Source organism: Mucilaginibacter sp. cycad4 (assembly GCF_034263275.1).
Taxonomy (GTDB): Bacteria; Bacteroidota; Bacteroidia; order Sphingobacteriales; family Sphingobacteriaceae; genus Mucilaginibacter.
Genome location: NZ_CP139559.1, coordinates 1,094,592 through 1,152,262, shown reverse-complemented (window position 1 = coordinate 1,152,262; position 57,671 = coordinate 1,094,592). Strand labels below are relative to the sequence as shown.

General features: G+C 42.8%; 49 protein-coding genes and 1 tRNA gene (2 of these 50 cut by a window edge). 29 read left to right on the top strand and 21 right to left on the bottom strand.

What is annotated here, in order from left to right; translation table 11 throughout:
• The 6 genes from SNE26_RS04930 to SNE26_RS04905 all read right to left on the bottom strand — a co-directional run.
• Positions 1-691, bottom strand: partial view of a glycosyl hydrolase family 28 protein gene (locus SNE26_RS04930; protein ID WP_321558252.1) — the 5' end (the start) only. Its footprint begins 1,001 nt before the window's first position; 691 of the gene's 1,692 nt are visible here — the first part of the coding sequence; it begins with the start codon at positions 689-691; its stop codon lies off the left edge, out of view.
• Between the two features lie 76 nt (positions 692-767).
• Complete coding sequence (locus tag SNE26_RS04925; protein ID WP_321558251.1) at positions 768-1,460, bottom strand: fasciclin domain-containing protein; 693 nt, start codon at positions 1,458-1,460, stop codon at positions 768-770.
• A gap of 16 nt (positions 1,461-1,476) precedes the next feature.
• A complete protein-coding gene (locus tag SNE26_RS04920; protein ID WP_321558250.1) occupies positions 1,477-2,922 on the bottom strand; it encodes a RagB/SusD family nutrient uptake outer membrane protein in 1,446 nt (481 codons plus the stop codon).
• 12 nt (positions 2,923-2,934) lie between these two features.
• Complete coding sequence (locus SNE26_RS04915) at positions 2,935-6,276, bottom strand: SusC/RagA family TonB-linked outer membrane protein (protein ID WP_321558249.1); 3,342 nt, start codon at positions 6,274-6,276, stop codon at positions 2,935-2,937.
• Between the two features lie 223 nt (positions 6,277-6,499).
• Positions 6,500-7,564 (bottom strand): FecR domain-containing protein, encoded by a 1,065-nt coding sequence (locus SNE26_RS04910; protein ID WP_321558248.1) that lies wholly within the window; start codon positions 7,562-7,564, stop codon positions 6,500-6,502.
• A 175-nt stretch (positions 7,565-7,739) separates the two neighbouring features.
• On the bottom strand, positions 7,740-8,336 hold the full coding sequence (locus SNE26_RS04905; protein WP_321558247.1) for an RNA polymerase sigma-70 factor: 597 nt from the start codon (positions 8,334-8,336) through the stop codon (positions 7,740-7,742).
• A gap of 422 nt (positions 8,337-8,758) precedes the next feature.
• Here SNE26_RS04905 and SNE26_RS04900 point away from each other — a divergent pair, with 422 nt between their 5' ends.
• The 3 genes from SNE26_RS04900 (at position 8,759) to SNE26_RS04890 (ending at position 11,356) form a co-directional block, all read left to right on the top strand.
• On the top strand, positions 8,759-9,349 hold the full coding sequence (locus SNE26_RS04900) for a TetR/AcrR family transcriptional regulator (RefSeq protein WP_321558246.1): 591 nt from the start codon (positions 8,759-8,761) through the stop codon (positions 9,347-9,349).
• Positions 9,350-9,492: 143 nt separating this feature from the next.
• Positions 9,493-10,305, top strand: coding sequence for an SDR family NAD(P)-dependent oxidoreductase (locus SNE26_RS04895; protein WP_321558245.1), 813 nt, complete (start codon positions 9,493-9,495; stop codon positions 10,303-10,305).
• A 46-nt stretch (positions 10,306-10,351) separates the two neighbouring features.
• Positions 10,352-11,356, top strand: coding sequence for an NADP-dependent oxidoreductase (locus tag SNE26_RS04890; protein ID WP_321558244.1), 1,005 nt, complete (start codon positions 10,352-10,354; stop codon positions 11,354-11,356).
• 218 nt (positions 11,357-11,574) lie between these two features.
• Here the strand turns inward: SNE26_RS04890 and SNE26_RS04885 are convergent.
• A tRNA-Ser gene (locus tag SNE26_RS04885) sits at positions 11,575-11,661 on the bottom strand.
• Between the two features lie 85 nt (positions 11,662-11,746).
• Entirely contained in the window at positions 11,747-13,816 is a 2,070-nt protein-coding gene (locus SNE26_RS04880; RefSeq protein WP_321558243.1) for an HDIG domain-containing metalloprotein, read from the bottom strand.
• 114 nt (positions 13,817-13,930) lie between these two features.
• Here SNE26_RS04880 and SNE26_RS04875 point away from each other — a divergent pair, with 114 nt between their 5' ends.
• The 5 genes from SNE26_RS04875 (at position 13,931) to SNE26_RS04855 (ending at position 16,769) form a co-directional block, all read left to right on the top strand.
• Positions 13,931-14,788, top strand: coding sequence for an SPFH domain-containing protein (locus SNE26_RS04875; protein ID WP_321558242.1), 858 nt, complete (start codon positions 13,931-13,933; stop codon positions 14,786-14,788).
• Between the two features lie 5 nt (positions 14,789-14,793).
• Entirely contained in the window at positions 14,794-15,321 is a 528-nt protein-coding gene (locus SNE26_RS04870; protein ID WP_321558241.1) for a hypothetical protein, read from the top strand.
• 1 nt (position 15,322) lies between these two features.
• Positions 15,323-15,496 carry an Arc family DNA binding domain-containing protein gene (locus tag SNE26_RS04865; protein WP_321558240.1) on the top strand — a complete coding sequence of 58 codons (174 nt, stop codon included), beginning with the start codon at positions 15,323-15,325 and terminating at the stop codon, positions 15,494-15,496.
• A gap of 222 nt (positions 15,497-15,718) precedes the next feature.
• Positions 15,719-16,243, top strand: coding sequence for a helix-turn-helix domain-containing protein (locus tag SNE26_RS04860; RefSeq protein WP_321557871.1), 525 nt, complete (start codon positions 15,719-15,721; stop codon positions 16,241-16,243).
• Between the two features lie 7 nt (positions 16,244-16,250).
• Entirely contained in the window at positions 16,251-16,769 is a 519-nt protein-coding gene (locus SNE26_RS04855) for an IS630 family transposase (protein ID WP_321560018.1), read from the top strand.
• An 18-nt stretch (positions 16,770-16,787) separates the two neighbouring features.
• Here the strand turns inward: SNE26_RS04855 and SNE26_RS04850 are convergent, their stop codons facing one another.
• Together SNE26_RS04850 and SNE26_RS04845 are read right to left on the bottom strand one after the other, a co-directional pair.
• On the bottom strand, positions 16,788-17,702 hold the full coding sequence (locus SNE26_RS04850) for an IS3 family transposase (protein WP_321558239.1): 915 nt from the start codon (positions 17,700-17,702) through the stop codon (positions 16,788-16,790).
• A complete protein-coding gene (locus SNE26_RS04845) occupies positions 17,597-17,986 on the bottom strand; it encodes a transposase (RefSeq protein WP_321558238.1) in 390 nt (129 codons plus the stop codon). The genes SNE26_RS04850 and SNE26_RS04845 overlap by 106 nt, the downstream gene beginning before the upstream one ends.
• 262 nt (positions 17,987-18,248) lie before the next feature.
• Here SNE26_RS04845 and SNE26_RS04840 point away from each other — a divergent pair, with 262 nt between their 5' ends.
• From SNE26_RS04840 to SNE26_RS04810, 7 genes are all read left to right on the top strand, one after another.
• Positions 18,249-19,427, top strand: a complete 1,179-nt coding sequence (locus SNE26_RS04840; RefSeq protein WP_321558237.1) for an acetyl-CoA C-acyltransferase — start codon at positions 18,249-18,251, stop codon at positions 19,425-19,427.
• Between the two features lie 470 nt (positions 19,428-19,897).
• Positions 19,898-20,821: a hypothetical protein gene (locus SNE26_RS04835; protein WP_321558236.1), complete on the top strand. Its 924-nt coding sequence runs from the start codon at positions 19,898-19,900 to the stop codon at positions 20,819-20,821.
• Positions 20,822-20,943: 122 nt separating this feature from the next.
• Positions 20,944-22,422: a POT family MFS transporter gene (locus tag SNE26_RS04830; RefSeq protein ID WP_321558235.1), complete on the top strand. Its 1,479-nt coding sequence runs from the start codon at positions 20,944-20,946 to the stop codon at positions 22,420-22,422.
• A gap of 102 nt (positions 22,423-22,524) precedes the next feature.
• Entirely contained in the window at positions 22,525-23,256 is a 732-nt protein-coding gene (locus SNE26_RS04825; protein WP_321558234.1) for a polyprenol monophosphomannose synthase, read from the top strand.
• A 154-nt stretch (positions 23,257-23,410) separates the two neighbouring features.
• Positions 23,411-24,433 carry a Holliday junction branch migration DNA helicase RuvB gene (gene ruvB / locus SNE26_RS04820; RefSeq protein ID WP_321558233.1) on the top strand — a complete coding sequence of 341 codons (1,023 nt, stop codon included), beginning with the start codon at positions 23,411-23,413 and terminating at the stop codon, positions 24,431-24,433.
• Positions 24,434-24,459: 26 nt separating this feature from the next.
• On the top strand, positions 24,460-25,662 hold the full coding sequence (locus tag SNE26_RS04815) for a Gfo/Idh/MocA family oxidoreductase (RefSeq protein ID WP_321558232.1): 1,203 nt from the start codon (positions 24,460-24,462) through the stop codon (positions 25,660-25,662).
• Between the two features lie 198 nt (positions 25,663-25,860).
• The gene (locus SNE26_RS04810) at positions 25,861-26,754 is read left to right on the top strand and encodes a polysaccharide deacetylase family protein (RefSeq protein ID WP_321558231.1); all 894 of its coding nucleotides are present in this window, start codon (positions 25,861-25,863) and stop codon (positions 26,752-26,754) included.
• A 138-nt stretch (positions 26,755-26,892) separates the two neighbouring features.
• On the opposite strand, the gene SNE26_RS04805 is transcribed toward SNE26_RS04810, so the two are convergent.
• Entirely contained in the window at positions 26,893-27,081 is a 189-nt protein-coding gene (locus tag SNE26_RS04805) for a hypothetical protein (RefSeq protein WP_321558230.1), read from the bottom strand.
• Positions 27,082-27,090: 9 nt separating this feature from the next.
• Complete coding sequence (locus SNE26_RS04800) at positions 27,091-27,459, bottom strand: STAS/SEC14 domain-containing protein (RefSeq protein WP_321558229.1); 369 nt, start codon at positions 27,457-27,459, stop codon at positions 27,091-27,093.
• Between the two features lie 176 nt (positions 27,460-27,635).
• Between SNE26_RS04800 and queG the strand changes: the two genes are divergently transcribed.
• Positions 27,636-28,568, top strand: a complete 933-nt coding sequence (gene queG, locus SNE26_RS04795; protein WP_321558228.1) for a tRNA epoxyqueuosine(34) reductase QueG — start codon at positions 27,636-27,638, stop codon at positions 28,566-28,568.
• A gap of 169 nt (positions 28,569-28,737) precedes the next feature.
• Here the strand turns inward: queG and SNE26_RS04790 are convergent, their stop codons facing one another.
• On the bottom strand, positions 28,738-29,763 hold the full coding sequence (locus SNE26_RS04790) for an exonuclease domain-containing protein (RefSeq protein ID WP_321558227.1): 1,026 nt from the start codon (positions 29,761-29,763) through the stop codon (positions 28,738-28,740).
• Positions 29,764-29,888: 125 nt separating this feature from the next.
• Between SNE26_RS04790 and SNE26_RS04785 the strand changes: the two genes are divergently transcribed.
• Both SNE26_RS04785 and SNE26_RS04780 read left to right on the top strand, forming a co-directional pair.
• Complete coding sequence (locus SNE26_RS04785; protein ID WP_321558226.1) at positions 29,889-31,862, top strand: DUF3857 domain-containing protein; 1,974 nt, start codon at positions 29,889-29,891, stop codon at positions 31,860-31,862.
• A complete protein-coding gene (locus tag SNE26_RS04780) occupies positions 31,862-33,772 on the top strand; it encodes a DUF3857 domain-containing protein (RefSeq protein WP_321558225.1) in 1,911 nt (636 codons plus the stop codon). Before SNE26_RS04785 ends, SNE26_RS04780 begins: the two co-directional genes overlap by 1 nt.
• On the opposite strand, the gene SNE26_RS04775 is transcribed toward SNE26_RS04780, so the two are convergent.
• The 3 genes from SNE26_RS04775 to mutS form a co-directional block, all read right to left on the bottom strand.
• Complete coding sequence (locus tag SNE26_RS04775; RefSeq protein ID WP_321558224.1) at positions 33,759-33,887, bottom strand: hypothetical protein; 129 nt, start codon at positions 33,885-33,887, stop codon at positions 33,759-33,761. The two genes, SNE26_RS04780 and SNE26_RS04775, sit on opposite strands and share 14 nt — an antisense overlap.
• 117 nt (positions 33,888-34,004) lie before the next feature.
• Positions 34,005-34,571, bottom strand: coding sequence for a C40 family peptidase (locus SNE26_RS04770; protein ID WP_321558223.1), 567 nt, complete (start codon positions 34,569-34,571; stop codon positions 34,005-34,007).
• A gap of 174 nt (positions 34,572-34,745) precedes the next feature.
• Positions 34,746-37,355, bottom strand: a complete 2,610-nt coding sequence (gene mutS / locus SNE26_RS04765; RefSeq protein WP_321558222.1) for a DNA mismatch repair protein MutS — start codon at positions 37,353-37,355, stop codon at positions 34,746-34,748.
• 189 nt (positions 37,356-37,544) lie between these two features.
• Between mutS and SNE26_RS04760 the strand changes: the two genes are divergently transcribed.
• Genes SNE26_RS04760 through SNE26_RS04745 form a run of 4 tightly spaced genes read left to right on the top strand, consistent with a single transcriptional unit; the run spans position 37,545 to position 43,365 of the window.
• Entirely contained in the window at positions 37,545-37,907 is a 363-nt protein-coding gene (locus SNE26_RS04760; RefSeq protein WP_321558221.1) for a BlaI/MecI/CopY family transcriptional regulator, read from the top strand.
• 1 nt (position 37,908) lies between these two features.
• Positions 37,909-39,357 (top strand): N-acetylmuramoyl-L-alanine amidase, encoded by a 1,449-nt coding sequence (locus SNE26_RS04755; RefSeq protein ID WP_321558220.1) that lies wholly within the window; start codon positions 37,909-37,911, stop codon positions 39,355-39,357.
• Between the two features lie 40 nt (positions 39,358-39,397).
• A complete protein-coding gene (locus tag SNE26_RS04750) occupies positions 39,398-41,836 on the top strand; it encodes a TonB-dependent receptor (protein WP_321558219.1) in 2,439 nt (812 codons plus the stop codon).
• A gap of 8 nt (positions 41,837-41,844) precedes the next feature.
• The gene (locus SNE26_RS04745; RefSeq protein WP_321558218.1) at positions 41,845-43,365 is read left to right on the top strand and encodes a family 10 glycosylhydrolase; all 1,521 of its coding nucleotides are present in this window, start codon (positions 41,845-41,847) and stop codon (positions 43,363-43,365) included.
• A 101-nt stretch (positions 43,366-43,466) separates the two neighbouring features.
• Here SNE26_RS04745 and SNE26_RS04740 read toward each other — a convergent pair whose 3' ends face one another.
• A complete protein-coding gene (locus tag SNE26_RS04740; protein ID WP_321558217.1) occupies positions 43,467-45,401 on the bottom strand; it encodes a sulfatase-like hydrolase/transferase in 1,935 nt (644 codons plus the stop codon).
• Between the two features lie 340 nt (positions 45,402-45,741).
• On the opposite strand from SNE26_RS04740, the gene SNE26_RS04735 reads away from it, so the two are divergent.
• On the top strand, positions 45,742-46,512 hold the full coding sequence (locus SNE26_RS04735) for an oxygenase MpaB family protein (RefSeq protein WP_321558216.1): 771 nt from the start codon (positions 45,742-45,744) through the stop codon (positions 46,510-46,512).
• 3 nt (positions 46,513-46,515) lie between these two features.
• A complete protein-coding gene (locus SNE26_RS04730; RefSeq protein WP_321558215.1) occupies positions 46,516-47,301 on the top strand; it encodes a DUF817 domain-containing protein in 786 nt (261 codons plus the stop codon).
• Between the two features lie 141 nt (positions 47,302-47,442).
• On the opposite strand, the gene SNE26_RS04725 is transcribed toward SNE26_RS04730, so the two are convergent.
• Entirely contained in the window at positions 47,443-47,994 is a 552-nt protein-coding gene (locus SNE26_RS04725; RefSeq protein ID WP_321558214.1) for a sugar O-acetyltransferase, read from the bottom strand.
• Positions 47,995-48,228: 234 nt separating this feature from the next.
• Between SNE26_RS04725 and SNE26_RS04720 the strand changes: the two genes are divergently transcribed.
• On the top strand, positions 48,229-48,663 hold the full coding sequence (locus SNE26_RS04720) for a hypothetical protein (protein WP_321558213.1): 435 nt from the start codon (positions 48,229-48,231) through the stop codon (positions 48,661-48,663).
• 79 nt (positions 48,664-48,742) lie between these two features.
• On the opposite strand, the gene SNE26_RS04715 is transcribed toward SNE26_RS04720, so the two are convergent.
• A complete protein-coding gene (locus tag SNE26_RS04715; RefSeq protein ID WP_321558212.1) occupies positions 48,743-49,309 on the bottom strand; it encodes a DUF6252 family protein in 567 nt (188 codons plus the stop codon).
• A 164-nt stretch (positions 49,310-49,473) separates the two neighbouring features.
• Here SNE26_RS04715 and SNE26_RS04710 point away from each other — a divergent pair, with 164 nt between their 5' ends.
• From SNE26_RS04710 to SNE26_RS04700, 3 genes are all read left to right on the top strand, one after another.
• Positions 49,474-49,755, top strand: a complete 282-nt coding sequence (locus SNE26_RS04710; protein ID WP_321558211.1) for a pyrimidine/purine nucleoside phosphorylase — start codon at positions 49,474-49,476, stop codon at positions 49,753-49,755.
• A 548-nt stretch (positions 49,756-50,303) separates the two neighbouring features.
• Entirely contained in the window at positions 50,304-54,821 is a 4,518-nt protein-coding gene (gltB, locus tag SNE26_RS04705) for a glutamate synthase large subunit (protein ID WP_321558210.1), read from the top strand.
• A 3-nt stretch (positions 54,822-54,824) separates the two neighbouring features.
• Positions 54,825-56,303 carry a glutamate synthase subunit beta gene (locus SNE26_RS04700; RefSeq protein ID WP_321558209.1) on the top strand — a complete coding sequence of 493 codons (1,479 nt, stop codon included), beginning with the start codon at positions 54,825-54,827 and terminating at the stop codon, positions 56,301-56,303.
• A gap of 138 nt (positions 56,304-56,441) precedes the next feature.
• On the opposite strand, the gene SNE26_RS04695 is transcribed toward SNE26_RS04700, so the two are convergent.
• Positions 56,442-56,870: an SRPBCC domain-containing protein gene (locus tag SNE26_RS04695; RefSeq protein ID WP_321558208.1), complete on the bottom strand. Its 429-nt coding sequence runs from the start codon at positions 56,868-56,870 to the stop codon at positions 56,442-56,444.
• Positions 56,867-57,205, bottom strand: a complete 339-nt coding sequence (locus SNE26_RS04690) for a metalloregulator ArsR/SmtB family transcription factor (RefSeq protein ID WP_321558207.1) — start codon at positions 57,203-57,205, stop codon at positions 56,867-56,869. Before SNE26_RS04690 ends, SNE26_RS04695 begins: the two co-directional genes overlap by 4 nt.
• A gap of 339 nt (positions 57,206-57,544) precedes the next feature.
• Here SNE26_RS04690 and SNE26_RS04685 point away from each other — a divergent pair, with 339 nt between their 5' ends.
• Positions 57,545-57,671, top strand: partial view of a hypothetical protein gene (locus tag SNE26_RS04685; protein WP_321558206.1) — the start only. The gene runs 167 nt beyond the window's last position; 127 of the gene's 294 nt are visible here — the first part of the coding sequence; the start codon lies at positions 57,545-57,547; its stop codon lies off the right edge, out of view.

The following is a 57,671-nucleotide window of genomic DNA, read 5'->3' as shown; positions in this document are numbered from 1 at the left end:
TAAATAATCCCTCCATTTTTACATAAGAGCAAAGACAAACCCGCACCGAGTGATATGCGCTGTTGATGAGCGAAATATTACGCACTGTAAGGTTTTTACACTGGTAAAAAAGTAAATGGTAAGGCCGGTGATTACCCGTAATGCCGGCCGGCGGTAACACGCCTTTAGTATCGCTGCGGAATTGCGCACCCTGCCCGTCAATGATCCCGTTACCTTCAATGGTAATATTATCGGCATTAACGGCAAATATCAGCCCTACATTTCCATCGTTCATGGTCCATCCAATGTCAAGAGGGATAGTGTCACAGGCATGATATTGTCTGCCATCGGCTGTCCCCAGCAATTTCCCCTGGGCGGCTATATGCAGTGTAACGTTACTTTTTAACTCAACAGTTCCAATAACAAATACCCCGGCAGGTACCAGCACGGTACCTCCCTGTTCTTTATTGCAGGTATCAATTGCTGCCTGTACAGCCGCTGTATCCAACGATTTGCCGTCGCCTTTTGCACCGAAATCACGGATATTATAAACACGGGCGCCTATATCATTACCGGTTGCTTTTGCCCGGGCGGGGTGTTCAAAGCCAAAAGTATTTGACGCAGCCGCTATTAAGCCTGTACCTAATGAAACTTTACCCATTGCACCCAGCCAGTTACGGCGGGATATTGCTTTATCATCTTGCCCTGTCATCAGTAATTTAGTTTTGGTATGTTTAAATTAACCGGCCGCGGCAGTGGCACACGACCGGTGTTAATTGAGATCAGTATTATTTAGTTTGATAGTAAAGCACCCTGTCAATTACCTGTATGGCCCCGTTTATTGCCAGAATATTACTGGTGCGTACACTTACATAGCCTACAGAATTGGAGAAATCATTTAACCTCATGGTAAAGTTCTGATCGTCATTAACCCGCAGCGTCATTATGGAAGTGGGGTTTAAGGGATCGTAGTTTAGCGGCTGCAGCGTGGTAGCCACAACGTTGCTGGGGGTTAAATTATTAAAGGAATAAGCCCCCTGAACAGTTAAATACAGCAGGTAATTTTTAACCTGCTCTTTGGGGTAATCGCTCCATTTTGTTCCAGGCTTGCCATTTACCAGGTATTTGCCCCAGTAGCAATCAGCAGTTATGGTAGGTACTTTATTTACTACCGTTGTCCTGTAAACGGCATCATTGTGCAATAGGATAAACGTACAGTTAGTTTTAATATACAAATTGGTATCAATGCCCGAATATTCAATGGCCTGGCGCATCAGCTTAAAAACGGTATCCTTGCCGGCGAAGTTATAGCTGCGGTCTTTAATAAACTGCCAGGTTGTTTTATTGATATGCGGATCAAGCACATAGGGATGATAATCAGCATTTTCCTGCATCTTTAATCCGGCAAGGTTACAACCTGCCATGCTTATTAAAAGGCCTGCCAAAGCAAACCAAAAACCTGCTTGTTTCATTTTTTTCATTATGATATAGTTTTAATTAATAAGGTGGATTTTGAGTTAGTTTGGTATTGGCATTTAATACATCCTGATCAATTGGCCAGAATATTTTCCGGGGATCACCAAATCCGGTAGAAGGAAAACCTTTGCTAACCTGCCTGATCCTGATCACCGGATCCATAATGCTGATAATGATATTATTTCTTTGCAGATCGAACCAGCGTTTAGCTTCGCAGAAAAGTTCCAGCTGCCTTTCGCGTAAGATTCCGTTGGCATTAACCGGGCTGCCGTAAAGCATGGCATCGGCATCGGCAAAATCACTTGCCTGGTAGGCGGGTAAGCCGGCCCGGGTATGTACCATGTTTAAATAAAGCAGCGCATTGGTTAAATCTCCTGTCCTGTTCAAAGCCTCGGCCCTTAACAGGTAAATATCTGCAAGGCGGTACAATGGAAAAAGGAGGTTGGCCTGGGGCGAGTTGGGATAGATCTGGTTGCCATTCTTATCCAGGTTAGCCGCATAGTATTTCCATATTTTATCGTGGTTATTCACTTTAAAATCAACACTTAATGCGCCCCTGATGTCAGTGGGGGTTGTGGTAAAGTATGTCCATAATGCAGGATCAACGGAATAGTCGCTGTTGGTATCGCCGGCACCAATTTCCTGCGATGTTTTATTACCCCCATCAACTGTAAAATCCCAGTTCAGGCTCCAGATACACTCTTTAGTATTTGTTGGGGCTATAAAGTTGTTTTTCCAGTTGACTGTACTTTCCAGGCTGTACCGGTTTAATTTAAACAAATTATCACACCATAATAAAGCATTGGTATAATCATGGTTGTACATATAAACATCCATTAGCATAGCGGCAATACCTCCCGAGTTTAAATTCCATACTACAGATGTTGTATGGTCTGACAGGTCATAAGCTTTCAGCAGATCGGGCAAGATGACGTTTTTTACAATATCGGACGCCGGTGTTACAGCTTTGTATGGGTCGGTACTCAGGTCCTCATAAGGCTCCGTCCATACAGGTACGTTTCCCCAAAGCCTTATCAGCCAAAAATAACAGTAAGCCCTGATTCCCAGGGCCTGTGCCTGTAGGTCCTTTGATACAGTTGGGTCAATACCTTCAATAGTAGGGATATATTTTATAGCAAAATTAGCGCGGCTAATAGTTGCATATATCAGTGTCCAGTCGGCACCGTTAGTAGTAGGAGTTAAAACATTCAAAGCCAGGGGCAAAGCATCGTTATAGGTAGGGTGATAACTTAAGTTATCGCTGCGGCCATCGCCCCAATAAATATACTGGCTGGTAAACATATCCTGAATGCCATCATATATGCCGGCAATACCGGCCCTGGCATCATCAGCTGTTTTCCAGAATTTACTGGCCGCCAGCTGACTTTGGGGTGGCTGATCCAACAGTTTTTTACAGCTGAACAGCGAAACAGAGAACATTAAAAAAGTAATGATTATTTTTTTCATGATCAAATTCATTTAGAAATTAACATTTAATCCAAAACCAATTTCGCGCCTACGCGGATAGCGGCCATTGTCATTACCCGGCGTTAAGGCCGAGCTCGACGAAAATTCAGGATCATACCAGGTGTAGTTGGTCCAGGTAAGCAGGTTTGCACCATACACATAGGCCCCTACATTTTTCATTTTAATGCGCGAGGCTATATTTGCAGGCAGGTTATAAGTGAATTTGGCATAACTGAGCCGTATGAACGAAGTATTTTCAATGAAACGGCTTTGCGTTCCCGGAAAGTTCGCGACAGAATTTTTACGCCCCATATAAGGTATATTGGTAATATCCCCCTGCTTTTTCCATGAATTATAGGTTGTATTATTATCGGCAACTATCCCTGATGTGGCCAGGTTATTGAGCGTTTGCCTTGGGCTGTCATAAGCCTGGCCGCCCCAAATGGTATTAAATGTAAACGACAGGCTGAATTGTTTGTAACTGAGGGTATTGATAATGGCACCATAAAATGATGGTTGCGCATTGCCAAGGATTTGGCGGTCATTGGCATCTATAACACTGTCTTTCTTAACATTGTCAAATATCATATCGCCGCCAAGCAGCAGGGCCCCGCCGGCATACATATGATGTACGGTACCGCTATAGGTTTGTCCGTTCAGGGTATAACTTGAAGCTGTTTTACCATCGGTAGAAACCCCTACCGGTGTCAGCCTGTTCCAATTGCCATCGTAAGCGTTGGAAGCATCATACTGATAAACACCCAGGCCTTTGTACCCGTAAAAATCGCCGATTTTGCCGCCTTCCTGAACCAGGTAAGTAGCACCACCTGATGTGGCCAGGAACGGCTGGTGATTGTAAAGGCTCTTGATCCTGTTACGCTCAACAGATAAACTGGCATTAATGCTCCAGCTAAAGTTTTTACTGGCTACCGGTGTGGCGTTCACAGAAAGCTCAACGCCGTTGTTAGTAACGTCGCCAACGTTTACATATACATTGGTAAAGCCTGTTTCAACCGGTATATTACGTTGGTAGAGCAGGTTTTTTGTTGTTTTTTGATAATAATCGGCAGTTACATTTAAGCGGCCTTTAAAAAACTGCAGATCCATACCTATGTTTTTCTGGATATTGCTTTCCCATTTTAACTGCGAGTTCCCGAACTGATCGCTCAAAACCACACCATTAATTGCATTGTAGAAAGAAGAGCCAAAAGTATAAATGAGCAGGTTTGAGTTGGCCGGGATCCGGTCATTACCAACCTGGCCATAGCTTACCCTCAACTTGGCATCCTCCAGGAATTTTTTAGACCAGGCCATGAAAGGCTCGTCAGAGAAACGCCAGGCGGCAGACGAGCCGTAGAAATTACCGTATTGATTTGAACTACCAAACTTTGACGACCCATCCCTGCGGTAAACCACGCTGAATATGTACCGGCTTTTGTAATTATAACCGGCGCGGGCATAAAAGGACTCGCGGCTGGTTGAACCAGCATTGGTACCGGTATTGGTCAGATCGATGGTACCGGCAACGTTCGACGTATAAATAGTTTCATTGGCATAATTCGTACCGGCTATTTTAAAACTGTTGTTCTGTGTTTTTTCGGCACTCACCCCTGCCACCGCAGTAATGGAGTGGTTACCCAGTGTTTTACTATAGTTTAAAAACCCCTGGTAAGCCCAGTTGGTATTAACAGCAAAATTTTCCCGGCCTGAGCTAATGGTAGGACTGGCACTGCTTAGCAATTTCGGATCAAAAAATACATTATGAGGTGTTGATAACCCGAAATCAAAGTTATTGGTTAAACGCAGGTTTTTGCTGATAGTGTAGTCAATCTGGTTAAACAAATCGCCTGTGTATGTATTGGTTACGTTAACCTCCAGTAAAGCAACCGATAACTGGTTACGGCGCCCGCTGATGTAGCCTGTTAAGGTGCCATCCGGGTAATATAAAGCTAAATTTGAGGGCCGTTGAAATGCCTGGTTAATGGTGTTGCCCTCATTAATGTTATTGTTGGTGTTATAACCGAAAGAAAGACGGTTACTATATTTAAACCGGGGAGATACCTGATAATCGAGGTTGAAACGGGCCTGCAGCGTTTTTGAATAACTGTTAACTATCAAACCCTGATCATTAATATACCTCAGGCTTGAATAATAGGTAATATTTTTTTCGCCGCCGCTGACACCAAAATCAAGGATATCTTTTTTTGCCAGTTGGGTAATTACATCCTGGTTGTCATTATCAGAATTAAAAACCACATTCAGTGAATCATTGGTAGTAGTTGGCTTATCGGGGCTGTTACCGTTATATAAATTCCGTTCCATGCGCAGATCTTTTGAGTTTGGCTGTTCCAGCTTATGGGCCATTACACCAAAAATGCGGGCATACTGAGCATTAATAAGCGGTTTGCCTGCCTGGCCGCGCTTGGTGGTAATTAATATAACGCCATTAGCCGCCTGCGAACCATAGATAGCTGCCGATGCGGCATCCTTTAATACTTCAATGGATTGAATATCATTAGGATTAACATTATCGGCACTTGGGCTTAGAATTCCGTCAATTACAAACAACGGCGCATTACCCGCGGTTGAAAAAGTAGATCCGCCGCGGATCTGGATAGAGCCGGTAGCGCCCGGCTCGCCCGAATCATTTACAACCAACACGCCCGATGCCTGTGACTGTAAAGCATCGACCAGGTTAATAGGGTGGCGCTCTTCTATCTGTTTAGCCGAAACTGTGGCTATGGCGCCGGTAAGGTCACGCTTGGCTACCGACTGGCCATAACCGGTTACTATAACCTCGTTCAGGTCGGTTGCCGATTCTTTAAGCGTTATGTTAATGTTTTTACGGTCGCCAACTGTTACTTCGGTTGAAACATACCCCACAAATGTGAATACCAGTACGGCATTATTGTCGGGTACATTAATCGTGAACTTTCCGTTATTATCCGTCAGGACACCCAAATTAGTGCCTTTTATCTTCACACTCACGCCCGGCAAAGGGCCCTTATCATCCGCCACCAGGCCGGTAATGGGTATAAGCGCCGTTTGCGGCTTTTTATCACTGATGATAACCAGGTTGTTGCTGTCTACCCTATAGGTAAGCCCCGTTTGGGTTAACAATCTGTCCATTACTTCAGCTATAGAGGCGTTAACCAGGTTTACATCGCCAACATGCAATGCATTTAAAGCATCATCATTATAAACGAAACGGTAGGTACTTGCTTTTTCAATTTCTATAAGCGCGCTTTTTACAGACACATCACGAAGATTGATGTTGATCCTGTTTTGACCGTAGCCTTTTGAAAAAACCTGAAATGAAGATATGAGTATCAGGATCAGGGTACACTTTGCCATAAGAAATATTTTTAAATAGCATCGCAACCGCATATTGCTTACGCGGCAAGCATTTTTTTTCATAATTTAGTATTTAGGTTACTTTAATTATTGGTTTAAGAAGACTCGTAGTTGGGTACCAATCATTGCGGGGAATGCGTCAACATTCTCCGCTTTTTTGGTTTAATGGAGGTTTATGGGTCAAGTTTTATCATACGCATATTTTCAGGTTAAAAATTATTGGTTAATAAATAATTACTTTTCCGTTATCAATTAAAAAGTTAAAATCGCTGGTAGCTTTAAGCGCGTCCAGGGCTGTATTTAATGACTCTTTTGTAAATTTTCCGCTAAACCTTTTCTGCTTTAATTGTTCGTTTTTAAAGGAGATGGAAACGCTGTACCACCTTTCCATTTTTTTGGCAACCTCATCAAAGTATTCGTTATCAAATACAAGCTTATTTTCAAGCCACTGGGCTTCTGCGGGTAATGAGTCGTTTTTTGCCGTGTGCAGGGCACTTAAGGTGATAAGCATATTGTTTTCATCCCGATGAGATCTGATCTTGTTTGGGATAGTTAATTTTTCGGAAGGCTTTAATATGATGGTATGATCAGGGTTTGATGCGGGAGTAAGCTCTATCCGTCCCCTGATCAGGGATGTTTCTGAAACATTATCATCTGCATAAGAACGTACATTAAAAGCTGTGCCTAAAACTTTTATTTGCATGGCAGCGGTATTTACAATAAATGGATGCTCGCTATCCTTTACCACATCAAAAAATGCCTCTCCGGTTAATTGGATCATCCGGCATTTGTTGCCATAATTTGTTTTATAAACTATTTTACTGCCTGCATTAAGCCATACCTTTGTACCGTCGGGCAGTATTATTTTGCTGACATTGCCCAGGGGCGCCGTTATTTGGTAGGTTTTAACATCATAGCTCCCGAAATAATATTTCCAGTAAAAAAACGACAGCAAGCCAAAAACCAAACATGCTGCGGCTACCGTAACCGGGATAAATCTGCGTTTGGATTTTTTTACCAAAATGCCGGCCTCACTTACCGGGTCGTTCGAAGCAGTATTACCGGTATCAAGCTTAATTTCCAGCCTGTCCCATTTTTGCTGAAGTTTGTGAGAAATAAAGCGGGGCGGCCGATCAGGGTTTTGCTGCCACATGGCTTCTAATATTTGTATCGAATAAACATCTGCCCAGGGTTGCTTAAGCAGCATATCCAACTGATGAAGCTCGTCGGGGGTAGCCTCCTTATTCAGTTTTTTTCCAACAAGTATCCAAAGTGTGTCCTGGTTCATTTTTTTGCGTCAGTAACAAGGACAGGGAAAAATGAAAACACCCCAGTGATAAAATAAAAATAAATTTAAATGAAATAACAGGCCTGGATTAACAATGGGCTAAAACCCAAAAAAGCTGCACCATTTAATTATGGCACAGCTTCTTATTTTGCTGTATCTGTTTACGACGACCTTGCTAAAAAAGGAAAATGCCGGATAACTTTTTAAACACCTTTTTATGATGACCGGATGAAGCGGAGATTGCCGCAGCTATTGTTTTAAGCGCGTTACCCATATGATATTCAACCGTTTTAACGGAGATATTCAGGATCTCGGCTACCTTCCGATATTTTAACCTATCTTCTTTAACAAGTTTGTACACCATTTTACATTCTGCGGGTAAATGCTCTACCGCATGATCAATAATTTTTGCAAGTTCATCAGTGATCATTATATCCTCGGGTGAGCTGCCGTGATCCTTAAACTCAAAATTAACCGATTCAAAGTCAATGTAAGTCATTCGATTAGCGGCATTATAGTTGATCGACTGGTTTTTAACGGCGACATACAAGTAAACCGTTAAATTATTAACGCTGGTTAATTTGGCCCGGGTTGTCCATACTTTTACAAAAACATCATCTACTATCTCCTCGCCTACTTCAGTCAATTTCACAAAAGAGCAGGCTAATTTTAACAGCCTGTCATAATACAAAAAATAGATCTTTTGAAAAGATGCCAGATCATCATCATGAGCTATTTTTAACAGTAAATCTTTAACGTCAATATCTAACATTAGCAGCAGGTTTGTTTGGTAAGGGCACTTATGGTGGAGAAATGCCTACAATTGGTTGCGCTAAATTTAGGTGGGAAAAGCAAGGCAGAAATAAACAATATTGACCATTTACTAATCTCAGTTTACAATTAAGCATATTTATGATACGCTTAGTAATATACCGGCCCCGGTGAACCTGGTTAATGTATAACAGGTGCTAAAAATAAATGAGATATAGAGCACATAAAAATTATAAAGGATTACCCAGGGACACGGGGAAAATATGCCATCAAATTTGCCGTCAGATTTAAGTAACTAATTAAATTGTGTGGATAATGCGTTATAGAGCTGATTGTCATCTTCATATCATAAAGAACACAATATACTAAAAAGTATTTTTTAATAGACTTTTTAGTATATTTTTGTTTCAAGATTTTATTAATATGCTTACCAAAGCGGAAAGAACAAAACAATTTATCCTGGAAACAGCCGCCCCAATTTTTAATCAGAAAGGGGTATCGGGCGCTAACATAGACGATGTGCTTGCTGCCACAAAATTGACGAAAGGATGCCTTTACGGTCATTTTGAAGGTAAGGAAGACCTTGCTTTACAGGTTGTTGATTTCATGCTGAATAACAACGGCGAAAAAATGTTATCTACCATCAGTAAGGGTAAAACTGCTAAGGCTAAAGTATTTGCTTATCTTGATTTCTATAAAGATCCCTTGAATACTTACCTTAAAGGCGGATGCCCTGTATTAAATATGGCTGTGGAATCTGATGATAACTTTCCGGCTATTAAAGAAAAGATATCGGGAATCATTAGACATGGGCAAGAATTGTTTGTCACTATTTTAAGTCAAGGTATTGCAGACGGCGAATTTTCGGACCAGCTTGATCCGGCTGTTTATGCCTTCAAAGTGGTGGCCGCGGTTGAAGGAGCCGTTGTAATGTGCAGGGCGATGAATACGGCGAAACCAATGGCTGGCTTGCTCAGGAGCCTGAAAGATGAGTTGGAAAGTTATGTGATATAACTTTTTTTGGTATAAAATATACTAAAAGGTATTTTATGTATTAAGGGTCGCTAAAAAGCAAAGTATAAAAACATCCTGATTAAGTAAATAAACGCACACAGCACTGCAATAAAATATACTAAAAAGTATAAAATAAAAGAATCATGCAATTAAAAGGAAAAACAGTATTAGTCACAGGTGCCTCATCCGGCATTGGGCTGCTTGTCGCCAACAAGCTACACGAAAATGGTTACGAAGTAATAGGCACAAGCCGGGATCCAAAAAAACATCAGGCAAAATTGCCATTTAAGTTACTGCCGTTGGATCTGAATGATGATCATTCCATTGCGTCATTCGGCAAGCAGTTGTTCAGTGAGATCAATACTTTAGATGTGCTGATCAACAATGCAGGTTACTTAGTAAACGGACTTGCCGAGGAAACCCCGATTGAGTTGGGTAAACTGCAGTTTGAGACCAACTTTTGGGGAACGATCAAATTAACTAACGAGTTGCTTCCCTACTTCAGGAAGCAGAGACATGGAAAAATAATCACACTTGGCTCCCTGCTGGGTTTAGTCGGTCTTCCATATGTGTCTTATTACACGGCATCTAAACATGCCCTTGAAGGTTATTTTAAATTGCTTCGGTTTGAATTGAACCAGTTTAATATCAAGGTGGTTATGGTTGAACCGATCAGTTTCAAAACCAATATCGGTGAAAGCGCAACTGTTGCAGCAGGAACCATCAAAGACTATGATTTGTTCCGGCAAAAAGTCACCGCGTATACCCAAAAGTCATTTGATAATGCCCCTGAACCTACGCTTGTCATCAATACTTTACTGCAAACAGTGAAAGAAACCAACCCGAAATTCAGCTACCCTGTCGGAAAAGGATCATCAATCGTGCTCCTGCTCCAACATTTCGCCTATAAGGTTTTTGAAAAATCCATTCTGAAATCGGTTAACGCTTCAAAATAGCATTTTACTTAAAAAGTTTACGGAAAATCACTTAAAAAATATAATAATGCGGGCATTCATAGTAAAGCGCTACGGCAAAAAAGAAAAACTACATCTGACTGAATTACCAAATCCGGATGTAAAGGAAAATGATGTATTGGTGCAAATACATTCAGCAGGGGTCAATTTGCTGGATTCACTCATTAAAAATGGCGATTTCAAATTGTTTTTACACTACAAGCCACCATTTGTAAATGGACACGACGTGGCTGGTGTTGTAACTAAAATTGGTTCAAAAGTCAGCAAATTCAAAGTTGGCGATGAAGTGTATTCAAGGGTGGGCGACTACAGAACAGGCACTTTTGCTGAATACATTTCTATCGATGAAGCCGATTTAGCTTTAAAACCTAAAAACCTTACCATGGACGAGGCCAGTTCAATTCCGTTGGTCGGCTTAACCGCCTGGCAGGCACTTGTTGAAATAGGACATGTAAAAAAAGGCCAAAAAGTTTTCATTCAGGCAGGTTCGGGCGGTGTCGGTGTATTCGCCATTCAGTTGGCAAAACATTTAGGAGCTTACGTTGCCACAACAACAAGCACTATGAATGTTGATTGGGTAAAAAAACTTGGTGCTGACCTCGTAATAGATTACAAAAACCAGGATTTCGAAACCAAACTTAAAGATTACAATCTGGTCATACACAGTAATCACGACACAAAAATACTTGAGAAATCACTCCGCGTTTTAAAACCCGGCGGGCAGCTAATTTCATTAGTCGGGCCTCCAACTATCGAGTTTGCCAGCCAAATTGGTTTGCCCTGGTACTTAAAATTAGTAACAGGGCTTTTGAGTGCCGGCGTAAAGAAAAAAGCAAAAAAATTAAATGTCAGGTTTCTATTCTTATTTATGAAAGCGGAAGGAAGTCAACTGGGAGAAATCACATCATTGATAGAAGCAGGTGTTATTATACCTATGGTTGACAAAGTATTTTCATTTGAACAAACAAATGAAGCACTGGCTTATGTTGAAACAGGCCGTACTAAAGGAAAAGTGGTAATAAAAATTAAATGATAAAATCTTAGCAGCTGGGTACATGAAAAACTGACAAATTATAGTCGTTCTGTATAGTATTATCGTATGCTTTCCCGAGGCACCGGGATGGGACAAATGCCGAACGCTTTTTTTGGAGCGATCATATAAGTTTAAGAGCCCTTAGAACACCTTAAGATCCATTATAGCTATTTATTATAAACAACAAAGCCTGACAATAGTCAGGCTTTGTTGTTTTGCGGAGAGAGAGGGATTCGAACCCTCGGTACCGTTTCCAGTACGACAGTTTAGCAAACTGTTCCTTTCGGCCTCTCAGGCATCTCTCCGTTTTGTTTTTTTAAACTACATCCCTTTTTTCAGGGACTGCAAATATAGTAATTCAAGTATCCCTGCAAAAAAAAATTACATTTTTTAATAATCTATCCTAACATGATAAATACTCATCAGCATCCGCTTAAAAATAGCTTTGATTGTTTCTATATCTTTCAAAGTTATATTACTGTCTTTCAACTGGTTTTGATCAAGCTTGTATTTTACAATACGATCAACCAGTACACTGATGGATTCTTCGTCGGGTTCTTTCAATGAGCGCGAAGCGGCCTCAACCGAGTCGGCAAGCATCAAAACGGCACCTTCTTTGGTGAAAGGAATAGGGCCGGGATAGCGAAAAATATTCTCGTTGATGAATTTTTCAGGGAAATTTTTCAATGACGACTGGTAAAAATAATCCACCCGGGTATTACCGTGATGGGTGCGGATGAAATCTATCACTACCTCGGGCAGGTTGGCCTTGCGCGCCATTTCAATACCCCTGCTCACATGGCGGATAATGATCTGGGCACTTTCTTCATAAGGCAGTTTATCATGCGGATTAAAGCCCGAGCTTTGGTTCTCGATAAAGAACAAAGGGTTTTCCATTTTACCTATATCATGATAAAGCGCCCCTGCCCTAACCAGCAGGGCATTACCGCCAACTGCATAAATAGCATTTTCGGCCAGGTTAGCTACCTGCAGCGAATGCTGAAAGGTGCCGGGGGCGTTAAAAGCCAGTTCGCGCAGCAATGGTGCATTGGTATTGGTAAGCTCGATGAGCGTAATTTCGGATGTGATGGCAAATACCTTCTCAAAGAGGTAAATAAGCGGGTAAGCCAGCAGGGTAAGCAGCACGCTAACTACAAAAGGCAAAAAGTCCATCCAGTCGATATTCAGGAAATCGCCCTCGCGGATAAAGGTAATCCCCAAAAATGCCACGAAGTAGGTAAAAATGATGATCACCGCAGAGATCAGGAATTGCTCACGGCGCACCAGGTTTTTAATACTGTAGATGGATACCATGCCCGCCGTAATCTCATAGTAGGCAAACTCAAAGCTGTTGGGCACAAAAAAGCCGGCTATCAGCACTACCAGCAAATGGATATTAAGCGCCAAACGGGTATCAAACAATATACGGATGATGATAGGTACTATACAGTATGGTATATAGTACAAGTTGGTAGGAAACTGCAGTTTTATAGCCAGCGATAAGGTGGCCAGCATGGTAGTAATTACCAGTAATATTAAGCTCACCAACCTGTTATCGGCGTAAATATCCTTACGGAAAAGATATAGAAAAATCATGAGCAGCGATATAGCTATAGCCACCAGGAAAAACTGCCCCAGCAGTACCAGGTTCCGGTTACCGTTAACACGTGCATTATCCTCAAAGGCTTTTTTAAATGATTCCAGTTTTTGATAAACATCATCATTAACTACCGAGCCTTTGTAAACTATCACCTCCCCTTTTTGCACCATCCCGCGTGTTACTGAAAGGCCTTCGACAACTTCCTTCTCCAGCCTGGAGGTTAGGTTATTATCATAGGCAAGGTTATTTTGGAGGCGATTGCTGATCAGATCGAGCAGGAAGGCTTTATCTAAATCTGTATGTTTACTCAGTACCTTATCACAATAAGCCTGCGCTTTTTCTTTGGTAAACAGTTCGCTGGTGTTTTTGTCAGTGGCAACATTTTTATCCAGGATCCGGATGGGATAATTTTCTGAGCTTTGCTGATATTTGGCATTGGGCTTAAAAACCCCTGTTTGGTAAATTTCTGTCAATAAATCGGTACCGACAGCAATATATTTCGACTTAAGTTTATCGTTAATACCGGCATTGTGCCATTTAATTTCCAGGTCGGCTTTAAAGCCTTCAATCTGCTGGTTTTGCATCCCTGCATCCAGCTGGTAAATTGGCGTTATGCTTTCCAGTGCCGATTTCTGGTCGGCAATGATTTCCTGCGGTGTTTTTAATATAGCGAAATTATAGGGCGATACCAGGTCTTTCTGGTTCCAGATCCTGCCTTTTTCGTGCTCGTAGCTAAATTTTGCCTGCTTTGGTAAAAAGTAAACAATAAGCACGATACTGATCAGCATCATCAAAAACTTAACATTACGGGCGTATTTGCGCAGTAAAGCCTTTTGGCGCGAAGTGGATAGTTTTGCCATTTAAATGATTAACCTGCCAAAAATAATATAAGTTTCTGTTATATGCAGTTTTTCTTGCTTTTGCAAAAACAAATTTGATATCTTTGTGATATCACTTTAAAATCAATCTGAATCATGAATCCTGAAAAAACCATCAACCCGCCATCCGGCTTTGCCGTGCTTATTGTATTCCTGGCATTATTGGTAATAGCTGCCCTGTGCTTTTGGGCAGGCGAAGAGCCTATAGGCGCTATATTAGCCATTCTTGGCTTCGTTTTTCTGCTCCCGGGACTTGTTGTCGTTAATCCTAACGAATCAAAAGTGCTTACGCTTTTCGGCAAGTACCTGGGTACCGTAAAAAAAGACGGCTTTTTTTGGGTGAACCCTTTCACCGTAAAAAGAAAAGTATCGCTAAGGGCCTTTAACCTTAACGGGCAGCAACTGAAAGTAAACGATAGTATTGGTAACCCTATTGAAATTGCAGCGGTTATAGTATGGCAGATCAAAGACACCGCCGCTGCCGTGTTCGCAGTTGAAAATTATATTCAATATGTAAATATCCAGAGCGAGGCTGCTGTAAGGCACCTGGCCAACTCTTTCCCTTATGATAACCTGGAGGATGAGACTGCAGCCATTACCCTGCGTGGCGGCGCCGAACAGGTGAGCAGCATGCTGGAGAAGGAATTGAACGAAAGGCTTGACCGTGCCGGCATTGAGGTATTGGAAGCCCGCATCTCGCATTTGGCCTACGCACCTGAAATTGCACATTCCATGTTGCAGGTACAGCAGGCATCGGCCATTATAGCTGCCCGTAAACTTATTGTTGAAGGTGCGGTTGGCATGGTTGAAATGGCACTAAATAAGCTTTCAGAAAAGAACATTGTTGAACTTGATGAAGAACGCAAGGCGGCCATGGTAAGCAATCTGCTGGTTGTACTTTGCGGTGATAAAGCCGTTAACCCTGTTGTTAACACCGGTACTTTATACCATTAATAGCCATGGATCAATTCAGAAGCTTCGATCAGCTACGCGTAACGGAATTACCCGTGTTAAGGCATGGCCTTTGGCGACCATGGTATGAACTTACCGATGGGCAGTTCAGCTACGGCAAGCTCACGTATACAGGTGCTTTAAAACGCAACTGTATACTTGAAACTGTTGGTGGAAGCTGGATAGTAAAACGCAAAAGCTGGGTAGGCCGTAAATTCATAATTGAGCAGCCTGACAGGATGGAGATAGGCCTTATAACACCGCAGATTTGGTGTCGTAAAGTAAACCTGACGCTGAACAATGGTCTTACGGCAACTTTTTATAATAAAAAGATATTATCGCATAATTACACCTGGGTAAGTGAACAACTGGGCGATATCCTGAACGTACAAACCAAATTCTGGAAGTGGAAAAAGCCTTTTATTGTAAAAATCGATCCGGATATGATCAAAAAAGTACCAGAACTACCTCTATTGGCGTTACTGGGCATAAATTTAGTTTTGTTAAAACAGGCCGAAGCAGCGGCCGTAAGTTGATATGGCCGAAAAGAAAGCATTTGTATTACGCATTAACCCCGACATGCTGAAGGAGATTGAGAGTTGGGCTGCCGAAGAATTCAGGAGCACCAATGGCCAGATCGAATACCTCATGCAACAGGCCCTGCTTGTGCGTAAAAAGGGCGTGAAGAAGAAAAAGGAAGATAGTGATTAGAGATTGGAGGTTAGAGGTTAGGCAGAGCTGTCATGTCCTGAAAAAAGTAGACATTATTGTTGTTTATTTGAGCTGTTAATAAGTCGGAAACTCGAAGAGTTTTCGACTTATTAACAGCTTTTCTTTTTTTGCTTCTTTTTTTCTTTTAAAAGATGCGTTTCTTTTGTTATATAAAGTCTAATATATTTTTACAATTAAAGAAAAAAAATGTAACTTGCTTACATGAGCAAAGTAGCATTAAAAATAGAACATTATACTTCAGAAGAGTTACGATCCCTATTGAGGAAAGACGAGAAGTATCAACAGGCGATAAGATTATACGCCTGTTACCAGGTTTCTTTAGGTAAGCGGCCACAGGAGTTGGAATCGATTTACGAAACGTCTTTTAAGTCGATTTGCAATTGGGTAAACCGTTTAAATGAAGGCGGGATAGAGGCATTAATAGATAAGGTAAAACCGGGAAGAAATAACCGGCTTACGAATGATGAGCTACAATCGATAAAAGCTGTATTGTTAAATAAGCAGCCCGATGATTATGGATTTAACAGCGCCACCTGGACAGGGCCGTTATTGATTGAACTGATCAGGAAGGAATATCAGGTTGAATATAAAAAAGCGCAGATATACAATATATTAAAGAAGTTAGGTTTGACATTTCAAAAGGGTAAAGGCCTGTATCCCGAAGCACAGGACAGGGAAGAAAAGGTAAATGCTTTAAAAAAAACTCCGGGGGGTTCGGCAAGCTGATGCGGTAATCGTATTTGAGGATGAAGCAAGTTTGTCAAACACAGCTACAGTTTCGTATATGTGGGCAGAAAAAGGTAAGCAGCCGAAAATAAATCAAAAACAACGAAAAAGAGAAAGGAAAACTTTGTTCGGTTGTATTGAACCTGAAACCGGGATTGTAATCACCGGTAAAGCCGACAAAGGCAATACTGTCAGCTTTTTTAGTTTCCTGCTATTGGTAACGAAAATGTACCGGGACCGTAAGGTGATAATGGTTCTGGATAATGTGCCCTATCATCACGCCAAAAGACTGAAACCGATATTGGAGCGATACAGGCACAGGATAGAATTACTATACCTTCCAGCGTATTCTCCCGACCTGAATCCCATTGAGCGGGTTTGGTGGTATATGAGAAAGAAGATTACTCATAATCGGTATGTTCACAATCTGGAAGACCGGATCAATAGCTTTGACGTCTTTATGCAGGATTTCAAAGTTGAAAATGATCTCGGAAAGAATTTAGCTAAATTAATTGTAAATATTTAATGTACTTTATATAATAACTTATGCAGCCATGTGTATCTGCTGCGGTGTTGCCAGGTTTAAGGACCAATGCGGCCTGCTCATATTATATGAGTTTATAGCCTCTTTTACTGCCCTAAGTGCATCCTTTTCGGAAGTGAATGTACTATCAAGACCATATTCTTGTTTTAAGATTCCATTCACCCGTTCCGCCATGGCATTTTCGTAGCAATGGTTCTCTTCTGTCATGCTGATACCGATTTTAGCCTTTTTTAACAGTTTTGTATAATCATTGCTGCAATACTGGATTCCCCGGTCTGAATGATGGATCAGGCTATCCGTAAACTGTCGTTGCCGGATAGCCATTTGAAGGCTACGGATAGCCCCCGCAATTCTAAGACTATCTGACAAATGCCAGCCTACCACTTTTCGCGAAAACGCGTCTGTGATCAAAAACAGGTATACAAAGTCTTTTGATGTACGAATATAGGTAATATCAGATACCCAACACTGATGAGCACTGGTAAGCTGTCTATCCTTCATTAGGTTCCTGTAGACCCTGAAGCGATGATAAGAATCTGTCGTAGAAACATATTTACGGCGTCTTTTTACCAATAGCTTATGCCGGCCCAACAACTCAAAGAACATATCCCTACCCATCCGTATTCCTGCTTTAGTTATATCTTTCTTTAGCAGAAAGTATAACTTCTTGCCTCCCAGACGCGGATGGTTCCTGCGAACCTCATGTACCAATGATAAGATAACTGTCTCATTTAATGCTTTTCTGTCTGCAGCAGATACCGCTTTATAGTAACCACTCCGGCTTACTTCAAAATAGCGGCATAACTCATTTAATCTGTATTTTGACCGGAGCGCTCCGATACTTGACCGCCAAACTTTTTTTTTAAATCCTCCCCGTATAGTTTGCCTGCCTGCTTGACTACCTCTTCTGCGCAATCCCGCGCCAGGTAAGCATCTGCCAAAGCCAGCTTTAACTTTTTAACTTCCTGTTCTAATTCTAATAACCGATCCTTCTCTGCTTTCGTTTCCACTCTGATTACCTTGTTTTGTAAATATTGTTTACCTAATGCACCAAGCCATCTGCTTACTGTCTCTGCTCCACCGATCCCGTAGCGACGGCTTGCTTCTGTCACGCTCAGACCTTCTTCTTCTATCTCCCTGACTACTTTTTGTTTAAAGCTAATACTGTACCGAACTACTCTTACGCTACTTCTTGTCATGTTTCCTGCCTTTTTTGTTAACCTTTTTTTGTCAACCTATTTCAGGACAGGACAAGCACCAATAAATTAAAGAACTGACAGAGACAGAATGATGGGCAAATCCGGCAAATTCTTAATTCGTTTAATTCTGACTTATATATACGCAAAGCCAACTAATCTCTAACCACCAACCTCTAATCTCCCATATTAATTTATTATGCATGCATAGTATTTTCTTTCATTCAAATCACTAAATTTGCCCACCAATTTTAATGAGGGACACATGAAAGAAGTAGTAATAGTAGCTGCCACACGCACACCTATAGGTAGTTTTGGAGGCAGCTTAGCAGCCATCAGCGCCACGCAGCTGGGCGCGGCAGTCATCAAATCAGCAGTAGAGAAAGCAGGCTTACGGCCCGACCAGGTACAGGAAGCTTACATGGGCAATGTGATGTCGGCCAATGTTGGGCAGGCACCGGCAACCCAGGCCGCTATATTTGCAGGGCTCCCCTATCTGCCTGCAACTACTGTTAATAAAGTTTGCGCATCGGGTATGAAAGCCATTATGCTGGCTGCCCAAAGTATAGCAATAGGCCAAAATGACATTGTAGTTGCCGGCGGCATGGAAAGCATGAGCAATGTGCCTTACTACCTGGATAAAGCCCGCAACGGTTACCGTTTAGGTAACGGGCAAATTATCGACGGCCTGGTGAAAGATGGCCTTTGGGATGTTTATAATGACTACCACATGGGTTCAGCAGCCGAGCTTTGCGCTACCGACTGCAACATCAGCCGTGAAGAGCAGGACGCCTACGCCATACTATCATACCAACGTGCCCAAAAAGCACAGGCGGACGGCAAATTTAAAGATGAAATAACCCCCGTTGGCCTTAAAGACAAAAAAGGCGATATCACGATGTTTGCCGAAGATGAGGAGCCTCAAACGGTAAAGTTTGATAAGATCCCGTCGCTGAAACCGGTATTTAAAAAAGATGGTACCGTTACGGCCGCCAACGCTTCAACACTGAATGATGGCGCGGCAGCCGTAGTGCTCATGAGCCGCGAAAAAGCGGATGAACTCGGTATAACCCCGTTGGCTAAGGTGGTTTCCTACGCCGATGCACAGCAGGCGCCCGAATGGTTTACTACCGCACCGTCAAAAGCCATCCCGCTGGCATTGCACAGGGCGGGCCTTCAAAATTCGGATATCGACTTCTTCGAGATCAATGAAGCTTTCTCTGTAGTATCAATAGCCAACAACCAATTATTAAATCTCGATCCGGAAAAAGTGAACGTTAACGGCGGTGCTGTTTCATTAGGTCACCCTCTCGGCGCTTCGGGCACACGAATCATTGTTACCCTTTTACACGTATTAAAGCAAAACAACGGCAAATACGGCGCTGCCGGCATCTGCAATGGCGGCGGCGGGGCCAGCGCAATGGTTATTGAAAATTTACGTTAATACTTTTAAAATAATGTCATTACGAGTAACAATCAGGAGAACTTTTAAAAAAAACCTTGATAATGTGTAAAATATACTTTTGGTGATGTTGTGCGTGGGGCGCGTTAGGGATTGCAGTGAAAAGCCCACAGCGTGTGTCGGGGTTGGCGGGCAGGAAAAGCGAGGACTTGCAACGAAAAGCCCGGCCCGTTAGCTAACGGGAACGCCCATATTTATAATACCGATCAAAAAATATATTTAATAATCAACAACTTATGATCACGTCGTTATGAGAGGCTGTTTAAATTTGATATTACAAGAATGTTATAGGAACACTTTACAGGTGAATTAAGCTGATTCTCACTCATTTTTTAGGAAAAAACAGCTTAAAACCATGTGTAAAATTCTTTCAATTATCCATAACATTTTCAAATTACCGTTTTTAAACAGCTTCTAAGATACGAAGAGATGAGTTTAATTAAATCAAAATCGTGACAAAAAAAGCTGCGCTAACCCTCCTTTCTATCCTGCTTTGCCTGCAAACTTTTGCCCAACACTATGACGAGGGTACGCGGCTCAAAAAACTTGGCCAATACCAGGACAGCCTTACCCATCTCGGTAAAAAGATAGTAAATGATGAGAACGATATGGAGCGTAAAAATGCCAATTACCTGTTTATTAAAACCCTGGTACAGGCGTTAAAGATCAATAACTCCTTCCTATTCCCGTTTGATTCAGTTAAGAGCATCAGCATTGTTAATTCGCCCGATAACCGTTTCCGGATCCTGAGCTGGCACGTAATAAACCTTGACGGCAGCTACCGTTTTTATGGCACAGTGCAAATAAATACCGGCGGTCCGCTTAAAATGTACCCGCTCGAGGATTACTCGCCATTATTAAAAAACCCAGAAGATTCGGTGACCGACAGCCATAAATGGTATGGTGCCCAATACTATAAAATAGTACCTGTATATGCTCCCAAGCCCTACTACGTGTTAATAGGCTGGAAAGGCAATACGATAAAATCTACCAAAAAAGTGATTGATGTAATTTCATTTAACAATGGCGTGCCGCAATTTGGAATGCCGGTATTTAACGGCAATGCCAAAACCCGCAACAGGGTAGTATTTGAATATGCCCGGCAGGTATCCATGCTGTTGAGGTATGTGCCCGAACAGAACCTTATTGTGTTTGATCACCTTTCGGCGCCGGATACCAGAAGCAAAGACAAACCCGAAACCTTTGGGCCCGACATGAGTTACGATGGTTATAAATTAAAAGATGGCCGCTGGACTTATATAGAAAACCTTGACATGCGAAACATTGCCGATGGCAATTCGGCCACCGATAATGAATATATTGATCCCAAAAAGCAGGCCGCAAAAGACCGCGCCCTTTTACCGGTAAAACATTAGGAAATTAAATAATACCAACAGCCCAAAAACCAACACTTTTATTGTTTAAATTGTAACACTTTCGGTATTAAATTTCGGTTTGTAAGATTTATATTACCTTTAGCAAATTTTTAAGTTAACTGATGCAAGAAAAAACTGCTCCACTAAAATCACGATTCCCCAAGAGCGTCCCTTACATTATTGGCAATGAAGCCGCTGAACGTTTTAGCTTTTATGGCATGCGTTCCATACTTACCCTTTTTTTGGTAAAACAATTCTTCAACCCTACAGGTGATCACGCGTTAGCTCAACAGGCTGATGCCCACGCCAATAAACTAAACCATTTATTTGTTATGGTGGCCTACGCTTTGCCATTTGTAGGCGGCATGGTGGCCGACTGGTTTACCGGTAAATATAAACTCATCCTTTATATTTCCGTGGTATATTGCTTTGGCCATCTGTTGCTGGCAATGTTTGATACAAGCCTTAGTGGTTTTGAGATAGGTATGCTTGTTGTCGCTATCGGTGCCGGCGGTATCAAATCATGTGTTTCGGCCAACGTAGGCGACCAGTTTGATGCCAGCAATCAGGATTTGCTCTCAAAAGTTTACGGCTGGTTTTACTTTAGCATCAACGCAGGCTCTATGTTATCGACAATTGCTATCCCTGTTATTTACAAATATTACGGCCCTAAATGGGCTTTTGGTGTTCCCGGAATATTAATGGGTTTGGCAACTGTGATATTTTTTATGGGCCGCAAAAAGTATGTGAAGGTGCCTCCGCAAGGCGTAAACCGAAATAACCTGGTGTTTATTACCTGGTATGCACTTACCCACCTAAGTAAAAAGAAACCCGGCCAATCATTACTTGATATTGCTAAAGAAGAATATGATCCGGAACGCGTTGAAGGAGTTAAAGCGGTATACCGTGTAATTTCTGTATTCTTTTTTGCGCTGGCGTTTTGGGCTGTTTGGGACCAGTGCCTTTCAGAATGGACGCTTTATGCTGAAAAAATGGATCGAAACATCAACCTCGGTTTTACGTCGTTCAAGATTGAACCGGGTTCAATGTCTACATTTAATACCATTTTCCTTTTACTATTCATACCACTTTTTAACTATGTAATTTATCCCGGTTTAGATAAGATCGGACTGAAAACAACACCTTTACGCAGGCTTGGCGCCGGCTTGATCCTGACAGCTTTATCCTTTGTAGTTATCGGTTTTACACATGTTAGCATTGATCATGGGGGCTCACCATCAATGTGGTGGCAAGTATTGGCCTTTTTAATATTATCGGCTGCCGAAGTATTGGTATCCATAACCGGTTTGGAATATGCTTATACCCATTCTCCAAAATCAATGAAAAGTACCATGTCAGGAATCTGGTTCCTGGTTGTTTCGTTTGGAAACCTGATCACCGCCCTTGTTAATGGGCTTATTGAAGACGGCGGCTGGTGGGCTGAAAATCTTAAGGGCGCTAATTACGAGTGGTTTTTTGTGGCTTTTATTGCTGTGTTCATCATCATATTCCTGATTGTTTCGCCACGCCTTAAAGAAAGAAACTACATTACAGACCCTTACGTGGAAAACCAGGTTATTGCCGACACCAATAACCTTTAAAATAATACCTCAAAAAACAGGATTGCACAAGCTTTCCTGTTTTTTTGTTTTGATGCTCTGTAAATTGATTATTTTCGCACCTTAAACATTTAATACTGTTCAGTGCCAGACAGCATCGTAATCATACCCACCTATAACGAGAAGGAAAATATCGAGCGGATGATCCGCAAAGTATTCTCCTTGCCTCATGATTTTCATATCCTGATCATTGACGACGGTTCGCCCGATGGTACACCGCAGATAGTAAAAAGTTTGCAGGCCGAATATGAGGGCAGCCTTTTTATAGAAGAGCGTGCCGGTAAACAGGGATTAGGCACCGCCTATATACATGGTTTTAAATGGTGTATAGCCCGCCATTACGACTATATTTTTGAGATGGATGCCGATTTTTCGCATAATCCGGATGATCTGTTGAAATTGCGGCAAGCCTGTATTGATGGCGCCGACGCCGCCGTAGGCTCACGTTACGTCACCGGCGTAAATGTGGTAAACTGGCCTATGAGCAGGGTGCTGATGAGTTATTTTGCCTCAGTTTATGTGCGTTTTATAACCGGGATGAAGGTGCAGGATGCCACGGCCGGCTTTATGTGCTATAAACGTAGGGTATTAGAAACAGTAAGGCTGGATAAGATCAAGTTTGTTGGCTACGCCTTCCAGATTGAGATGAAGTACACCACTCTTAAACATGGTTTTAAGCTGGTTGAAATCCCCATCATATTTACCGACCGTACAGCCGGTACCTCCAAAATGTCTACCCGCATTTTCCGCGAAGCATTTTTAGGCGTAATCCAGATGAAGATCAACAGTATCTTCAGGAAATATCCGGAAGGATGATTTGATTTCGGATTTGGGAATTTTGATTTCGGATTTATTTTTGATTAGTCGGAATGAATTCGGGATCATTTTTTTTTGTAAAGATTTTAAAATAAACATCCGAAATCGAACATCCGAAATTCGAAATCAAAAATAAATACTAATTTCGTTGGCAATGAATGAGCATCTCGATCCTGAACGCGAACGCCTCAGTCCCGCCGAACGTGATATTGAAAAAGTATTACGCCCGCAGCAGTTTGAGGACTTTACCGGTCAGCATAAAATATTAGCCAATTTAAGGATCTTTGTACAAGCTGCCCGCCAGCGCGGTGAAGCGCTTGACCATGTGCTGCTGCATGGCCCTCCGGGTTTGGGTAAAACCACCCTATCGCACATTATTGCCAATGAAATGGGCGTAGGTATAAAAATCACCTCGGGCCCTGTTTTAGATAAGCCCGGCGATCTGGCGGGTTTGCTTACCAATCTTGAAACCGGGGATATCCTTTTTATAGATGAAATTCACCGTTTAAGTCCGCTGGTTGAAGAATACCTGTACTCGGCGATGGAGGATTTCAAGATAGATATTATGTTGGAGAGCGGCCCCAATGCCCGTTCGGTACAAATTTCGCTTAATCCCTTCACACTGGTTGGTGCTACCACCCGTTCGGGCTTGCTTACCGCGCCTTTAAGGGCCAGGTTTGGCATCAACTCGCGCCTGGAATATTATGATGCCAAACTGCTTACCACCATAGTACTGCGTTCGGCATCGATATTAAAAACCCCCATTACCGATGAAGGCGCTTACGAAATTGCCCGCCGCAGCCGCGGTACCCCGCGTATTGCCAATGCATTACTTCGCCGCACGCGCGATTTTGCCCAGATCAAGGGCAATGGCAAAATTGATACAGAGATTGCCCAGTATGCACTTAATGCCTTAAATGTAGATAGTCACGGCCTGGATGAAATGGACAACAAGATCCTGACTACCATTATTGATAAGTTTAAAGGCGGCCCTGTAGGTTTAAAAACTGTTGCAACGGCCGTTGGAGAAGACGAGGGCACAATTGAAGAGGTTTACGAACCGTTTTTAATACAGGAAGGCTTTTTAATGCGTACGGCCCGCGGACGTGAAGCTACTGAAGCTGCCTACAAACATTTAGGAAAGATAAAGCTGGGAGGAAATCCATCGTTATTTTGATATAAACGTACACATCGCCACCAATCATGAAAACCAAATTAAAACTACTGCTCACTACAACTACGCTCTTTTTAAGCAGCATAACCATTACATCGGCACAAACAACACCGCCGCCACCGGTTACCGCACCTGCCCCAGCTACTTCAATTACGTTGCCTGCAGATTCAGTTAACAAGGCAAAAAAAGACACCGTACCCGTAGTACACAAACCCGCCCCTACACTAAAAGTGGGTATTATGGGCTTAAACCATGACCATATCCACCTGATATTAAGTGAATACCGCAAAGGCAATGTAAATATCGTAGGCATTGCCGAACCAGATAAAAAACTTTGGGAAAAATTTGGCAAAGCATATAACCTGCCCGATTCCCTGTTTTTTGACGACCTGAAGAAAATGTGCACTACCCGCAAGCCTGCTATTGTATTAGGCTATAACGCAGTTGGCAAACACGTGGATATTGTAGAAACCTGCGCTCCCTTAGGTATCTCTGTTATGGTTGAAAAGCCATTAGCCGCCACCCTTGAACAGGCTAAACGCATGGAGTTTCTGGCACTTAAATATTACGTTAAAGTGTTAACCAATTATGAAACTACCTGGTACCCTTCGTTCCAGGATGCTTACAATACCGTTAAGCTGGATAGCGTAGGCATGATCCGCAAAATGGTAGTACATGACGGTCACCAGGGCCCGCGTGAGATTGGCTGCAGCGAAGACTTTCTGAGCTGGCTAACAGATCCTGTATTAAACGGTGCAGGCGCCCTGAATGATTTTGGCTGCTATGGCGCCGACCTGATGACCTGGCTGATGAAAGGCCAGCGCCCAATAGCAGTAACCGCCATTGCAAGGCATTATAAACCCAACGTATATCCAAAGGTTGAAGATGACGCCACAGTACTGGTTGAATACGCCAACGCCACCGGGCAAATTGAAGCTTCCTGGAACTGGCCTTTCAGTATTAAGGATATGGAGATTTTCGGTGCTAAAGGTTATATCCATGCCTTTGACAAGGATAGCGTTGAAATAAAAGTTAACAACCACGTAAGGGGTTATAAAGCAGCGCCCCTGGTATCACCTGCCGATGCGCCGGTAGCCTATTTTACCGCTGCATTGCAAAACCCGCTCAAACACCCGGATGACCGCTCCTCATTAAAATACAATATGATAGTGATGCAGATCCTGGATGCTGCTAAACGTTCGATAAAAGAAGGCAGACGCATAGTGCTGTAATCTGAAATTAACACCATAAATTACATCCCTGCAATAATTTTTCCATCAGGAAATATGTTGCGGGGCTTTTTATTTTAGCAACCCTGATATTTTCCTATCTTAAATTGATAATTAAATTTATTTACAATAAAAGATAGGGTGTTATATAATTACTAATTTAGCGACCGTTTAAAAATGAATGAAAAACCAACCTATAATATGATAAAACAAACGTTAGCCATGCTGGCCCTTTGTGCTTTCGGCGCTGTTTCATGCCAGTCAAAGCCATCAGATAAATCAACTTCTACAGCACCTGCTGTAACTACACCGGCAGCCGCTAATGCCGCAGCTCCGCAGGGCGATGCTGCCGCCATTTTAGCCCGCAAACAGGTACCTATCCTTTGCTATCACCAGATCCGCGACTGGAAACCTACCGATTCAAAAAATGCGAAGGATTATATAGTACAGGTTGCTGCTTTTAAAGAACACATTAAAATGCTGGCCGATAGCGGTTATCACACCATACTGCCCGATCAGCTTTATGCATACCTTACCAAAGGTGCACCACTGCCTAAAAAGCCGATCATGCTTACGTTTGATGACACCGATCTTGACCAGTTCACCATTGCCAACCCTACCCTTAAAAAGTACGGTTTTAAAGCGGTTTATTTTGTAATGACGGTATCATTAGGCCGCCCGCATTACATGACCAAAGAGCAGGTAAAACAACTATCTGCCGAAGGTAACGTTATCGCCAGTCACACCTGGGACCACCACCGTGTTGACCGTTACTCACATACGTCTACCCTCAAGATCATCGGTAAAAATGGCAAAATAACCAATCGCCCGGTTGACGACTGGGTTACCCAAATTGAAAAACCAACAAAGACACTGGAAGAGATCACCGGTAAAAAAATGGATTACTTTGCTTATCCGTTTGGCATCTGGAACAAAGCTGCCTTGCCCGAGCTAAGAAAACGCGGGTTCAAAATGGCTTTCCAGTTAGCTGATAAACGCGATCAAACGGATCCGCTGATGACCGTACGCCGTATTTTAGATAGCGGTTACTGGAGTGCCAAAACTTTAAGCAACAGTATCAGGAATAGTTTTTAGCCCCCCGCCCCCTAAAGGGGAGGTTCGGAGAATATTAAACAAAAAATGCCTTACTCTTTAGTAAGGCATTTTTTGTTATCGCAATATCAAGATAGGCAATATGCCAAGCAAGAACTCCCCTTTAAGGGGCCGGGGGGGCTACAAATCCTCTCCTGCCGGGCCCTGGCCTTTGTTTGATGACGGCATTTTGCTGATGTCCTTTTCATCGGCCTTTAAATGAACTATTTCGGCTATTATGGTATCGTCGCCGGTATTTTCACCCAACTCATCATTGTGCAGGTCTGAATCATCATTATTCATAGCTGCTGCTTTATCTATTGTTTCCATAATGGTTATTTATTTAATTCCCGTTACCCATTTTACGGCTTCGTCCAATTCCTCCAGCTTGTAGCCAGCAAATTTGCCCGGTAAAATATATTTAAACAGGTGGCTAAACTCACGTACCCCATCCTGGTCGGTCACTACGGCCACTTTGTTCCACCGGGTAAAATATTTAAGGCCCAGCCTGATGTTACCGCACCAGGCACCTGCAGTAAAATTTTTAATTTTAGTTTCCAGTATTAATAAAAAGTTTATCCGCCCGGTTTGTTTCACCTGTTGCTCAAGCAATGGCCGTAAAGCCTTTTCATAATCTCCAATAGTAACGTGGCCAGCCGCATGCATTCCTAATACATGCGCCGGCAAGTATCTTATATGCTCAAGCATGCTATAAATTTATTTTTTAATCAGATACAAAAACTGCACCAATAGTCAATTTATAGCAACACAGGGTAAATAATAATAACGAATAATGTACTGATACAAGTATATCATGCCTGATAAAACATATTGAAGAACGTGCCGGGCACATAGCGATTTCAATTTATACTATCTTTGCACAAATGCAGCAAAACAAAGCCACATACAGTCAACTCATTAAAAACGAGGCGCAAAAGCTTGGCTTTTTGTTTTGTGGTATAGCCAAGGCAGATTTTTTGGAAGACGAAGCCCCCCGCCTTGAATCCTGGCTCAATAAAAACATGCATGGTGAAATGGCGTACATGGAAAATCATTTCGATAAGCGTCTTGATCCGCGCTTACTGGTTGATGGCGCTAAATCGGTTATATCGTTGGGCATTAATTATTATACCGATCGGCACCAGGACGATCCCTTGGCCCCCAAAATATCCAAATATGCTTATGGCATTGATTATCACACAGTAATTAAAGATAAGCTCAAACAATTGCTGCAAATCATCAATGACACAATAGGCGAAGTAGGTGGCCGTGCCTTTGTTGATTCGGCCCCGGTGCTGGATAAAGCATGGGCACGTAAAGCAGGCATGGGCTGGATTGGCAAAAACAGTAACCTGCTTAATAAAAAAGCCGGCTCGTTCTTTTTCCTGGCCGAACTGATCATCGACCTTGAATTGGAATATGATATAGCCCCCACGGCCGATCATTGCGGCACCTGCACCAACTGTATCGATGCCTGCCCTACCGATGCTATCGTAGGCCCTTACGTGGTTGATGGCAGCCGCTGCATCTCCTATTTAACTATCGAGCTTAAAAACGAAATCCCGCAGGGATTTAAAGGCAAAATGGATAACTGGATGTTTGGCTGCGACGTTTGCCAGGACGTTTGTCCATGGAACCGCTTTTCGGTGCTTAATACCGAATCGGCCTTTACTCCCCACCCCGATCTGCTGCACCTGAAAACCGCCGACTGGCAGGATATTACGCAGGATGTTTTCCAAAAAGTATTTAAAAACTCGGCTGTTAAGCGCACCAAATTCAGCGGGTTGAAACGGAATATTGATTTTTTGAAAGGTTAAAAAGGTTAAAAAGGTTAAAAAGGTTAAAAAGGTTAAAGTGGAACGAATCCATGAAGCCTGGGTTTCAGAATATTATTAACAAAAAACCCCTGCATAATAACTGCAAGGGTTTCAATAAAAAATCCTGAAAATCCTTTAATCCTAAAAATCAAGGTTCAGACAGACTTAATCAACCCTTTTTAAACTTCAAAGCTAACTGGGCCAGCATATCATCATTAACCGGCTGGGCCGGTTCATCTTTCTTTTTAAAAGGTTTGTTTTGATACTGTTGATTTTTAGTATGATCGGGCTTCGTATATTCCTTTTTTTGATACTCAGGTTTAGGAGCAGGGGGCTGTTGATCCGCCGGCTTTGGCTGGGCTGCTTTATTGGCCTGGCGTTCGGCTGTTTTTTTGGCGTTCCAGCGGGTGTAGATCTCTTCAAGCTTACGTTTGGTATACAGCGGAAAATCGCCCTGCATCATCCATGAATAATAGCTTGGCTCGGCGTTCAATACATCCTCCACACGTTTACCTTTATGCTTGCCAAAGTTTATCAGCTCCTCACCCTGGTCATTGTAAACCATACGGCCTGCAAAATCAACCGGCTTGCTCAAATTGGTAAACACATGCAACGCTTCAACATCACCAACAACAGGAACTATCTTGTTACCTTTTTTATCTTCCCACTCCACGTTTTCATAACGCTCAATCTGCGCCAGTAAAACTTCCATGGTGGCGCGGGTATCAGCCTCGGCCGAATGTGCATTTTCAATTACTTTATTACAGTAAAACTGGTAAGCAGCCTTTAAAGTACGCTGTTCCATTTGGTGGAATATATTTTGCACATCAACAAAATGACGCGCATCTAAACTAAATGACACCCCGGCGCGTAAAAACTCTTCCATGAGCATTGGGATGTCAAACTTATTTGAGTTATATCCGGCCAAATCACTATCGGCAATAAAATCGGCAATATCCTGGCCAAGTTCTTTAAATTGCTTCTCGTTCAGTATATGTTCGTCATAAATGCCGTGCACCAGTGATGACTCGAGGGGAATAGGAATGCCCGGGTGAACACGCCATGTTTTCACTTCCTCGCTGCCATCAGGGTTAAGCTTGATAACAGATATTTCAACTATACGGTCGGCACCGATATTGGTACCAGTTGTTTCAAGATCAAAGAAGGCCAGCGGGCGTTTTAATTTTAATTTCATTTGTCAGAGTTCAGAGATGCAAAGGTCGCAAATGTCCTAAAATTAATCAGCAGAATAAATTTTTTAATTTATTTAATATATCAATTTATTATTTAATTTGATTATCCCTAATTATCACAATTTGTATGAACAGATTTATTCTTATTCTTTTGATTTTTATCGGCTTATCACATTTAGCCATAGCCCAGGATTTTGAGACCGGGATCACCGACCCGGAGATTGAAATGGCCAAATATGATAAAGAACCGCAAGCTAATGCTGTTTTTTTAAACGAGTTTGGCAATACCCGCATAGATGAATACATGGACCACATCAGGCTCATCCATACGTATCATGCCAAAATTAAAATATTTACCAAAGAAGGGCTTACCCACGGCACCATTGAAATCCCGATACATAATGGTGATAATTCCTATGAGGAGGTTAACAATGTTACCGGTTTCACCTATTATAAAGATGATAACGGTATTATCCAAAAGGCCGAGCTGGATCCTAAAAAAGTATTTACCGTTAAAGACTATAAATATGGCAGCACAGTAAAGTTTGCCCTGCCTGCATTGCGGCCGGGTTGTGTTATTGAATTTAAATATGAACTCATTTCGCCTTATTGGGACCATTTCAGAGGGTGGACATTCCAGGATGATATCCCTAAGGTAAACTCACAATATGAAGTGCATATCCCCGGGTTCTGGACATTTAATGCCTCATTGCGCGGAGCGTTGAAATTAACTAAAAGCAATTCGGAAGTTGAGCGTGAATGCTTCTCATCGGGAGGTTCAAAAGCCGATTGCTCGCATATCACTTACAACATGAAGGATATTCCGGCATTTGTTGATGAGGATTATATGACCGCCCGTAAAAACTTTTTATCAGCCATTTACTTTGAGCTGGTTGAGGTTACCAATCCTTATACCGGAGTTAAAACCGTTGTAACCAAAGAATGGAGCGATGTTGACCACCAGCTAAAAATAGCTGATGAATTTGGCGTACAGCTAAAACGCACCAGCCTGCTCAAAGAGCGGATAGCCCCGGTCATTGCGGGTAAAACAGATGATCTTGATAAAGCAGAAGCCCTGTATACCTGGATAAAAAGCCAGATAAAATGGAATGACTACATTGGCATTTACAGCACCGACGGTGTTAAAAAAGCGCTGGATACCCATGCCGGCAGCATTGCCGATATCAACCTTACACTTATTACAGCGCTTAGCGCAGCCGGTCTTAATGCCGAAGCAGTAGTACTTTCAACCCGTGACCATGGCATGGTGAACACCCTTTATCCTGTACTTAACGACTTTAATTATGTAATAGCCCGTTTAACTATTGGCGATAAAACCTACCTGCTTGACGCAACCGACCCATTGCTTTCATTTGGTTTACTACCTCTTAAATGCATCAATGATAAAGGCAGGGTGATCAGCCTTAATAAACCATCGTACTGGATAGAATTAAGCACGCAGCAAAAAGCGGCCACTACACGGATGTTTGATCTTACGCTACTCGATAATGGTAAATTAAAAGGCACTATAACCAATTACTACAAAGGTTACGATGCCTACGAAAAACGTAAAGCCATTAAAAAGTTCAATACTGTTGATGAATATGTTGAAGATTTTGATGAGAAGCAACCGAAATTAAAAGTACTTAAATCAGATATTGTAAATCTCGATAGCCTTGAAAACCCGCTAAGGGAAACTTTTGAGGTAGAGATAGAAGCTTTTGACAATACCAACCACGATAAACTTGCATTTAACCCTTACTTTTGGGAAAAACGTACTACCAATCCATTCAAACTGGCCGAACGTGATTACCCTGTCGACTGGGCTTTTGCTTCAGACAAGAGGTTGGTTTTGGTAATGCATCTACCCGTGCAATACATGGTTGAAACTCCGCCACAGACAGTGGCCTTTTCGTTGCCAAACAAGGGCGGCATGTTTGCTACCACATTTGAAAGCCAGGATAATAACACCTTCACTTTTTCAAACATTACCCAATTCAACAAATCGGTTTATGATTCGGCCGAGTATCCTTATCTTAAGGAGTTATTTAATAAGATCATCCTTACCGAAAAGGGAGATATGATCTTCAAGAAAAAATAATGAAAGCATTTTTAACTACACTGTTTATATTTTCGGCAATAACCTGCGTAAAAGCGCAGGTTAACTATGACGTTTCACTAATTCCCAAAGAATTATTACCCTACGCCAGTTCGATTGTACGCGACGAGGAGGTTATCGTTGAGGTTAAAGATCTTGACAACACCCTTTGCCATGTAAAAAAAGCCATAACTGTTTTTAATAAAAACGGCGACGATGATGTTGAAATAGCAATATGGCATGATAAAAGCCGCATTATCAAGGATATAAAAGGTATAATCTACAACCAGTGGGGCAAGCCTACGGGCAAGTTTTCGGAAAGCGATTTCGATGATGACAGTAATCACGATGGTTTTTCGCTTTTTACCGACCTGAAGATCAAACATTACCAGCCCAGGGTAGCTGAATATCCATACACCATAAGTTATGAATATGATATCCGGTCAAAACAGTCGCTTGATCTTGACAACTGGTACCCTATCAGCTCGGAAGGCATCGCAGTTGAAAAAAGTTCTTATACGCTGATCTGTAAACCCGATTTCAAGATTAAATACAAGCAAACCAACTTGCCTGTTAACGTAATTACCGGCACCAACAAGCAGGGACAGCAAACATATAGCTGGCAGATCAGCAATCTTAAAGCTTTAAAATATGAGCCATATAGCCCCGTTTACAGGGCTATAATGCCAAGCCTCAAAATAGTACCGGAAAAATTCATGTACCGCGGCATCAGCGGCTCCTTTACCAACTGGAAACAGCTTGGCCAGTGGCAATACGATAAGCTTAACGCCAGCCGTCAGCAATTACCGCCGGAAACCGTGGCAAAAATGAAGGAGCTTACAGCATCCATAACTGATCCTAAAGTCAAAGCCCGCAAAATATATGAGTATATGCAGGGCAAAACGCACTATATCAGCATACAGGTAGGAATTGGCGGTTTACAGCCTTTCCTTGCCTCAGATGTCGATGCGCAAAATTATGGGGATTGCAAAGCATTGGTTAATTATACACAGGCCTTATTAAAAGCTGTCGATATTGAATCTTACTATTGCGTTGTGCATGCCGGTAGCTCAAAAGTAAACTTGCTGCCCGATTTTGCAAGCTTAGACCAGGGTAACCATGTTATCCTGTGCCTGCCCTTTAAAAATGATACAACCTTTGTAGAATGTACCAGCCAGAACATACCTTTTGGCTTTTTGGGCGATTTTACCGACGACCGTACGGTTTTGGCCTGTACACCCCAGGGTGGTAAACTGATGCACACGCCCAAATACACAACCCAGGCCAATCTTGAACAACGTAAAGCCACGTTTACATTAAGCGCCAATGGCGGACTTTCAGGTACAATGGTAACCAATTTTAAAGGCACCGATTATGAAGACCGTGACCACGTGATCTACGAGTCGAAAACAGAACAGATCAAAGACCTGAAAAAAATCTATCCCATCAACAACCTCGAAATTGAAAGTGCGGACCTGAAACAATTTAAGATTGAACATCCTTATACCTCCGAAACTTTAAAAATTGCGGCCACAGACTATGGTTCAATATCCGATGGAAAGATAGTTTTCATGGCCAACCCGGCTAATCGGATAAGTTCGCCGCTGCGTGAAGTACGCAATCGACATAATGATGTTTATATTAATCGCGGATATACCGATGAGGATGAAATAACTTATACCTTGCCTGCAGGCTATAAAGTTGACATGCGGCCCAAAAAAGTAAGTATCGAAAAATCTTTTGGAAAATTTGAATCAAGCACAACAGTAAATGGCGATAAGCTGATCTATAGCCGCAAGCTGCAGCTTATTGATGGCACTTACAGCAAGGATACTTACCAGGAATTGGTTGACTTTTATCAGTCAATAGCCGATGTGGATAACGATAACATTACCCTGATTAAAGGTAACTAAATATCACAATGCCGAGGATAATGCCAAGCACCATGATCACATAAAGCATAATCTCGGTGCCTGCGAACTGCTTGTATTTAGTCCAGAATGAATAATCTTGTTTTTTGCCGGCCATGATGCAAAATTATTGAAAATTACAGCACAAATCAGCTCTAATTTTCACGAATTACACGAATGCGATTTAACCAGATATTCTTGTAATTCGCAAAAATTCTTCTAGAATTCGTGTTATTTAATTCATGCTGGTGGGCACGTTTTCAATAGAGCCGGCTCTCGAAAAGTATTTATATAAAGATGGATCACGCAGTTTAACGATGATAACCCCACGGCGTGAGCTGGCATGTACTACATAGCCGTTTTGAAGATAAACCCCAACATGGCTAAACTGCTTGCCATCGAAATCGAAAAATACCAGGTCGCCTTCCTTTAGCTCATCCTCATATTTTCGTTTGATGACGGAGATCTGCTTGCTGGTCATGCGTGGGATGGTGATGCCATAAACCTGCTGTTCCAGCAGAAATGCCAGGCCGGAGCAGTCAATACCATCTTTATCAAGTCCGCCAAATCTATAGGGCGTTCCCATCCATTGATCGATGAAAGCATAAAGACGGCCGTTTTGGATCTCCCCCCTGTCTACCCCCATAATTTCGGAGTATTTTGAAGCGATATCAGGCGAAGGGTTAACCACTTCACCCGGCTGGCCGCGCATAGCGGCCTTGCGCGAATGACATGAGCTTAATATGAAAGGGGAAAGGAAAAATATAAACAAATAAAAACTACGGCGCAGATATAGGCTCATGAAGTAAAATTAGCTTTAAAGTTTATTGAGAAGATACAGATGTTTTTAACATATTAACATGGTGAAGAAGTCGGGAAGTCCGATGTCCGAAAGTCCGGAAGTAAAAAAATCTATGACTTTTTAAAGCTTTTGACTTTCGGACTTTACAGACTTCCCGACTTTCGGACTTACCAATTAACTTTTCACCACCCTTTGGATCTCATCCAGCTTCATAAGGGCCTCAACTGGAGTAAGCGTATTTACATCAAGGTTATTCAGCGTGTCTCGGATCTTTACCAGTACAGGGTCATCTATCGAAAACATCTGCATTTGTACAGCTTGTTTCTGCACCTTACGGATACTTTCTTTAATATGTTCGCCGCCTGTACGTTCGTTTTCCAGTTTCTTTAGGATCTCGTTGGCGCGGGTCAACACTTTTGAGGGCATCCCGGCCAGTTTAGCTACGTGGATCCCGAAGCTGTGTTCGCTGCCCCCCGGCACCAGCTTACGTAAAAATATAATCTGCTGCCCAACCTCTTTTACCGATACATTAAAGTTTTTAACCCGGTTAAATGAGTTGCTCAATTCATTAAGCTCATGATAATGTGTAGCAAACAGGGTTTTAGCCCTTGCAGCAGGGTGGTTATGCAGGTACTCGGCAATGGACCAGGCAATGGAAATACCATCGTAGGTTGATGTACCCCGGCCGATCTCATCCAGCAGGATGAGGCTTCTGTCGCTCAGGTTATTGAGAATGCTTGCTGTTTCGTTCATCTCCACCATAAAGGTCGATTCGCCGGATGAAAGGTTATCCGAAGCCCCTACCCTGGTAAAGATCTTATCAACCAAACCTATCGATGCGGCTTTAGCCGGCACAAAGCAGCCCATCTGGGCCATCAGTACTATCAAACCGGTTTGTCTTAACAAAGCCGACTTGCCCGCCATGTTGGGGCCGGTAATGATGATGATCTGCTGGGTTTCCGAATCAAGATATACGCTGTTGGTAATATACTCCTCGCCTATCGGCAGGTTCTTCTCAATAACCGGGTGGCGGCCGCCTTTAATATCAAGCACCTTGCTTTCGTTTATCTCGGGCTTAACGTAGTAGTTTTTAATGGAGATGGTTGCAAAGTTGAGCAGCACATCCAAACGGGCTATCAGCTGGGCATTAAGCTGGATAGGTTTAATATACTCAGCAAGCGAATACAGCAGGTCATTATATAATTGTGTTTCAAGTGCGAAGATCTTTTCTTCGGCGCCTAAAATCTGTTCTTCGTACTCCTTAAGCTCGGGGGTAATATAGCGCTCCGCATTTACCAGCGTTTGCTTGCGGATCCATTCGGTGGGTACTTTATCCCTGTGGGCGTGGGTAACCTCCAGGTAGTAACCAAACACGTTATTAAACGATACTTTAAGTGAGGGGATGCCTGTTAATTCGGCCTCACGTTTCTGGATCTCGAGCAGGTAACCTTTACCGCCGAAGGCAATCTTACGCAGCCTGTCGAGCTCCTCATTAATGCCCTCGTTCATTACTGAGCCTTTTGCCAGCATTACCGGCGGCTCGGGGTTCAATTCGCGTTCTATCTTTTCGCAAATAAATGCGCAGGGATTAAGCTGTTCGCCTATCGCCCGCAAAGGCATACTTTCCGAACCTTCGGCTATGCGTTTGATCTGTGCTATGGCTGTTAAAGCCTTCTTTAATTGGCAAACCTCGCGCGGGTTGGCTTTTTGCAGGCCAATCTTGGAGATCAGCCTTTCCAAATCGCCTATCTGGCGCAGGTATTGCAGTAATTCTTCGCGCAGCTCCTCCTTGGCTATCAGATATTCAACCACGCCGAGCCTGTCATTAATGGCTTTGATCTGCTTTAGCGGCATCACTATCCAGCGGCGCAGCAAACGTGCACCCATGGGCGAGCAGGTATGATCAAGCACATCAACCAAAGTCAAGGCGTTTTCATTAGCCGAGCCAACCAGCTCCAGGTTACGGATACTAAACCTGTCGAGCCAAAGGTACCTATCCTCCTCGATCCTGCTGATGGCCGAAATATGCCCCAGGTTACGGTGTTCTGTTTCATTAAGATAATGAATGGCGACGCCTGCTGCAATTATGCCTAAATTAAGTTTATCGATGCCGAAACCTTTGAGCGATTTAACACCGAAATGCTTGAGCAGCGTTTCATTGGCGTAATCGCCGCTGTAAGGCCATTCATCAAGGGCATAGGTGTAAAAGCGGTCGCCATAAGTATCTTTAAAATCGCGTGTACGGCTTTTAGGATAGATCACCTCGCTGGGCGAAAAACTTTGCAGCAACTTATCAATATAATCGCTGTTGCCCTGGGCGGTCATGAACTCGCCGGTTGAGATATCGATCAGGGCAATGCCTATCGTATTTTTTTCAAAATGCAGCGAAGCAAGGTAGTTGTTGCTCTTTTGATGCAGGATGTTATCATTAGTGGCCACACCGGGAGTAACCAGTTCGGTTACACCGCGTTTAACAATGGTTTTGGTAGTTTTAGGGTCTTCCAGTTGATCGCAGATGGCCACACGCTGTCCCGCACGCACCAGTTTAGGCAGGTAAGTATCCAGCGAATGGTGCGGAAAACCGGCAAGCTCAATATGGGTGGCTGCGCCGTTTGCCCGGCGGGTAAGTACGATGCCTAAAATACCGGCAGCCTTAACGGCGTCTTCGCCAAATGTTTCATAAAAATCGCCCACCCTAAACAGCAGTAAAGCACCAGGGTACTTTACTTTGATAGCATTATATTGCTGCATTAAGGGGGTTTCTTTGGTAGTATCTTTAGCCAAGCGGTTACTCCTTCTGTTAATCGGGTAAAGTTAATGCATTGGCAGGGGTTTTAGGGTAATGTTGAAAATTTGGGGCAGTGTGGATATATAACGATAACAATTTCTTTAGCGTTTGATCAATATTAGGCCGTTTTCAATTAAAACTGAAAAATCAGTTGTATAACTGAAAAATAAGTTACACATTTGATTATGGAGGAATTGACCAAAACAGAAGAACGTATCATGCAGATTTTGTGGGACCTGAAATCGGCATTTGTTAAAGATATTATTGAAAACCTGCCCGATGATCCCAAACCGCCATACAATACTATATCGTCGGTAGTGAGATTACTGGAAACCAAAAATTATATTGGACATAAGGCTTATGGTAAAACCCATGAATATTTTCCGCTTATCAGTAAAGCTGCCTACCGCAAACATTCTTTCACCAAGCTTTTCACCAATTATTTCGATGGTTCGGCCGAATCATTATTATCATTTATGATAAAGGAAGAAAAGCTTAAAGAAGATGATATAGAAAGTATCAGGGAGTTTATCAATAAACAAAAGTAATATGGCGTTATTCCTATTTTTAAGTAAGGCAACCGCCTGCATGGGTATTTTCTATTGCCTCTATTACGTCCTGCTCAGGCGGTTAACTTTTTTCACCCTAAACAGATGGTACCTGCTATCATCGCTTTTGATAAGCATAGTTATCCCGGCAATACACTTTGAAGTACACCGTCCACTCCCCTTTCATACCTCCTTACCCATCGAAACAAAGCTCCCGGTAATTGTGGATTATAACGAGTTTGACAGTACAACCATACATGCGGCTACCGGGCATATCAACATTCAACAGTTAATACTATACGCCTATCTTATTATCTGCGCTGTTCTGCTCGTCAAAATATTAACCGGCATAGCTGTTATTATTTATAAAGCTATGCATCAGGGACAAAAAAACAATGGCTTTTATCTTATCACAAACGCTTCTAAAAGCAATTCATCATTTTTTAATTTTATCTTTTTAAAAGATGAGCTAATAACCAGTAGTGAGAAGGAACAGGTATTGGCACATGAACTGCAACATGCCCGCCTTGTACATTCAGCCGATCAATTATTTACCGAATTATTAAAGGCGTTTTTCTGGTTTAACCCTTTTATATATTTCATAGCTAAAGAGTTACAGCAGGTACATGAATTTGAGGTAGACAGAGAGCTAACTTCTGTATATCGGGCTAATGAATATGCGCATCTTATACTCAAACTTTATAATGCACCAACATCGGCGATAAGCAATCAATTTAGCGCCTACAGGGTAAAAAAACGCATCCAAATGCTATTTCAGGCACATTCATTGGCAAAGTTTAAATTTAGGTACCTATGCACAATTCCCGTTATCACCCTCCTGGTTTACCAGTTCAGTATTGAGAAATCATATGCCTCAACCCAAATAGATGGTCTGTTTACGCTGGTGCTCGACCCCGGCCATGGCGGCTCGCAAAAAGGAGTTGCTTGTGGCCAGGTTTATGAAAAAGACATTACGCTCGCGTTAGCCCGACAAATCAAATTACTTGCTGAACAACGTGGCATTCACACCCTGCTTACCCGCGATAATGACCGCGATGTGGAGTTTAAAGACAGGGTATCACACAAAGGTGATGTTTTTGTGTCCCTTCATATTAATGCCGCCCCTGCGGGACCAATGCAGCAAAATGCAAACGGTATTGAAGTTAAAGATAATCCGCAGGGCCAAAACCATGGCTTATCGGCGAGGGTTGCAAACCAGCTTAAAAACAGTTTCAGACAGCTTAGCGGCATTAATACAAACGACAGCACTTTTGCCAAACCTGGGCTTTATGTTTTACGGAAAAACACTACGCCTGCAGTTTTAATTGAATTTGGCTATGCTACCAACCCGCATGATCTGGAGTATATACTTAATGAACAGCACCGTTATGAACTGGCACAAAAATTTGTAGATGCCATTGTAGCCTACAACGCCGCAAAACAGAATTAAGGGTAAGCAGCCCTACTAATCCAAATTTTTAATTACCATTATGAAGCAGTTTTTACTGGCTTTATGGCTATCCCTTTGCCTAATTAAAAGCGTTAGCGCCCAAAATGTTGTGGCGAACGGTACTGTTCATGATGATCAAAATGCCCCCGTTGAACGGGCAACAATCAGCTTGCAACAGCAGGGTTCGGAAAAAATATGCTGCAACGCCATCAGCGATAGTTTGGGGAATTTTCAATTAGTTGTAAGCGCCAACGCTACTTATTTACTTACCGTAACCCATTTGGGCTATGCTCCCTATACTTTAAAGGAGTTGAATATCGACCCGGGGGGCAGAAACTTCAAACTGCCCGCCATCAACTTAAAACCTATTGCCGGGCAACTAAAAGAAGTGCGTGTTTTATCGCCACCAAAAAACTATATCGAACACAGGGCAGACAGAGTTATCATAAATGTAGGAGCGCTGATCGGTAATAACGGAACAAATGCTATTGACGTATTAAATAATGTGCCGGCGGTACTTGTAACAGATGATGGCATTAGCCTGCGTGGCAAGGAAGGTGTGGTTATTTACATTGACGATAAACCAAGCTACCTGACCGGCAAAGACCTTTTGAATTATTTAAAAAACCTACCCTCGGGCACGCTTGATAAAATTGAGATCATGGCTAATCCGCCGGCCAAATACAATGCTGAAGGCACGGCAGGTATTATTAATATTAAAACCAAAAAAGGTAAAACCAAGGGGTTTAACCTTAACCTGAATATGGGTTATCTGCAGGGTATTTATTCAAGGAATAATTCGGGCATTAATTTTAATTATAAGGTAGATAAATTTAACATATTCGGGAATATAGCTTACTCATCCATTAATAATTTTTATGATGCGAAACGTAACAGGCAATTTCACTATCAACAGGGTTCCAACGGGTTAGTAATGGAACAATTTAATACTGAAACAAGCAATACCAAAAGTTACAACTATCAGTTGGGGTTTGATTATGATATCGATCATCATAACAGCATAGGCGCTATAGTGTACGGAATGATCAGCCCTTATATTGAAAATGGCCTCTATTCAACAGCATTTAAAAGTACTAATGTGGCAGATTCTATGATCAGCACCACGAGTTTGCTGCATTATACTACCAGGAATAATACCTTCAATTTAAATTTCCGCCACCGTTTCCCGGCCACAGCGCAGGAACTTAACATCAATACCGATTACTTACATTATTCAACCAACCCATTACAAGTTATTAACAGCAGTACCCGATTGCCCGATCAAACCTTAACAGGCAGCTACATCCTCAATACCTTTAATCCGTTTGATACAAAAGTGTTTGGTGCAAAGGTCGATTTCGATAGTCAATTATCCACACATATCAAAATATCGGCAGGGCTGCAAGCTACCTATTCCGACAGGAACAGCACCGGCAAGTATCTGTATACCCTGGCCGATAAAACATTTCCCAACGATTCACTCAATGGCCGCTTCGGTTATAGTGAAAACATAAACGCGGCTTATATCAACTTTCAACAAACTACAACATTACTTGATCTGCAAATCGGGTTACGATATGAAAACACCTACGCCCGAACAAACCACCAGGATGCTGCTTTAGCCACTAACGCCGATGTTGTATATAATTACAATAATTTATTTCCTACAGCTTATCTAAGCTATAAGCTCGATACCGTCGCCGCAAACACGTTGATATTATCACTTGGCCGGCGCATTTCGCGACCTGGTTACAGCCAACTAAACTCATTTGTATTTACATTCGATAAGTATTCATCCAATAAAGGCAACCCAAAACTTGCGCCGGCTTATTCCAATAACTTTGATATCTCTCTTAACCACAGTAATAAAGTAACTATCGGGTTTGCTTATAGCCAAACCCACAATACCATTGCCCAGTATTATCAGCTCACAGGCTATGCACTGGCATTTATCCCTGTAAATATTGACAAAGCTACCGCGTACGGATTATATCTAAACCTGTCATTGCCGGCCACTCCATGGTGGAATATCAATTTGTACAGCGACATTAACCGAAACCACTATACCGGTGAGATTTTGGATGTATCGTATTTAAACAATTCTGTTACGACAGTAACCATCAGCGGCAACAACCAGTTTAAATTAAAAAAAGGCTGGGGCCTGGAGATAAATGGATCTTATCGCAATAACCTTACTTACGGTCAGGGTATATACCTGCCTATGTGGCATTTAAATGGTTCGGTTCAAAAAACTATTTTAAAAAACAAGGGAGCAATCACATTGACCGTACGTGATATATTTGATACCCGCAAGCTAAGGCGGCAGATTGAATATCAAAACGCTTATCTTACATCAACGAGCAATAGTGATAATCAGCTGATAGGCATAGCATTTACCTATAAATTAAACAAATCGGCATTAAGCAGGCCACATCATAGCAGTATCGGAACAGAAGCAGATAGGGCCGGCGCCAACTAAAAACAAAAATGAATTACAGACTTTTTATATTGATTTATTTACTGGCAACCGGTGCGGTTAGGGCTCAAACAATTACACCCAAAAGGGAGTTCCGGGGCGTGTGGGTTGCCACGGTCGAAAATATAGACTGGCCGCATAAACCGGCCGAAACTACTGAACAACAACAAACAGAATTATTGGCCATATTTGATGCCCACCAGGCTGCAGGTATCAATGCGATTATATTACAGGTGAGGCCAGCTGCCGATGCATTGTACGCTAAAAGCCGCGAACCATGGTCAAAATACCTCACCGGAAAACAAGGGCAAGCACCAGCTCCCTTATATGATCCCTTAAGTTTTGCTATAAATGCAGCGCACGAAAGAGGCATGGAACTGCACGCATGGTTTAACCCATACCGTGCCACTAAAGACGATAACTTTTCCGGGTTAAGTCCACACCACATCACGAATATCCGCCCCGGGTGGTTTTTTATTTACGGAGGGCAAAAGTTGTTCGATCCCGGTATTCCAGAAGTAAGGGAATATATTGTGCAGGTAATTCTTGATGTGGTCGACAACTATAATGTAGATGGCATTCATTTAGACGACTATTTTTATCCTTACCATATAGCAGGCCAGCAAATTCATGACCAGCAAACCTTTGCAAAATATGGGACCGGTTTTGCCGATATCAATGACTGGCGGCGCAACAACGTAAACCTGCTTGTGAAAATGCTTAATGACAGCATTCATCAACACAATCCGCGTATCAAATTCGGAATGAGCCCGTCAGGAGTGTGGGCTAATAAGTACCAAAACCCGAAAGGTTCAGACACACATGGAGGAGATTCTTATTATGAACTTTATGCCGATTCAAAAAAATGGGTAGAAGAGGGTTGGGTTGATTATATTAATCCGCAGCTTTACCGCCCTTTAAATGACCGCCTGGTACCGTTTGACGTTATGATTAACTGGTGGAGTGAACACACTTATGGAAAACATTTATATATCGGCCAGGCCCCCTATCGCATCATTGAAAACAAATTACCCGGGTTTAGAATCCCGTCGCAACTACCTCAACAAATCAGTTATCTCCGTAAAAATCCACGTGTGCAGGGCAGTGTTTACTTTAGCTCAAACTCCCTTATCAATAACCCACTTGGCTTTACCGATTCGTTAAAGAAAAACTTTTACCGTTATGCTGCCCTCCCACCTGTTATGTTATGGCGCGACTCTATCGCTCCCAACGCCCCCCGGCAACCAATAGCAAAGGCAGATAGCGGAAAAGTATTTATAACCTGGCAAGAGCCTGTAACTGCCAAAGACAATGAGCCGGTTTACGGATACGTAATATACCGGTTTAATGAGAACGAAGTTATAAATACCGACGATCCAAAATACATCATACACATACAATACAACCTGCAATGTACTTATGAAGATAAAGCCGCTAAAAAGGGCAAAACTTATCGTTACGTTATCACAGGCATTGATCGTATGAAAAATGAAAGTGAGCATTCTGAAATTGTAGATATTGCGGTAAAATAGGTGGGCACCGCGTTTTCACTTATGGTCAACGGGTCCTTCACAAAAATTGCGTTAACCAAAGGCCGCAGGAAATGAATATCAAGAAAGGAAATTATTAATCCTTACCTCGCCACCAGTTTCCCGTTCACAATCCTATCCGTATAATCCTGGATCAGCGCTTTGCAATCCTGCATGCCCTTTTGCATTTCGGTGTTGGGTTGCGCGGCCATCAGGTTTTTCTCCAGGCCTTTATCGCTCACGGCAAAAATGCCGGTGAAGTTTTTACCATCAAACAGGTAAGTATAATTACCCTGCATAAACTGATAGATATTCCCCGTTGAGTTGATCACACGTGGTTGTTCATCGGGCAGGTTACTTACTAAACTTCTGCCCCATGAGCGGAATGGCTTATTATAGCCGATCAAATCAACCAATGTTGGGTAAATATCCATTTGCGAGGCCAGGTCGGCACGCACACCTTTAAGATTGTAGGTATTGTTCGCGCTGTAAAACAATATCGGCACAGCAAAACGGTTAACCTGTTTACTGTATTCGGGATAATAGGTTTGACTGGTATGATCAGCAGTGATCACAAAAATGGTGTTATTGAACCAGGGCTGTGCTTTGGCATAATTGAAAAAGATCCGCAGCGAGTTATCGGTATACTGAACACATTTATCAATAGCCAGCGGACCGCCCTTAAACCTCGTTTTATATTTTTCGGGCAATTGATAAGGATCATGCGAGGATAGCGTGAACAGCGTAGCCATAAAGGGTTGTTTCTGATTGCCCAGCGTGCGCCCCATGAACTGAAAAAAATGCTCATCCCAAATGCCCCAGATGCCATCAAAATCTTTATCATCGTTATATTCTGTACGGCCGTAATAGTGCTGATATCCCAAAATACTGCCGAAGCCCTGGAAGCCCATTGACCCATTGGCTGCCCCATGAAAGAACGAAGTTTGATACCCCATGCTATCGCAAACCGACACTACCGACTGGATGTGTTGCTTGGCATAAGGCGATGAGGTGAAAGCATTTTGAAACGAGGGAATCCCTGCCAATACCGACGACATGGCGTGGATTGATTGCCTGCCCGTTGCGTAGGCATTGGTAAATATAAGGCTGCTATTGGAGAGCGAATCCAAAAACGGCGTATAGGATTTAAATCCCGGTATATTAACATCACGGTTCATACTGCCCCAATATTCGCGGGCCATGCTTTCCAGTATAATGATCACCACATTTGGTTTATTAGCAGGCCTGGTGTTGTATTGTTTTATGGGTTTGATGCTGGTGTTGATATAAGCCTCATCAGTCCAATGCTGAAGTTTGTAGTTGTTGGTGCCCAGTGTCCGGAAAATAGCGAATGGGGTGTTCAGCACAATATCACCCTGGTTAGGTACGGTGATGTGTTTATAGGCATCAACCATGTTGATTGGCCGGGTGCTGTGCGCGAAATCGCCCCGGATGCCGCCAATTACCAAAGTAAGAATAAGCAGGAACGACACTATAGATGATAAGAAATATACTTTCTTATCCCTTACCACGGCAGGTTTTAACTTTACCCGGTTATATAACCAGATCCAGCAAAGCGAGCATAATATAAATATGATGATCACATACCAGTAGGCTTCCGAAAAATGGGTAAACAACAGCTTTTTGTTGTTCTCGTCGGCCAATACATCGAGTGTTGCCTTTGTTGAACGTACCTGGCTAAAGCGATAGTAAATAATATCAACAAAGTTGGTAGCGTAGGCGAACAAATTAGTAACAAAATACAGAATAGCCACCCCCTTTTGAAACCCGGGCCGGGTATTTACAGTTAGGGGTAAAACGCTAAGCAGGATGAACAAGCTGTTAATATAAAGCAGAGCCGTAGTATCAAAAGCCATACCATAGTAGCACAACTTAAGCAGCGCCCATAAGCTATCAACCGCAAACAGGTGTGTGTTAAAAGCAAAGAATAATACCCTTGCAATAAAATAAAACAAATACCCCAAAAACAGCCTGTATAAAAGCACTTTATATTCGGCCAACCTCAATTTACTTTCCATGAAAAACACATTGCTTTAGTTTCCCCAAAAGGTTTGAGCGGCAGGGATTGATCAAACCTAATTTTCCCCGGGGAGCTAATAAAAAGCGAAAGTAAAGAAAATAGAATTACAATTATTTAATACTAAATCAACAGTGATTTAATGACATTAAGTTGGCAAATAAGGTACATTGAATATTACGGGCAGAGGCAGGTGAAATGAAATAATGCAAGCATTATTATATCCATATCTCCTCTTGGAAATCTTGAAATCCTTTATTAGCTTTGCAATACAAAGTACTTTTAATTGTCAAACTTTAAAGTACTCAATAACAATTTACCGGGAACTAAAATTATATAATATGGATCTTTTTGTAGATGAACATTCGATAGTGCGCAGGATCTGGGGCAAGGCTGATACCATCCTGTTCATTTTTGCAGGAGCAGCGGCCGAATTTGCCTTAAATAAGGCTGTCGACTGGCTTTATTTTACAGGTAAACTCCCTGCAGATCCTTTAGCGCGCCTGTTTAGCACTGTTGCCTATTCGCGGCAGATCATCTTTTCGGAGCGCGAAGCAGCATTAAAAGCTATTGATAAAATAACCGCCATACATAAAGGCGTTGAAACCGCCCGCGGTTCCCAAATACCCGACCGGGCTTATCGGGATGTGCTGTTCCTGTTAATCGATCTGTCTATCCGTTCATATGAATTACTGGAAAAGCCCCTTAGTGCAGCCGAAAAGGCCGAAGTGTTTAATGTTTTTTATAGAGTTGGTAAACGAATGCAGCTAACAGGCCTGCCATTAGATTATCAACACTATCTGCAAATGCGCAAAGAACACCTTGAACACAACTTAATTAACAGCGCCTTCACTGCCGACTTATATCGTCAGTATAAAAAACACCTTGGTTTTGCCCGGTACCAGATCCTGAAGCAGGCACAGTTGCTAACCGTGCCCACGAAGGTTAGCCAACAACTGCCTTTGGGTAAAACAGCCTGGCTTTGGCCTGTATTAAAAGTATACAAGGCAATAAAGGACCTTAAACCCGGAAAGTTTTTAAGGGATGCCCTGCTGCCGGTGCAATACAAAATCCAGATCCAGGAAATGGACCAGGCATACGCTTTAAATTAATCCATGAAAATAGCTATCAAACATTTCGGGTTCTTCGTACAGCAGCAGGCACTCTCCTGCCTGTTCCCGGTGTTGGTATTTGCCATGCTGGCACTTTCTCACCTGTTTACCGGTATTTTACCCCGGTATGATTTTATGCTGATAACCTGCCTGCTTATCCAGGCTGCCTTATATTATACCGGGATCGAAACAAAGGATGAAGTACTGGTAATTTGCATATTTCACCTGCTGGGCCTGGTGATGGAGCTTTTTAAAGTCCATTATGGTTCATGGACCTATCCTGAGTTTGCTTATTTGAAAATAGGCGGCGTTCCGCTATACAGCGGCTTTATGTATGCAAGCGTTGCCAGCTATATGTGCCAGTCCTGGCGAAGGCTTAATCTGCAAATACAAAACTGGCCTAACCGGTACATCGCCCGCACTATAGGTATTTTGATATACGTTAATTTTTTCAGCAATCATTTTATGCCCGATATACGCTATGGCATAGGTGTGCTGATCCTTTATTTTTTCAGGCAGTCGGTTGTAGTTTTTCATTTACAGGGAAAGGCATACCGCATGCCAACTATCTTATCATTTATGCTTATTGGCTTTTTCATCTGGCTTGCCGAAAATATAGCTACCCGGCTTGGAGCCTGGCGCTATGCCTACCAGCACCATGCCTGGACAGTAGTGGATTATCAGAAAATAAGCTCATGGGCCTTCCTGGTGATTGTGAGCTTTATCATTGTTGCCGAATTGAAATTATTAAAAGAGAGCTCGAAGCCGTCGCCGGTATTATCGATTTAAACAATGCCTGCTTCATTAATTTCATGCAAAGACGCTAAGCCGCAAAGGGACTTCATTCTTAAAACTTTTAATATCTAAAGCCCTCGGCACTTGATTTACTCCTCTTTCCTAAATCCGAAGTCGAAATTCCCAAATCCGAAATCATAATTCTCTGATCACCCGGCATGGATTTCCAGCAGCAACTACATTTGCCGGAATATCTTTGGTCACTACACTTCCTGCACCTATTGTCGTATTATCGCCTATGGTAACTCCTGGGCAAACAATTACACCACCACCCAGCCACACGTTATTGCCAATAGTAATAGGTGCTGCATATTCAGGGCCTTTGATCCGTTCGGCTGCTATTACCGGGTGATAGGCTGTATAAAGCTGAACATTGGGTGCCAGGAACACGTTATTACCAAAGGTAACGCGGGCACAATCAAGTATAATGCAGTTAAAATTCAGAAACAGGTTATCTCCGGCTATTATATTAAAGCCATAATCACAGTAAAAAGGCGATTGAATATCAATATTGCCCTGAAAGCTTCCCAACAATTGTTTTAACAGGGCCGTTTTGGTTTCCTTGTCATCATAGCTTGTGGCGTTGTATTGTGTAAACAATTGGCGGGCTTTTGCACGGGCGGCAACAAGTTCGGCATCCCCGGCATTATACAATTCGCCGGATATCATTTTTTCGAGTTCGGTCATAGGTAATGTTTGCAGGTACAGGTTATCAATACAAATATAGGTGCTTAAGATTTAAACCGGCAACCCGGCAACAATTTACAACTCCGCTACAGTGCGTTGTAAATTACCAGGTCATTTCCTTCAATAGGTGTGGTTAAGGTGTCCGGCTCATGACTCATTTCAAATTTCAAAAACTATTCCCCTTTCATTAAGTTATATTAATAGTTAACTTTTCATAAATAAAAAGAAAAAAATATGAAAAATTTAAGAATAACAGCCGCAGCTATTGCCCTGTCATTAGCCGGCTCATTTGCTTTAGCCAACGGCCACCAAACCCAAAATACAGGTGTATCAGTAACAAAACACACAATGACAACTGATACTGTGCCAGGTAAGGATAAAAAGAAACCAAAAACACCGGTACCAACACCAAAACCAACAGATCCGGCGCCAAATCCAACACCAACTCCTACACCAATACCTACCGATCCGAACCGGGCGCCAAATCCAACTCCTGCGCCGACACCGACACCGACACCAAACCCTTCACCTACACCTACACCTAATACCCCTAACCCGGTACCGCAGCCAAACACGCCTAACCCTATACCAAATACGCCGAGCCCAACAACACCAAGCCCGACACCTAATCCGTCGAGCCCAACCAGGCCAGCAAGTCCTGGTCAATAATTAAGGGTTGGTTTTAAAGCATGAACGCCCCGGGATATTGCAACCCGGGGCGTTCATGTTATATAATTTCTAACTGTATTTAATTACTCACCTGGGTAAAGGTATAAGGCAAATTAGTGAACGTACCACCTAATATCTGCGATGTTTCAATAGAGGCGATGGTACCATCATCATTATAATTTACTTTTTTGGTGGTCATGCTATAGGTACCGGTTATCACATTTTTTGATGGATCTATAGAAGTAATTATAATCGAACCCGAACCCGGCTCAACCACACCCACCTGGGTGTAAGTTGTGCCGCTTGTTGATGTAAAGTAAGCCATATTTACCCTGTTGGTAGCATCGACCTTATAAGTAGACAGCGGAAAAGTATTTACGTTAGTAGCATTAGCATCACTTAAAGTAATTGTCCATTTTACGCGTTTCAGATCTGTTGTACCTACTACGTTAAATGATTTTGTGTTAGCATTCGCATCATAATTTATGGTAGCGGTAACATCATCAGGGATCCATGATGTACCATTTATAGTAGCGGCAAGTATTTGGTCGGAAGTAGTGGAAGCAGAAGTAACAACGTCCTTTTTACAGCCCTGGAATATTATAGCTGATAAAACGAACAGCATTAATAGTTGGATTTTCCTCATATATAAATTTTATGCAAATAACGATGTTTAAGAAGTAATAATCACAACCGAAATTACTTTTTTCACATATTTTAACATTCGCCGGTGCGGCGACTTTCAATAGTTAAGCCCCAATTATAATACAATTCATTTTATTTAACCATATTAGACCGAAATTTTTAAACATGATCAACGTAAACGAATATTTTGAAGGTGCCGTTAAATCACTGGCATACACTACCCCGCAAGGGCGCTCAACCATTGGCGTTATTGAACCCGGCGAATACGAATTTGGCACATCAAGTCACGAAACCATGACCGTAATTGAAGGCGCACTCGAAGCCTTATTACCCGGCCAAAGCCAATGGCAAACTTTTACCAACGGACAAACTTTTGAAGTTGAAGCTAATACTTCATTTAAAGTAAAAACCGGGGTGCAGAGTTCGTATTTGTGTACTTACAGATAGTTGATTTTGTCTGAACTCGAATTGAACGAATTTTGAAAATTTATAGAATTTGCATAGCATCATATTAATTCCTTAAATGCTATAAATTCGGGTTCAGACAATAATTCGAAATCAAAAGTTATCACGTGGTTTTTTAAAATATATCGACTCCCTGGGCTTTATCTATACCTTGATAAGAGATCTTTCAAAATTCTACTTTCGGACTTGCCGACTTACCGACCTCGGACTTTTCCATTCTCAAATCCCACTAATCACATAGAGAAACACCACAAAATTTAATTTGGTTATAGCTAAAAAGTCAGCTTTAATAAATGTATTGCACAAGTTTGGTATAACTTTATATTGATTCTAAATAATTTTTTTCGTACTTTCATTTTGTACATCATAATATTTGTCTCTTTTTGTTGAGATAATGTTAAATAATTATGATTTAAATAATTGATTTTTTAGAAATCTTTAAAAATTACCGTAAATTTTATAATTTATTTGAGTTTTGGTAACTTCGTGGTTACACCCCTTATAAAATTGTAAACGGTTTAATTTAAACAATGGATCAAACTGATAGCCACCAGGGTCTTTACAGACCGGAATTTGAACACGATTCGTGCGGAACGGGATTTATAGCCAATATCAACGGTCATAAAACCAACCAAATTATTGATAACGCGTTAACCATGCTCGAAAACATGGAACACCGCGGTGCGTGCGGATGCGACCCCGAGAGCGGGGACGGTGCGGGCATTTTAATACAATTGCCCCATGAGTTTTTAATGGAAGAATGCTCAAACCTTGAGATCAGCCTGCCGGAACCCGGCGAGTATGGTGTAGGTATGATATTTTTACCTAAAGATTCGGCCCAGAAAAAGGCCTGCCGTACCATTATTAACAACGCTATTGAAAAATTAGGTTTACATAAACTGGGCGAGCGTAAGCTTACCGTTGATTCATCGGTTATTGGTGAAACAGCCCGCCAGGCCGAACCTGATATTGAGCAAATTTATATTGCAAGGCCGCATCATATTACCAACGCCGATGATTTTGAACGCAAGCTGTTTGTGCTCAGAAGGTATATCAACAAAACCATTACTGAAACGGTAGCCGGCGCTTCTGATAACTTTTATTTTACATCGTTAAGCTGTAAAACAATTATTTACAAAGGCCAGCTTACTACCTACCAACTGCGTAAATACTATACCGATCTTTCAGATCCGCGTATTGCATCGGGCTTTGCCATGATCCACTCGCGTTTCTCTACCAATACTTTCCCTTCATGGAAACTGGCCCAGCCATTCCGCTTAATTGCGCATAACGGCGAGATCAATACCCTTACAGGTAACTTAAACTGGTTTTATGCCGGCCTGAAATCATACGCTTCGTCATACTTTACTGCCGAAGAAATGGACATGCTGTTGCCGGTGATCGATAACAACCAGTCGGATTCTGCCTGTCTGGATAATATCATTGAAATATTGCTGCATTCCGGCCGTTCATTACCGCACGTAATGATGATGCTGGTACCTGAGGCATGGGATGGCAACGAAGCCATGGATCCGCTTAAAAAGGCATTCTATGAATTCCACGCTACCCTGATGGAGCCATGGGACGGCCCTGCCGCCATCACCTTTACCGATGGTAAACTTGTAGGTGCCCTGCTTGACCGTAACGGCCTGCGCCCATTGCGTTATGTAATTACCAATGATGGCCGCGCCATTGCAGCCTCAGAAGCCGGTACTTTAGCTATCGACGAAAGCACCGTTTTACGCAAAGGCCGTTTGCAGCCTGGTAAAATGCTGTTGATCGATACTGAAAAAGGCCGCATCATCACCGATGAGGAGATCAAGAAACAAGTTGCTTCACAGCAGCCATACGGCCGCTGGCTGGAAAATTATAAAATTAACCTGAGCGAGCTTTCAGAACCGCGCCTGGCTTTCGCCAGCTTGTCTGAAGCTTCGGTTTACCGTTATCAGCAGGTTTTTGGTTACAGCCGTGAGGATATCGACACCATTATTAAACCGATGGCCCTTGACGGCAAGGAACCTGTAGGTTCAATGGGTACCGACGTGCCTTTGGCTATCCTTTCTGATAAACCTCAGCACCTGTCAAGCTATTTCAAACAATTCTTCGCACAGGTTACCAACCCGCCAATCGATCCTATCCGTGAGCGTCTGGTAATGAGCCTTGCTACCTTCATCGGTAACAATGGCAACCTGTTGGATGAAGATAAAATGCATTGCCATTGCGTGGTATTGAAACACCCGATATTAAAAAACCACCAGTTGGAAAAGCTGCGCAGTATCGATACCGGCCTGTTCCACGCCAAAACACTGCAAACATACTTTAAGGCTGATGGCCTGCCAGGTTCACTGGAAAAAGGTATCGCGCGCCTTTGCCGTTACGCCGAGGATGCTGTTGACGACGGCTTCGAAGTATTGATCCTTTCGGATCGTGCGGTTGATTCTGAGCACGCCCCTATCCCTACCCTGTTAGCTGTATCTGCAGTACACCACCACCTGATCCGCAAAGGCCGTCGTGGTGCTGTAGGCCTGGTTGTTGAAACCGGCGATGCATGGGAAGTTCACCACTTTGCCTGCTTACTGGCTTTCGGTGCAACTGCTATCAATCCATACCTTGCGCTTTCAACCATCGAAACGCTTAAGGACAATGGCAGCCTTGAAACCAGCTACGATATCAAAAAACTGCGTAATAACTACGTTAAATCTATTAATGACGGCTTACTGAAGATCTTCTCAAAAATGGGGATCTCCACATTGCAGTCATACCACGGTGCACAGGTATTCGAGATCCTTGGTTTGAACAAAACCGTAGTTGACAAATACTTCCACGGCGCGGTTACCCGTATAGGCGGTTTAGGCCTTGACGAAATTGCCCGCGAAGCACTTTGCAAACACAAAATGGGCTTTGAGGCCAAAGGTGCTGATAACCTGCTGCCCGAAGGTGGTATTTACCAGTGGAAACGCCGCGGCGAAGCCCACTTGTTTAACCCTACTACCGTTCACCTGTTGCAGCATGCTACACGCAGCAACAGCTACGAGGTATATAAAAACTATGCTAAGGTGGTTAATGAGCAAACTGAAAAGCATTTTACCATTCGTGGCCTGCTTGATTTTGCCCACCACCGCGAATCTATCAGCATTGATGAGGTTGAACCTGCAGAAAGCATCATGAAGCGTTTTGCTACAGGTGCCATGTCATTCGGCTCTATCTCGCACGAGGCGCACAGTACCATGGCTATTGCCATGAACCGCATTGGCGGCAAAAGCAACACCGGCGAGGGCGGTGAGGATGAAATGCGCTATGACAAATTGCCAAACGGCGATTCATTGCGTTCGGCTATCAAACAGGTAGCATCGGGCCGTTTTGGGGTAACTTCAAACTACCTTACTAACGCCGACGAACTACAGATAAAAATGGCACAGGGTGCTAAACCAGGCGAAGGTGGTCAGCTGCCGGGCCACAAGGTTGACGACTGGATCGCTAAAACCCGTCACTCTACCCCGGGTGTAGGTTTGATCTCGCCTCCGCCGCACCACGATATTTACTCTATCGAAGATTTGGCACAGCTTATCTTCGACCTTAAAAATGCCAACCGTGCTGCCCGTATCAACGTTAAATTGGTATCAAAAGCCGGTGTAGGTACAATTGCGGCAGGTGTTGCCAAAGCTCATGCCGATGTGATCCTGATCGCCGGCTACGACGGTGGTACTGGTGCATCACCGATAAGCTCTATCAAACATGCAGGTTTACCATGGGAGCTTGGCTTAACCGAAGCTCACCAAACACTGGTACGCAATAAACTGCGCAGCCGCGTGGTATTGCAAACAGATGGACAGCTGAAAACCGGCAGGGATTTGGCTATCGCAGCCCTGATGGGTGCCGAAGAATGGGGTGTTGCTACTGCGGCCCTTGTTGCAGGCGGTTGTATCATGATGCGTAAATGCCACCTGAACACCTGCCCTGTAGGTGTTGCCACCCAGGACCCTGAATTGCGTAAATTATTCTCGGGCAAACCTGAGCACGTTGTTAACCTGTTCCGCTTTATGGCCGAAGAGTTACGTGAGATCATGGCCGAACTTGGTTTCCGCACCATTCATGAAATGGTTGGCCGCGTACAGTTCCTGAAAGTGAAAGATAACCTGCAAAGCTGGAAAGCCAAAAAGATCGACTTGAGCGGCATCCTGCACCCGGTTACCAACACTAAAGGCATGACCCTGTACAACAGCGAATCACAGGATCATGGCATGGCCGATATCCTTGACTGGAAATTGTGGGAGACTGCAAAACCGGCCATTGAAGATAAAACCCCGGTATTTGCCTCATTTGATGTGATCAACGTTAACCGTACCATTGGTACCCTATTATCAAACGAGATTTCAAAAGTATATGGTTCCGCGGGTTTACCTGATAATACCATCAACTATAAATTCAAAGGTTCGGCAGGTCAAAGCTTTGCTGCTTTTGCTACCAAAGGCGTATCATTTGAGCTGGAAGGCGAAGCTAATGACTATGTGGGCAAAGGCCTTTCAGGCGCTCAAATTGCAGTATACCAGCCAGCCAATGCAACCTTTATCCCCGAAGAAAATATCATCATCGGTAACGTAGCCCTTTATGGAGCTACATCTGGTGAGTTATTCATCGGTGGTATGGCCGGCGAACGTTTCGCGGTGCGTAACTCAGGTGCTACAACCGTTGTTGAAGGCATAGGAGATCACGGTTGCGAATACATGACTGGTGGCCGTGCATTGATTCTTGGTAAAACGGGCCGCAACTTTGCAGCCGGCATGAGCGGCGGTATAGCCTGGGTTTATAACCCCGAAGGCACCTTTGCCGAAAACTGCAATACCGAAATGGTTGACCTTGACCCGCTGAGCGTGCAGGATGAAGAACAGATCCTTACCCTGCTGCGTAAGCACATCAATTTAACAGGCAGCAAGCTTGCACAAAAGATCCTGAACAACTGGAACGAAGCATCAACCCAGTTTGTAAAGGTATATCCGAGAGAGTATAAAAAAGTATTAGAGAAATCACAATATCAAACTATAGGCTAAGAAATGGGAAAACCTACAGGATTTCAGGAGTTTAATCGTGAACTTCCATCAAAAGTTCCGGCTGCTGAACGCGTTAAGAACTATAACGAATTTGTTAATTTATATACCGAAGAGAAGCTTAACCAGCAATCGGCAAGGTGTATGAATTGCGGGATCCCTTTCTGCCATTCAGGATGCCCGCTTGGTAATATCATCCCTGAGTTTAACGATGCCGTGTATCGTAAAAACTGGGAAGAAGCTTACCATATATTATCATCAACCAATAACTTCCCCGAGTTTACAGGCCGCATCTGCCCGGCCCCATGCGAATCGGCATGTGTATTAGGCATTAACAAGCCGCCTGTTGCTATTGAGGAAATTGAGCGCCATATCATCGAGATCGCTTACGAGAAAAACCTCGTAAAACCAACTGCGCCGCTTGTTAAAACAGGCAAAAAGGTAGCCGTTGTAGGCTCAGGCCCTGCAGGCCTTGCCGCTGCTGCCCAATTGGTGAAAGTTGGCCATACCGTTACCGTTTACGAACGTGATGACCGTGCAGGTGGTTTATTGCGTTACGGGATTCCCGATTTTAAATTAGAGAAATGGGTTGTTGAGCGTCGTGTTGAGGTAATGGAGAAGGACGGCGTTGTATTTAAATACAACAGTGAGGTTGGTGTAAATGTCGCTGCGGATGAACTGGTACGTAATAACGATGCCGTGATTTTAGCAGGAGGTTCCACCATACCGCGTAACCTGAACATCCCCGGCAGGGAATTAAAAGGCATCCATTTTGCAATGGACTTCCTGAAACAGCAAAACAAACGCGTAAGCAATATTGATGTTACCGTAGAAGAGATTATAGCTACCGGTAAAGATGTAGTGGTGATTGGCGGTGGTGATACCGGCTCGGACTGTGTAGGTACTTCAAACCGCCAGGGTGCAGCATCCATCAAACAATTTGAAGTGATGTTTCAGCCACCGGCACAGCGTACACAACACATGCCATGGCCTACCTACCCAATGGTACTGAAAACCACCAGCTCGCACGAAGAAGGCGCCGACCGTTTCTGGGGCGTTAATACCTTAGAGTTTTTAGGCGACGAACAGGGCAACCTGCGTGCACTGAAAGTAGTTGACGTTGAATGGGAGCAAGACTTTATGGGTCGCCCGGTTAAATTCCATGTGGTTGAAGGCTCTGAGCGTGAAATTCCTTGTCAGCGTGTATTCCTGGCTATGGGTTTTTTACACCCGCAGCATGATACTTTCATCAGCCAGCTTGGTGTTGATCTTGACGAACGTAAAAACGTTAAAGCCAAAGAAGGTGTTTACCGCACCAACGTAAGCAAAGTGTTTACAGCAGGGGATATGCGCCGCGGACAATCACTGGTTGTTTGGGCCATCTCTGAAGGCCGCGAAGCCGCCCGCAAGGTCGACGAGTTTTTAATGGGACACTCCCTGCTGGAAAGCAAAGACGCCGTTAACCAGTTTGACCAGGTGTTTTAGTGTCAGTGACCGGGAGATTAGAGGTTCAGCAGATATCTCTTTATCATATTGTTTTAATTATAAAGCCGGGCGTTTTGCCCGGCTTTGTTGTTTTTTGTTTCTCAAAAGGCCTTATATAAGGCTTAACCAATAGCTCTTTTACTGCTTCTCCAGGTATTCTTTAAGTGATACCCCGGTAATATGTGTCCAGCCGGCAACAAAATTTTCTTTTTTGAAGGCATCCAACGGCGGGAATGTTTCCAGACCGCTATGGGTGAGGATTAATTTAGTGCCCTCCCCTTCCGAAGAAAGCTCCCACGTAACTTCCGAATTACCTTCGTAGCCATCGTATCGCCAGGTATAAGCAATGGTTTTGCCCTCAACAACTTTAGTTACCCGACACAGGTGACGGTATTGAAAATTATCTTTGTCTCCTGCCGTAAATTCAAATTCAAAACCTACTTCGGGTTTAAATTCGGCAAGGTCAAAATACCATTCTTTCATTTTTTCTCTAACGGTGATAGCTTCCCATACTTTTTGAATGGGTGCTGAATAAACACGTTCAATTACAAATGGTTGTGTGCTCATAGTTTGTTGTTTTTATGGTTATCTGTGTTTTGTTCGCCGGTTAAAAAAGCGTCGAGTGCATCCAGTTTCTGTGTCCAGAACCAGCGGTATTGCTCAGCCCAGTCGGTAACCTGTTTGAGTTGCTTCAAGTCGGCATGACAATAACGTTCCCTTCCCTGCTGTTTGATAACAAGTAAACCGCATTCGGTTAAAATTTTTATGTGTTTGGATACAGCCGGCCGGCTGATATCAAAATTATCGGCCACGGCATTAAGGTTCATTTGCCGGCTGGCCAGCAGGTTAATGATCTCACGGCGGGTTGGGTCGGCAATGGCCTGGAAAACATCTCTTCGCATAGTAAATGAACGGACATGTGAAACCGTTCGGTTACAAATATAAATGAAACCATTTGGTTACACAATATTTTTTTAATTTTTATCGAAGGGACGCATCACAGGCATCTACCACATACCAGGCATCCCGATTTATTGCTATATGCTCATTTTCAAACGCATGCAATACATCTCGATCATAAATCAATTATCGATTCACTAAATACGGATATGTGGCAGCAAACAGTAACACTTATGCAATAGGTAATTTTACGTAGTGAAAATTGGGTGATTATACCTATTTCGGGGTATTGTTTTTTGCCATATTTTTATCGCACCTGAACATTTAATGTAAATAACACAATGGCAGTACGCATAGTATGTATAAAAACCGATACCAGGCCGCATGAAAATCCTTATGTGGCTATCGATGCACTTGAATGGATTAATGAACGGATCAATGTAAAAGGCCTTACCGAAAGATCAAAAC

What these genes read in the sequence shown, in the direction of transcription:
- SNE26_RS04925 (WP_321558251.1), bottom strand. Translation starts at nt 1,460, where the DNA reads ATGAAAAAAATGAAACAAGCAGGTTTTTGGTTTGCTTTGGCAGGCCTT.
- SNE26_RS04920 (WP_321558250.1), bottom strand. Translation starts at nt 2,922, where the DNA reads ATGAAAAAAATAATCATTACTTTTTTAATGTTCTCTGTTTCGCTGTTC.
- SNE26_RS04915 (WP_321558249.1), bottom strand. Translation starts at nt 6,276, where the DNA reads ATGGCAAAGTGTACCCTGATCCTGATACTCATATCTTCATTTCAGGTT.
- SNE26_RS04910 (WP_321558248.1), bottom strand. Translation starts at nt 7,564, where the DNA reads ATGAACCAGGACACACTTTGGATACTTGTTGGAAAAAAACTGAATAAG.
- SNE26_RS04905 (WP_321558247.1), bottom strand. Translation starts at nt 8,336, where the DNA reads ATGTTAGATATTGACGTTAAAGATTTACTGTTAAAAATAGCTCATGAT.
- SNE26_RS04900 (WP_321558246.1), top strand. Translation starts at nt 8,759, where the DNA reads ATGCTTACCAAAGCGGAAAGAACAAAACAATTTATCCTGGAAACAGCC.
- SNE26_RS04895 (WP_321558245.1), top strand. Translation starts at nt 9,493, where the DNA reads ATGCAATTAAAAGGAAAAACAGTATTAGTCACAGGTGCCTCATCCGGC.
- SNE26_RS04890 (WP_321558244.1), top strand. Translation starts at nt 10,352, where the DNA reads ATGCGGGCATTCATAGTAAAGCGCTACGGCAAAAAAGAAAAACTACAT.
- SNE26_RS04880 (WP_321558243.1), bottom strand. Translation starts at nt 13,816, where the DNA reads ATGGCAAAACTATCCACTTCGCGCCAAAAGGCTTTACTGCGCAAATAC.
- SNE26_RS04875 (WP_321558242.1), top strand. Translation starts at nt 13,931, where the DNA reads ATGAATCCTGAAAAAACCATCAACCCGCCATCCGGCTTTGCCGTGCTT.
- SNE26_RS04870 (WP_321558241.1), top strand. Translation starts at nt 14,794, where the DNA reads ATGGATCAATTCAGAAGCTTCGATCAGCTACGCGTAACGGAATTACCC.
- SNE26_RS04865 (WP_321558240.1), top strand. Translation starts at nt 15,323, where the DNA reads ATGGCCGAAAAGAAAGCATTTGTATTACGCATTAACCCCGACATGCTG.
- SNE26_RS04860 (WP_321557871.1), top strand. Translation starts at nt 15,719, where the DNA reads ATGAGCAAAGTAGCATTAAAAATAGAACATTATACTTCAGAAGAGTTA.
- SNE26_RS04845 (WP_321558238.1), bottom strand. Translation starts at nt 17,986, where the DNA reads ATGACAAGAAGTAGCGTAAGAGTAGTTCGGTACAGTATTAGCTTTAAA.
- SNE26_RS04840 (WP_321558237.1), top strand. Translation starts at nt 18,249, where the DNA reads ATGAAAGAAGTAGTAATAGTAGCTGCCACACGCACACCTATAGGTAGT.
- SNE26_RS04830 (WP_321558235.1), top strand. Translation starts at nt 20,944, where the DNA reads ATGCAAGAAAAAACTGCTCCACTAAAATCACGATTCCCCAAGAGCGTC.
- ruvB (WP_321558233.1), top strand. Translation starts at nt 23,411, where the DNA reads ATGAATGAGCATCTCGATCCTGAACGCGAACGCCTCAGTCCCGCCGAA.
- SNE26_RS04815 (WP_321558232.1), top strand. Translation starts at nt 24,460, where the DNA reads ATGAAAACCAAATTAAAACTACTGCTCACTACAACTACGCTCTTTTTA.
- SNE26_RS04810 (WP_321558231.1), top strand. Translation starts at nt 25,861, where the DNA reads ATGATAAAACAAACGTTAGCCATGCTGGCCCTTTGTGCTTTCGGCGCT.
- SNE26_RS04805 (WP_321558230.1), bottom strand. Translation starts at nt 27,081, where the DNA reads ATGGAAACAATAGATAAAGCAGCAGCTATGAATAATGATGATTCAGAC.
- SNE26_RS04800 (WP_321558229.1), bottom strand. Translation starts at nt 27,459, where the DNA reads ATGCTTGAGCATATAAGATACTTGCCGGCGCATGTATTAGGAATGCAT.
- queG (WP_321558228.1), top strand. Translation starts at nt 27,636, where the DNA reads ATGCAGCAAAACAAAGCCACATACAGTCAACTCATTAAAAACGAGGCG.
- SNE26_RS04790 (WP_321558227.1), bottom strand. Translation starts at nt 29,763, where the DNA reads ATGAAATTAAAATTAAAACGCCCGCTGGCCTTCTTTGATCTTGAAACA.
- SNE26_RS04785 (WP_321558226.1), top strand. Translation starts at nt 29,889, where the DNA reads ATGAACAGATTTATTCTTATTCTTTTGATTTTTATCGGCTTATCACAT.
- SNE26_RS04780 (WP_321558225.1), top strand. Translation starts at nt 31,862, where the DNA reads ATGAAAGCATTTTTAACTACACTGTTTATATTTTCGGCAATAACCTGC.
- SNE26_RS04775 (WP_321558224.1), bottom strand. Translation starts at nt 33,887, where the DNA reads ATGGCCGGCAAAAAACAAGATTATTCATTCTGGACTAAATACAAGCAG.
- SNE26_RS04770 (WP_321558223.1), bottom strand. Translation starts at nt 34,571, where the DNA reads ATGAGCCTATATCTGCGCCGTAGTTTTTATTTGTTTATATTTTTCCTT.
- SNE26_RS04760 (WP_321558221.1), top strand. Translation starts at nt 37,545, where the DNA reads ATGGAGGAATTGACCAAAACAGAAGAACGTATCATGCAGATTTTGTGG.
- SNE26_RS04755 (WP_321558220.1), top strand. Translation starts at nt 37,909, where the DNA reads ATGGCGTTATTCCTATTTTTAAGTAAGGCAACCGCCTGCATGGGTATT.
- SNE26_RS04750 (WP_321558219.1), top strand. Translation starts at nt 39,398, where the DNA reads ATGAAGCAGTTTTTACTGGCTTTATGGCTATCCCTTTGCCTAATTAAA.
- SNE26_RS04745 (WP_321558218.1), top strand. Translation starts at nt 41,845, where the DNA reads ATGAATTACAGACTTTTTATATTGATTTATTTACTGGCAACCGGTGCG.
- SNE26_RS04740 (WP_321558217.1), bottom strand. Translation starts at nt 45,401, where the DNA reads ATGGAAAGTAAATTGAGGTTGGCCGAATATAAAGTGCTTTTATACAGG.
- SNE26_RS04735 (WP_321558216.1), top strand. Translation starts at nt 45,742, where the DNA reads ATGGATCTTTTTGTAGATGAACATTCGATAGTGCGCAGGATCTGGGGC.
- SNE26_RS04730 (WP_321558215.1), top strand. Translation starts at nt 46,516, where the DNA reads ATGAAAATAGCTATCAAACATTTCGGGTTCTTCGTACAGCAGCAGGCA.
- SNE26_RS04725 (WP_321558214.1), bottom strand. Translation starts at nt 47,994, where the DNA reads ATGACCGAACTCGAAAAAATGATATCCGGCGAATTGTATAATGCCGGG.
- SNE26_RS04720 (WP_321558213.1), top strand. Translation starts at nt 48,229, where the DNA reads ATGAAAAATTTAAGAATAACAGCCGCAGCTATTGCCCTGTCATTAGCC.
- SNE26_RS04715 (WP_321558212.1), bottom strand. Translation starts at nt 49,309, where the DNA reads ATGAGGAAAATCCAACTATTAATGCTGTTCGTTTTATCAGCTATAATA.
- SNE26_RS04710 (WP_321558211.1), top strand. Translation starts at nt 49,474, where the DNA reads ATGATCAACGTAAACGAATATTTTGAAGGTGCCGTTAAATCACTGGCA.
- gltB (WP_321558210.1), top strand. Translation starts at nt 50,304, where the DNA reads ATGGATCAAACTGATAGCCACCAGGGTCTTTACAGACCGGAATTTGAA.
- SNE26_RS04700 (WP_321558209.1), top strand. Translation starts at nt 54,825, where the DNA reads ATGGGAAAACCTACAGGATTTCAGGAGTTTAATCGTGAACTTCCATCA.
- SNE26_RS04695 (WP_321558208.1), bottom strand. Translation starts at nt 56,870, where the DNA reads ATGAGCACACAACCATTTGTAATTGAACGTGTTTATTCAGCACCCATT.
- SNE26_RS04690 (WP_321558207.1), bottom strand. Translation starts at nt 57,205, where the DNA reads ATGCGAAGAGATGTTTTCCAGGCCATTGCCGACCCAACCCGCCGTGAG.